General features: G+C 57.3%; 46 protein-coding genes (2 of these 46 running past the window's edge). 21 read left to right on the top strand and 25 right to left on the bottom strand.

Going from position 1 to position 57,671, the window contains the following annotated elements; genetic code table 11:
• Both CPY64_RS03950 and CPY64_RS03945 read left to right on the top strand, forming a co-directional pair.
• Window positions 1-88, top strand: the end of a protein-coding gene (locus tag CPY64_RS03950; RefSeq protein WP_042484177.1) for a hypothetical protein. It extends 425 nt beyond the left edge of the window; only the last 88 of its 513 coding nucleotides appear in the window; its start codon lies off the left edge, out of view; its stop codon occupies window positions 86-88.
• A gap of 240 nt (window positions 89-328) precedes the next feature.
• Window positions 329-985: a CatB-related O-acetyltransferase gene (locus CPY64_RS03945; RefSeq protein WP_042484175.1), complete on the top strand. Its 657-nt coding sequence runs from the start codon at window positions 329-331 to the stop codon at window positions 983-985.
• A 287-nt stretch (window positions 986-1,272) separates the two neighbouring features.
• Here the strand turns inward: CPY64_RS03945 and CPY64_RS03940 are convergent, their stop codons facing one another.
• The 5 genes from CPY64_RS03940 to CPY64_RS03920 form a co-directional block, all read right to left on the bottom strand.
• Window positions 1,273-2,595, bottom strand: coding sequence for a tryptophan--tRNA ligase (locus CPY64_RS03940; protein ID WP_042484173.1), 1,323 nt, complete (start codon window positions 2,593-2,595; stop codon window positions 1,273-1,275).
• Between the two features lie 75 nt (window positions 2,596-2,670).
• The gene (zapE, locus tag CPY64_RS03935) at window positions 2,671-3,762 is read right to left on the bottom strand and encodes a cell division protein ZapE (RefSeq protein ID WP_042484467.1); all 1,092 of its coding nucleotides are present in this window, start codon (window positions 3,760-3,762) and stop codon (window positions 2,671-2,673) included.
• A gap of 217 nt (window positions 3,763-3,979) precedes the next feature.
• A complete protein-coding gene (gene lpdA / locus CPY64_RS03930; protein WP_042484170.1) occupies window positions 3,980-5,407 on the bottom strand; it encodes a dihydrolipoyl dehydrogenase in 1,428 nt (475 codons plus the stop codon).
• Between the two features lie 161 nt (window positions 5,408-5,568).
• Window positions 5,569-6,783, bottom strand: coding sequence for a 2-oxoglutarate dehydrogenase complex dihydrolipoyllysine-residue succinyltransferase (odhB, locus tag CPY64_RS03925; protein WP_042484168.1), 1,215 nt, complete (start codon window positions 6,781-6,783; stop codon window positions 5,569-5,571).
• Window positions 6,784-6,817: 34 nt separating this feature from the next.
• Complete coding sequence (locus CPY64_RS03920) at window positions 6,818-9,685, bottom strand: 2-oxoglutarate dehydrogenase E1 component (RefSeq protein ID WP_042484166.1); 2,868 nt, start codon at window positions 9,683-9,685, stop codon at window positions 6,818-6,820.
• A gap of 520 nt (window positions 9,686-10,205) precedes the next feature.
• Between CPY64_RS03920 and CPY64_RS03910 the strand changes: the two genes are divergently transcribed.
• Complete coding sequence (locus CPY64_RS03910; protein WP_042484157.1) at window positions 10,206-12,500, top strand: NADP-dependent malic enzyme; 2,295 nt, start codon at window positions 10,206-10,208, stop codon at window positions 12,498-12,500.
• A gap of 97 nt (window positions 12,501-12,597) precedes the next feature.
• On the opposite strand, the gene CPY64_RS03905 is transcribed toward CPY64_RS03910, so the two are convergent.
• Window positions 12,598-14,361 (bottom strand): L-lactate permease, encoded by a 1,764-nt coding sequence (locus tag CPY64_RS03905; RefSeq protein WP_042484155.1) that lies wholly within the window; start codon window positions 14,359-14,361, stop codon window positions 12,598-12,600.
• Between the two features lie 239 nt (window positions 14,362-14,600).
• Here CPY64_RS03905 and lldR point away from each other — a divergent pair, with 239 nt between their 5' ends.
• Window positions 14,601-15,380 (top strand): transcriptional regulator LldR, encoded by a 780-nt coding sequence (lldR, locus tag CPY64_RS03900; RefSeq protein ID WP_042484150.1) that lies wholly within the window; start codon window positions 14,601-14,603, stop codon window positions 15,378-15,380.
• Window positions 15,381-15,549: 169 nt separating this feature from the next.
• Here lldR and gltA read toward each other — a convergent pair whose 3' ends face one another.
• The 7 genes from gltA to CPY64_RS03865 form a co-directional block, all read right to left on the bottom strand.
• The gene (gene gltA / locus CPY64_RS03895) at window positions 15,550-16,854 is read right to left on the bottom strand and encodes a citrate synthase (RefSeq protein WP_042484147.1); all 1,305 of its coding nucleotides are present in this window, start codon (window positions 16,852-16,854) and stop codon (window positions 15,550-15,552) included.
• A gap of 18 nt (window positions 16,855-16,872) precedes the next feature.
• A complete protein-coding gene (locus CPY64_RS03890) occupies window positions 16,873-17,133 on the bottom strand; it encodes an FAD assembly factor SdhE (RefSeq protein WP_003802528.1) in 261 nt (86 codons plus the stop codon).
• 18 nt (window positions 17,134-17,151) lie between these two features.
• Complete coding sequence (locus CPY64_RS03885) at window positions 17,152-17,868, bottom strand: succinate dehydrogenase iron-sulfur subunit (protein WP_003802530.1); 717 nt, start codon at window positions 17,866-17,868, stop codon at window positions 17,152-17,154.
• A 13-nt stretch (window positions 17,869-17,881) separates the two neighbouring features.
• On the bottom strand, window positions 17,882-19,660 hold the full coding sequence (gene sdhA, locus CPY64_RS03880; protein ID WP_042484142.1) for a succinate dehydrogenase flavoprotein subunit: 1,779 nt from the start codon (window positions 19,658-19,660) through the stop codon (window positions 17,882-17,884).
• A gap of 3 nt (window positions 19,661-19,663) precedes the next feature.
• Window positions 19,664-20,047 carry a succinate dehydrogenase, hydrophobic membrane anchor protein gene (gene sdhD, locus CPY64_RS03875; protein WP_003802535.1) on the bottom strand — a complete coding sequence of 128 codons (384 nt, stop codon included), beginning with the start codon at window positions 20,045-20,047 and terminating at the stop codon, window positions 19,664-19,666.
• Window positions 20,047-20,460, bottom strand: a complete 414-nt coding sequence (gene sdhC, locus CPY64_RS03870) for a succinate dehydrogenase, cytochrome b556 subunit (protein WP_009457694.1) — start codon at window positions 20,458-20,460, stop codon at window positions 20,047-20,049. The genes sdhD and sdhC overlap by 1 nt, the downstream gene beginning before the upstream one ends.
• 102 nt (window positions 20,461-20,562) lie before the next feature.
• Complete coding sequence (locus tag CPY64_RS03865) at window positions 20,563-21,342, bottom strand: GntR family transcriptional regulator (protein ID WP_373862629.1); 780 nt, start codon at window positions 21,340-21,342, stop codon at window positions 20,563-20,565.
• A 280-nt stretch (window positions 21,343-21,622) separates the two neighbouring features.
• On the opposite strand from CPY64_RS03865, the gene CPY64_RS03860 reads away from it, so the two are divergent.
• Complete coding sequence (locus tag CPY64_RS03860; protein ID WP_042484133.1) at window positions 21,623-22,612, top strand: malate dehydrogenase; 990 nt, start codon at window positions 21,623-21,625, stop codon at window positions 22,610-22,612.
• 224 nt (window positions 22,613-22,836) lie between these two features.
• Here the strand turns inward: CPY64_RS03860 and CPY64_RS03855 are convergent, their stop codons facing one another.
• Window positions 22,837-23,652 (bottom strand): helix-turn-helix transcriptional regulator, encoded by an 816-nt coding sequence (locus CPY64_RS03855; RefSeq protein WP_042484129.1) that lies wholly within the window; start codon window positions 23,650-23,652, stop codon window positions 22,837-22,839.
• Between the two features lie 101 nt (window positions 23,653-23,753).
• Between CPY64_RS03855 and CPY64_RS03850 the strand changes: the two genes are divergently transcribed.
• The gene (locus CPY64_RS03850; protein WP_042484126.1) at window positions 23,754-25,202 is read left to right on the top strand and encodes an MFS transporter; all 1,449 of its coding nucleotides are present in this window, start codon (window positions 23,754-23,756) and stop codon (window positions 25,200-25,202) included.
• A 67-nt stretch (window positions 25,203-25,269) separates the two neighbouring features.
• On the opposite strand, the gene prpR is transcribed toward CPY64_RS03850, so the two are convergent.
• Window positions 25,270-27,183, bottom strand: coding sequence for a propionate catabolism operon regulatory protein PrpR (gene prpR / locus CPY64_RS03845; protein WP_042484123.1), 1,914 nt, complete (start codon window positions 27,181-27,183; stop codon window positions 25,270-25,272).
• A 253-nt stretch (window positions 27,184-27,436) separates the two neighbouring features.
• On the opposite strand from prpR, the gene prpB reads away from it, so the two are divergent.
• The 11 genes from prpB (at window position 27,437) to efp (ending at window position 40,418) form a co-directional block, all read left to right on the top strand.
• Window positions 27,437-28,336: a methylisocitrate lyase gene (gene prpB / locus CPY64_RS03840; protein ID WP_026484284.1), complete on the top strand. Its 900-nt coding sequence runs from the start codon at window positions 27,437-27,439 to the stop codon at window positions 28,334-28,336.
• 104 nt (window positions 28,337-28,440) lie between these two features.
• A complete protein-coding gene (gene prpC, locus CPY64_RS03835) occupies window positions 28,441-29,604 on the top strand; it encodes a bifunctional 2-methylcitrate synthase/citrate synthase (protein ID WP_042484119.1) in 1,164 nt (387 codons plus the stop codon).
• 90 nt (window positions 29,605-29,694) lie between these two features.
• The gene (locus CPY64_RS03830; RefSeq protein ID WP_042484115.1) at window positions 29,695-30,096 is read left to right on the top strand and encodes a hypothetical protein; all 402 of its coding nucleotides are present in this window, start codon (window positions 29,695-29,697) and stop codon (window positions 30,094-30,096) included.
• Between the two features lie 11 nt (window positions 30,097-30,107).
• Window positions 30,108-30,383 (top strand): GNAT family N-acetyltransferase, encoded by a 276-nt coding sequence (locus CPY64_RS03825; protein ID WP_042484112.1) that lies wholly within the window; start codon window positions 30,108-30,110, stop codon window positions 30,381-30,383.
• 139 nt (window positions 30,384-30,522) lie between these two features.
• Complete coding sequence (acnB, locus tag CPY64_RS03820) at window positions 30,523-33,108, top strand: bifunctional aconitate hydratase 2/2-methylisocitrate dehydratase (RefSeq protein ID WP_022983544.1); 2,586 nt, start codon at window positions 30,523-30,525, stop codon at window positions 33,106-33,108.
• 314 nt (window positions 33,109-33,422) lie between these two features.
• Complete coding sequence (locus CPY64_RS03815) at window positions 33,423-34,589, top strand: TRAP transporter substrate-binding protein (protein WP_042484106.1); 1,167 nt, start codon at window positions 33,423-33,425, stop codon at window positions 34,587-34,589.
• A gap of 135 nt (window positions 34,590-34,724) precedes the next feature.
• The gene (locus tag CPY64_RS03810; protein ID WP_042484104.1) at window positions 34,725-35,357 is read left to right on the top strand and encodes a TRAP transporter small permease subunit; all 633 of its coding nucleotides are present in this window, start codon (window positions 34,725-34,727) and stop codon (window positions 35,355-35,357) included.
• Entirely contained in the window at window positions 35,354-37,276 is a 1,923-nt protein-coding gene (locus tag CPY64_RS03805; RefSeq protein WP_042484100.1) for a TRAP transporter large permease, read from the top strand. Before CPY64_RS03810 ends, CPY64_RS03805 begins: the two co-directional genes overlap by 4 nt.
• 159 nt (window positions 37,277-37,435) lie before the next feature.
• The gene (locus tag CPY64_RS03800) at window positions 37,436-38,647 is read left to right on the top strand and encodes a DUF2863 family protein (protein WP_042484464.1); all 1,212 of its coding nucleotides are present in this window, start codon (window positions 37,436-37,438) and stop codon (window positions 38,645-38,647) included.
• A gap of 1 nt (window position 38,648) precedes the next feature.
• Complete coding sequence (gene earP, locus CPY64_RS03795; protein WP_157766844.1) at window positions 38,649-39,788, top strand: elongation factor P maturation arginine rhamnosyltransferase EarP; 1,140 nt, start codon at window positions 38,649-38,651, stop codon at window positions 39,786-39,788.
• 72 nt (window positions 39,789-39,860) lie between these two features.
• Window positions 39,861-40,418, top strand: a complete 558-nt coding sequence (efp, locus tag CPY64_RS03790; RefSeq protein ID WP_003802564.1) for an elongation factor P — start codon at window positions 39,861-39,863, stop codon at window positions 40,416-40,418.
• 163 nt (window positions 40,419-40,581) lie between these two features.
• Here efp and CPY64_RS03785 read toward each other — a convergent pair whose 3' ends face one another.
• The gene (locus tag CPY64_RS03785; protein ID WP_042484097.1) at window positions 40,582-41,730 is read right to left on the bottom strand and encodes an iron-containing alcohol dehydrogenase; all 1,149 of its coding nucleotides are present in this window, start codon (window positions 41,728-41,730) and stop codon (window positions 40,582-40,584) included.
• 135 nt (window positions 41,731-41,865) lie between these two features.
• Entirely contained in the window at window positions 41,866-43,392 is a 1,527-nt protein-coding gene (gene exaC, locus CPY64_RS03780; protein WP_026484276.1) for an acetaldehyde dehydrogenase ExaC, read from the bottom strand.
• A gap of 242 nt (window positions 43,393-43,634) precedes the next feature.
• Here exaC and CPY64_RS03775 point away from each other — a divergent pair, with 242 nt between their 5' ends.
• The gene (locus tag CPY64_RS03775) at window positions 43,635-45,512 is read left to right on the top strand and encodes a sigma-54-dependent Fis family transcriptional regulator (RefSeq protein WP_042484094.1); all 1,878 of its coding nucleotides are present in this window, start codon (window positions 43,635-43,637) and stop codon (window positions 45,510-45,512) included.
• Here CPY64_RS03775 and CPY64_RS03770 read toward each other — a convergent pair.
• The 8 genes from CPY64_RS03770 to CPY64_RS03735 form a co-directional block, all read right to left on the bottom strand.
• Window positions 45,463-45,939, bottom strand: coding sequence for a DUF1178 family protein (locus CPY64_RS03770; RefSeq protein WP_042484090.1), 477 nt, complete (start codon window positions 45,937-45,939; stop codon window positions 45,463-45,465). The genes CPY64_RS03775 and CPY64_RS03770 overlap by 50 nt on opposite strands.
• A gap of 87 nt (window positions 45,940-46,026) precedes the next feature.
• A complete protein-coding gene (locus CPY64_RS03765) occupies window positions 46,027-47,712 on the bottom strand; it encodes an ABC transporter ATP-binding protein (RefSeq protein WP_042484088.1) in 1,686 nt (561 codons plus the stop codon).
• The gene (locus CPY64_RS03760; RefSeq protein ID WP_042484084.1) at window positions 47,709-49,163 is read right to left on the bottom strand and encodes an ABC transporter permease; all 1,455 of its coding nucleotides are present in this window, start codon (window positions 49,161-49,163) and stop codon (window positions 47,709-47,711) included. The genes CPY64_RS03765 and CPY64_RS03760 overlap by 4 nt, the downstream gene beginning before the upstream one ends.
• 7 nt (window positions 49,164-49,170) lie before the next feature.
• A complete protein-coding gene (locus CPY64_RS03755; protein WP_042484081.1) occupies window positions 49,171-50,148 on the bottom strand; it encodes an ABC transporter permease in 978 nt (325 codons plus the stop codon).
• On the bottom strand, window positions 50,148-52,334 hold the full coding sequence (locus tag CPY64_RS03750; protein ID WP_042484077.1) for an ABC transporter substrate-binding protein: 2,187 nt from the start codon (window positions 52,332-52,334) through the stop codon (window positions 50,148-50,150). The genes CPY64_RS03755 and CPY64_RS03750 overlap by 1 nt, the downstream gene beginning before the upstream one ends.
• Entirely contained in the window at window positions 52,328-52,900 is a 573-nt protein-coding gene (locus CPY64_RS03745) for a thermonuclease family protein (protein ID WP_226791328.1), read from the bottom strand. The genes CPY64_RS03750 and CPY64_RS03745 overlap by 7 nt, the downstream gene beginning before the upstream one ends.
• Before the next feature lie 102 nt (window positions 52,901-53,002).
• Window positions 53,003-54,604 (bottom strand): acyl-CoA dehydrogenase family protein, encoded by a 1,602-nt coding sequence (locus CPY64_RS03740; RefSeq protein ID WP_042484074.1) that lies wholly within the window; start codon window positions 54,602-54,604, stop codon window positions 53,003-53,005.
• A gap of 41 nt (window positions 54,605-54,645) precedes the next feature.
• Window positions 54,646-55,650 (bottom strand): magnesium and cobalt transport protein CorA, encoded by a 1,005-nt coding sequence (locus CPY64_RS03735; RefSeq protein ID WP_035275091.1) that lies wholly within the window; start codon window positions 55,648-55,650, stop codon window positions 54,646-54,648.
• A gap of 92 nt (window positions 55,651-55,742) precedes the next feature.
• On the opposite strand from CPY64_RS03735, the gene CPY64_RS03730 reads away from it, so the two are divergent.
• The 3 genes in view from CPY64_RS03730 to CPY64_RS03720 are tightly spaced (at most 58 nt apart) and all read left to right on the top strand, a layout consistent with a single transcriptional unit that may run on beyond the window.
• Window positions 55,743-56,123: a DUF423 domain-containing protein gene (locus tag CPY64_RS03730; protein ID WP_042484071.1), complete on the top strand. Its 381-nt coding sequence runs from the start codon at window positions 55,743-55,745 to the stop codon at window positions 56,121-56,123.
• A 58-nt stretch (window positions 56,124-56,181) separates the two neighbouring features.
• Complete coding sequence (locus CPY64_RS03725) at window positions 56,182-57,219, top strand: adenosine deaminase (protein ID WP_042484070.1); 1,038 nt, start codon at window positions 56,182-56,184, stop codon at window positions 57,217-57,219.
• A protein-coding gene (locus CPY64_RS03720) for a DNA-3-methyladenine glycosylase (RefSeq protein WP_042484065.1) crosses the window boundary here: on the top strand, window positions 57,212-57,671 show its 5' portion. Its footprint extends 158 nt past the window's final position; the window shows 460 of its 618 coding nt (coding positions 1-460); it begins with the start codon at window positions 57,212-57,214; its stop codon lies beyond the right edge, outside the window. Before CPY64_RS03725 ends, CPY64_RS03720 begins: the two co-directional genes overlap by 8 nt.

Genomic DNA, 57,671 nt, shown 5'->3' with positions numbered 1-57,671 from the left:
TCAGCTGATCGTGGTCAAACGCGAGAACCTGGAAGAAATTCTAAGTCTGTGTGAAAAACTGGATATTCCCGCTCAACCTGCCGAATAAGACAGGTATTCCTGGCCCAAACCCATCATCAAGCCCTGCATGAACATTCATGCAGGGCTTGATGCTTTTGGCCCGCTTGAATGCAAAGCGCCTCAAAGCGCATTAGACTGGTCCCGCCATCAGCGTCAACAAAGCGAGCCTCCTGTACTCGCCTGGCTGCCTGGTCCAAACAGAAACATCCCACTTTGCCGTGACTGGCGCAAAGCCAAATCCAGCGCGGCAAGGTCCAGAAGGGGAAGCATGGTGCAAAAGCACTGGTCGCAGGTCGAACTCCTGCACGAAACCGTATCCAACCCCAACATCCATGTGCGTGGCACACACAGCTACTACAGCCATGCCTGGACCGGCAGTTTTGAAGAAAGCGTGGTGCGTTACCTGTACGGGGACGAATACAGCCGCAAGGCCTGGACCTCTCAATGGCCGGTAGGCCAATTGCATATTGGTGACTACGTATGTATCGGTGCCGAGGCCGTGATTCTGATGGGCGGCAACCATACCCATCGCATGGACTGGTTCAGCCTGTACCCCTTCGTGGACAAGATTACGGACGCCTATGTGGGCAAAGGCGACACCCACATCCATGACGGTGCCTGGATCGGCATGCGGGCCATGATCATGCCCGGTGTCGTGATTGGTGAAGGCGCTGTGGTGGCCTCGGGGGCGATTGTGACCAAGAGCGTGGCACCGTACACGATTGTGGCCGGAAATCCGGCTGTGCCTGTGCGCAAGCGCTTTGACGATTCGACAATTGAGCGACTGCTAGGTCTGAAGATATATGAATGGCCAGAAGAGAAATTCACAGCTCTGCGTGACGTGATCTGCGCAGAAGATATTGCGGCCTTGGAGCTGGCCAGCAAAGACTGGGACCAGAAGTCCACGATTCAGACACAGACCTGAACGAACCCTTGCATTAGGGATTGCAAATACAGAGCAAACGTTGGGGCTAAAAGCCGACTGCAAGGATATGTCTACCGCAAGCCTGATCCTCAAATACCTTTCAACGCATTGATAAATAAGAAAAAAAAGCCCCTGACATGAGATGAACATCTCATGTCAGGGGCTGTTTATTTTCAAACTTGCTTCAACGTAGAGTGCGGCAACACAAGGAGGCTCGCGACATCCAGCATGGAATCAATCCTACGCAAGCTCTTTGCCAAGGATCAATCCCACCACAGCCCCCCTAATTAGTCGCGCATCGAATCCAAAGCGGCTTCAAGTGCGTCACGCAGATCTGCCGATACGCGCGCGACTTCCTCACCGGCGCAATGGATTTGCAGTTCCTGGCCGTCTTGCTTGGTCACCTCTGCAAACGCAGCAGTCTGCAATGCCTTGATCGCAACACCCGCCTGTTTAGGGTCAGCGTAGGAGCGGGACAGGAACAGCTCTTGTCCGGCGGCATCTTGCAGACGAAAACGGAAAGTACCATCTTCATCACGGAAGTTCACAAAGCGGGCTTTACGGGCCTTGGCTTCAGACTTACTGGCAGCGGTACTCAAAGGATCGCGCAGGCCTACAGCAGCCTTCAGCTCATGGATGAAAGGCGTTGCGTAGGCACGAGCCTTGCGGGCACCCACTTGCAGCAACTCTTCAATTTCCTGAGGACGAGCCATCAGGGACTCGTAACGATCGCGCATGGGGGCGATCATGGTTTCCAGAACCTGATGCAAGGCTTCTTTAGCCTCACCCCAGGCCATTCCTTCGATCAGTTGCTGACGGAAGGCCTGCGTCTGCTCTGGCGTCGCGAAGGCCTTGTACAAGGCGGTCAGGTGGGAATCGTCCGGGTTCTTGGGTTCGCCTGGGCCTTTGGAGTCCGTCACGATACGCGCAATGGCAGACCTCAGTGCCTTGGCACCACCTTCAAACAAGGGAATGGTGTTGTCGTAGCTCTTGGACATCTTGCGACCGTCCAGGCCTGGCAGCAAGGCCAGGTCCTCTTCTACCTGCACTTCAGGCAGCACAAACAGCTCTTTGCCACGACCATACAAATGGTTGAAGCTCTTGGCGATATCGCGTGCCATTTCCAGGTGCTGTACCTGATCACGGCCCACAGGTACTTTGTGCGCATTGAACATCAGAATGTCGGCCGCCATCAGCACGGGGTAGCTGAACAAGCCCATGGTGACGCCATCATCAGGATCAATGCCGGCAGCTTCGTTCTTGTCCACGGAGGCTTTGTAGGCGTGCGCACGGTTCATCAAACCCTTGCCGGTCACACAGCCCAGCATCCAGGACAGTTCCGGGATCTCTGGAATATCGGATTGACGGTAGAACGTTACTTTTTCCACATCCAGGCCGCAGGCTATCCAAGTGGCGGCAATCGCACGGCGCGAAATGGCTACGCGCTCCGGATCGTCACATTTGATCAGGGCGTGGTAGTCCGCCATGAAGAAAAATGCGTCGACATCGGCTTGCTGGCTAGCACGGATAGCCGGACGAATCGCCCCGGCATAGTTACCCAAGTGTGGAATACCGGTCGTTGTAACGCCGGTCAGTACTCGTGTCGTCATGATAAAAAATACGCTTATAAAACTACGTGTCAGGGTCAGGGATCAGGCGCATTGGCCACCGGCCGCGCCCAGGCCCTACAAAATAACTGCCTGGCGCCGTTCTGACTCCAGGTACTCGCGCGATTGCATTTCCATCAAACGCGAGACAGTACGGTGGAACTCATTGGCCATGGGGCCATCTACATACAACTCTTCCTCGGGCACAGCCGCGGACATAATAAATTTGACTTTGTGATCGTAAAAAACGTCCACTAGCCAGGTAAAGCGTCGCGCTGCAGAAGCATCACGGGCGGTCATGCGGGGAACATCGGACAGGATCACGGTCTGGAAACGGTTGGCCAGTTCCAGATAATCGTTCTGCGAGCGCGCACTGACGCACAGGGTCTCGAAATCAAACCACACGGCCGAGCCTGACAAGGCCACCGCTTTCACATCCCGGTTTTCGATGCTGAGCACAGGCTCTTGAGGAGCCGTGTCCGACAAGGCCGTGAACATGGATTGCAGTTCTGCGGTGGTCTCCGGACCCAATGGCGTCAGATAGGTTTTCACCTGTTCCAGCGCACGGCGGCGGTAATCTACACCGGTGTCCACGTTCATGATGTCCATGTTCTTCTGGATCAGCGCAATGGCGGGCAAGATGCGATCACGGTGCAGGCCTTCCGGATACAGCGTGGACGGCTCGTAGTTGGACGTCATCACAAAGGACGTGCCGCGCTCGAACAGGCCCAGCAGCAGCTTGTACAGAATCATGGCATCGGCCACGTCCGAGACGTGAAACTCGTCAAAACAGATCAGGCGGTAACGCTTGGCGATACGCTTGGCAACCTCGTCCAAAGGATCGCTCATGCCTTTGACCTGATTCAGCTCCTTGTGCACGCCACGCATGAACTCATGGAAGTGAATGCGGGTTTTGCGCTTGAGCGGTACCGTCAGGTAGAAGGCGTCCATCAGAAAGCTCTTGCCGCGCCCTACACCACCCCACAGGTACACACCACGCGGCACTTCCGGGCGGGAAAACATGCGACGCAAGGTACTGGAGCGCATTTTGCGATACTCCACCCACTCGTCGTAATAGCGTTGCAGCCGGTCTATAGCTTGCTCCTGTGCCTGGTCGGCACGGTAGCCTTTTTCCGCTAAAGCCTGATGGTAATACTCGCGAACATTCATATCACTGAAAATAAAAGAACCTGTCCGAGACAGGTAGTGGTCTGCCAGCATGCACTGCGGTCCACAACAGCACTGCCTTTGATGCAGGGTCTGAGCATACTGCGCGGTCAATTATCTCACGCATCACAGCCTGTACAGACTGCTTTGATCAGCCTTTCGTGACGAAAAAAAGGGCGAGCCCGTGCCCGCCCTTTTCCAACAACACCCTGAAAGTCTATCAGAAGTTCAGAGCGCGTTTGTCCACTGCCAAGGCCGCTTCTTTCAGGGCTTCGGACAGGGTTGGGTGAGCATGGCAAATACGGGCGATGTCTTCCGACGCGCCACGGAATTCCATGATCGCAACAGCTTCAGCTACCAGCTCGGAAGCCACAGGGCCCACAAAGTGCACGCCCAGAACTTCGTCGGTCTTGGCATCAGCCAGAACCTTCACAAAGCCGGTGGTGTCACCCAGTGCGCGGGCACGGCCGTTAGCCAGGAAGGGGAAGCTGCCAGCGCGGTAAGCACGGCCTTCAGTCTTCAGTTGCTGTTCGGTCTTGCCAACCCAAGCGATTTCGGGGGAGGTGTAGATAACCCAAGGCACGGTGTCGAAGTTGACGTGAGGTTGCTGACCCGCCAGACGCTCGGCCACAGCCACACCTTCTTCTTCGGCTTTGTGAGCCAGCATAGGACCACGCACCACGTCACCCACTGCCCAGATACCTGGCAGGCTGGTGGCGCAATCGTCGTCCACAACCACGAAACCACGCTCGTCCAGTTTCAGACCAATGGTTTCTGCACCCAGACCAGCGGTGTTAGGCACACGGCCAATGGAGACGATCAGCTTGTCGGCTTCCAGCTTTTGCTCGGCGCCTGCAGCGTCTACGTAGTTGATAGTGACCTGTTTGGCAGACTTCTTGATCTCGCCAACTTTCACGCCCACATTGATCTTCAGACCTTGCTTGGTGAAAGCTTTCAGGGCTTCCTTGGCCACGTCGCGATCCACGGCGGACAGGAACTCGGGAGCGCCTTCCAGAATGGTCACTTCGGCACCCAGACGACGCCACACGCTACCCAGTTCCAGACCAATCACACCGGCACCGATAACGGCCAGCTTCTTGGGAACCTTGGGCAGACGCAATGCGCCGTCGTTGGACAGAATCTGCTCTTCGTCGAACTCGGCACCGGGCAAGGCACGAGCCGAGCTACCGGTCGCGATAATGACGTTCTTGGCAACCAGCTCTTCGGCGTTGGCACCAGCCACATTCACCGACCAGCCTCCGTCAACCTTGGCGCCAAACGAAGCGGTGCCGTGGAAGAAGTTAACTTTGTTCTTCTTGAACAGGTACAAGATACCGTCGTTGTTTTGCTTGACGACCACATCTTTGCGGCCGACCAGCTTGTCCAGGTTCAGCGATACGCCCTTGACGTCCACGCCGTGCTCGGCCAAATGCAGATTGGCGTGCTCGAAGTGTTCGGACGATTGCAGCAAGGCCTTGGAAGGAATGCAACCAACGTTGGTGCATGTACCGCCAGGAGCGGGTTTGCCTTCAGCGGTGGACCATGCGTCCACGCAAGCGACGCTCATACCCAGTTGAGCGGCACGAATGGCGGCGATGTAGCCACCGGGGCCTGCACCAATCACGACAACATCAAATTGCTTAGCCATAAAAAATCCCATAAATGTGAAAAGGCTCGCTGGACCGTCCAGAAGTCAGACGGGAAGAAATCAGGCGGCGAACACCAGCCCCCAGGGCCTTAAACAAAGTCGGCCAAGGCTTAGAAGCAAGCACTTGGCCGTAAACATACTAGACCGAAACTACCGCGTGCTTAGACGTTCAGCAGCAAACGCTGAGGATCTTCCAGCGCTTCTTTCATGGCTACCAGACCCAGAACGGCTTCGCGGCCGTCAATGATGCGGTGGTCGTAGGACATAGCCAGGTAGTTCATGGGGCGAACCACGATCTGACCATTTTCCACAACAGCGCGATCCTTGGTGGCGTGAATGCCCAGGATGGCGGACTGAGGTGGGTTGATGATGGGAGTGGACAGCATGGAGCCGAACACACCACCGTTGGAGATGGAGAAGGTACCGCCTGTCATTTCTTCCAGGGTCAGCTTGCCATCGCGAGCACGGGCACCGAAGTCAGCGATTTGCTTTTCGATGTCAGCGATGGACATTTGATCAGCGTTACGCAGGATAGGCACCACCAGACCGCGTGGGCTACCAACGGCCACACCGATATCGAAGTAACCGTGGTAGATGATGTCTTTGCCATCAACCGAGGCGTTCAGCACGGGGTATTTCTTCAGGGCGGCAACAGCAGCCTTGACGAAGAAGGACATGAAGCCCAGTTTCACGCCGTGCTCTTTCTCGAACTGATCCTTGTACTTCTTGCGCAGATCCAGCACCGCTTGCATGTTCACTTCGTTGAACGTGGTCAGCATGGCGTTTTCGGACTGCGACTGCAGCAGACGCTCGGCGATACGAGCGCGCAGGCGGCTCATGGGCACGCGCTGCTCTGGACGACCGTCCAGGGACAGGGTTGGAGGGGCAACAGGAGCGGCAGCAGGCTTAGCAGCAGCGGCGTTGGCTTCCAGAGCGTCACCCTTGGTGATGCGACCACCACGGCCCGAACCTTCCACGGAGCTGGCTTCCACACCCTTTTCTGCCAGGATCTTGGCAGCTGCAGGCGAAGCAACCGAAGAGGCGGCCGAGCTGGCAGCAGGAGCTGCAGCGGCTGGGGCAGCAGCAGGAGCGGCTTCTTCAGCAGCGGCGGCAGGAGCAGCAGCGCTAGCCTTGCCTTCGGAGTCGATACGAGCCAGCACGTCGCCGGAGGTAACGGTGCTGCCGTTGGCCTTGACGATTTCGCTCAGCACGCCCGAAGCAGGAGCGGGAACTTCCAGAACGACCTTGTCGGTTTCGACTTCGATCAGGATTTCGTCAGCCTGGACCATTTCGCCAGGTTGTTTTTTCCATTCCAGCAAGGTTGCTTCGGAGATGGATTCAGAGAGTTGGGGAACCAGAACGTCAGTAATTGCCATGATTATATTTTCCGTATTTAAAATTTGGGGTGCGTTATTTGGTCAGCATGAAGCCTTTGCGAGCGCCGAAAGCCTGCTCCAGCAGCGCCTTGTGCTGTTCCTGGTGTTTGGCCAGGTAACCCACTGCAGGCGAAGCGGAAGCGGCACGACCGGCGTAGCCAAGCTTCTGACCTTCGGTCATGTTCTCGTAGATGTGATGCTGAACGTAGAACCATGCACCTTGGTTTTGAGGTTCGTCCTGAACCCAGATAACTTCCTTGGCGTTGCTGTACTTAGCCAGCTCTGCCTGGAAGGCCTTGTGGGCAAATGGATACAACTGCTCCACACGGATAATGGCAATATCGTTGCGCTCCAGTTCTTTACGGTGGTTCACCAGATCGTAGTAAACCTTGCCCGAGCAAGCTAGAACACGTTTGACAGCGGCTGCATCAATCGCCTGATCCGTTTCACCGATCACAGGCATGAAGTGGCCTTCAGCCAGATCGCTCAATGGCGAAGTAGCATCTTTGTTACGCAGCAAGGACTTGGGCGTCATGATGACCAAGGGCTTGCGGAAAGGACGGATCATCTGACGACGCAGAACGTGGAAGATCTGGGCGCCGTTGGTGGGCTGGACAACCTGAATATTGTTGTCTGCGCACAGTTGCAAGAAGCGCTCGATACGGGCCGAGGAGTGCTCCGGACCCTGACCTTCGTAGCCGTGTGGCAGCATCAGAGTCAGACCGCAATGACGGCCCCACTTGGCTTCACCCGACGTAATGAACTGGTCGATAACAACCTGGGCACCGTTGGCGAAGTCGCCGAACTGGGCTTCCCAGATAGTCAGGATGTTGGGCTCTGCCGAAGCGTAACCGTATTCAAAAGCCAACACGGCTTCTTCGGACAGGACCGAGTCGATCACCGTGAAGTTGGCCTGGCCTTCAGAGACGTTCTGCAAAGGAATGTAGGTACCGTCGTTCCAGCGCTCACGTTTCTGATCGTGCAGCACGGCGTGACGGTGCGTGAACGTACCACGGCCCGAGTCCTGGCCAGTAATACGGATGGCGTAGCCGTTGTTCACCAGGGTTGCAAAGGCCAAGTGCTCGCCCATGCCCCAGTCCACCTGAGCTTCGCCACGTGCCATGGCACGACGGTCGTTCAGCATGCGGTTGACCAATGGGTGAACGGTAAAGCCTTCTGGCACGGTGGTCAGTTTTTCACCGATGCGTGTCAGTTCGGACATCGGCAAGGCGGTGTCAGCCTGGTCAGTCCATTTGGCGCCCAGGAAAGCAGACCAGTCGGTGGCGTACTTGTTCTTGTAGTCTGTCAGAACAGGTTCAACCGTGCGCTTGCCGTCTTCCATCAGTTGACGGTAAGCCTTGACCAGATCTTCGGGTTCGTTCTCGGACAGAATGCCTTGAGCAACCAGCTTGTCGGCGTACAGTTTGCGGGTACCGTTGTGCTGACCAATCTTCTTGTACATCAGCGGCTGGGTCATCGAGGGAGTATCTTGCTCGTTGTGGCCCAGTTTACGGAAACAAACAATATCAACCACGACGTCGTGCTTGAACTCGCGGCGGAAATCCAGAGCCAGCTGAGTCACGAACACCACGGCTTCAGGATCGTCGCCGTTCACGTGGAAAACAGGGGCTTCAATCATCTTGACCACGTCCGTGCAATACAGCGTGGAGCGTGTATCGCGGGGGTCAGAGGTGGTGAAACCGATCTGGTTGTTGATCACGATGTGCAGCGTGCCACCGGTACCGTAGCCACGGGTCTGGGCCAGGTTCAGTGTTTCCATGACCACGCCCTGACCGGCAAAAGCCGCGTCACCGTGAACCAGCACAGGCAGAACCTGGCTGCCGTCTTCGTCGCTACGACGATCCTGACGAGCACGGACCGAACCCTCGACCACTGGGTTAACAATTTCCAGGTGGGATGGGTTAAAGGCCAGAGACAGGTGGACTGGACCGCCGCGGGTGGACAGATCGCTGGAGAAGCCGTTGTGGTATTTCACGTCGCCGTCTGTCAGGCCTTCAGCGTGACGGCCCTCAAACTCGGCAAACAGATCACCGGGCATTTTGCCCATGATGTTGACCAGCATGTTCAGGCGACCACGGTGGGCCATACCCACGATGATTTCCTGAACGCCGTTCTCGCCAGCGTGGTTGACCACTTCATCCATACAAGCGATGAAGCTCTCGCCACCTTCCAGGGAGAAGCGTTTCTGACCGACGTATTTGGTGTGCAGGAAGCGCTCCAGGCCTTCGGCCTCGGTCAGCTGCTGCAAGATGTTGCGTTTTTGTTCAACGTTGAAAGAACCTGTGCCATGCACCGACTCCAGGCGCTGCTGAATCCAGCGCTTGACGACCGGGTCGGAGATGTACATGAATTCTGCGCCCACCGAACGGGAGTACGTATCACGCAGGGCCTTGAGCATGTCGCGCAGCGTCATGGTGTCGGCTTTGGTGAAGTAGGTGTTGGTGGCGGAGTAGACCTGGTCCAGATCCGCTTCGGTCAAACCGTAGAAAGCAGGGTCCAGTTCAGGGATGCTGGGGCGTTCGGAGCGCTTCAGAGGGTCCAGATCAGCAATGCGTGCACCCAGGGAGCGGTACGCAGCAATCATGGACTGGATCGACACTTGCTTCATGGCAACTGTCAGGTCCGGTGCTTGCGCGCTGGTCAGGAAGGCATTGGCTTTCGCACGTTGGGCGAAGGACTCGACGATAGGAGCGTGAGCTTGATCGCGGGTGCTGTCGCGGCCGTCAGTAGCTGGCTGATGCTGCAGTTGATCGAAGTACTCGCGCCATTGATCGGCGACGGAGCCCGGATTGTCGAGGTAGGACTCGTAGAGTTCTTCGACGTAAGGAGCATTGCTCCCGAACAGATAAGAGTTACTGAGCAGTTCTTTTTGCGATGACATTATTACGCTTCACCTATCCGAGTGTTTCACTCGTGTTGAGATGCAGGAAAACCTTCCGCGACACGGACCTCGCCGGTTAGCGGATAGCAGGAGCAGAAGGCAACGTAGGACGCCTTATACAAGCCGTATTGATCTAGTATAACGCTGCACACAAAAGGCGCAATTAATGACATCTAAAATGCTTGGCGACTGCAGCAGACCGTTGGCATTAACAAACACATCGATCTATCACACGGGCGAATTCTTACAAAAGAAGCGCTCCAAATCATGATTGACGCCCCTAGCCTGCCCCACATGAAGGAAAAATTCCGATATGCTAAACGGGTGCAGCAAGTACGCGCTTCGCGGGCCCCTTTTCCACCAAACCGAGCCCAGCCTGCCCTTGGTCACCTTGAGGCAGGCAACCAGCGTTGCCATGACATATGCTGCCTATAACAAATCAGCACCTACCTGGTGACTGTATTTCTTATAAATTAGATTCACTTTTACACTAGAAAATCCTATCAGGAGCTTTACCAAAATGGATGCCAACGCCGATCTGGCCAAACTTGCGCTGGACTATCACGCGTATCCCACTCCCGGGAAAATCTCGGTGGTCCCTACCAAGACCCTAGCCAATCAAGATGACCTCTCGCTAGCCTACTCCCCCGGCGTCGCATCTGCTTGCATGGCCATCCACGCCGAAGGCGAAGAAGCCGCCGCCAAGTACACCTCGCGCGCCAACCTGGTTGCCGTGGTCACCAACGGTACCGCCGTGCTGGGTCTGGGCAATATCGGTCCTCTGGCCGCCAAGCCCGTCATGGAAGGCAAAGGCTGCCTGTTCAAGAAATTCGCCGGCATCGATGTGTTCGATATCGAGTTGAACGAAACCGATCCGGACAAGCTGGTCGACATTATTGCCGCACTGGAACCCACCCTGGGTGGTGTGAACCTGGAAGACATCAAGGCCCCCGAATGCTTCTACATCGAGAAGAAGCTGCGCGAGCGCATGAGCATTCCCGTGTTCCACGATGACCAGCACGGTACCGCCATCATCTCGTCCTCCGCGGTTCTGAACGGCCTGAAAGTCGTCAACAAGAACATCGCCGACATCAAGCTGGTTTGCTCGGGCGCTGGTGCTGCTGCCATTGCTTGCCTGGACTTGCTGGTTGCCCTGGGCGTGAAGCTGAGCAACATTTTCGTGGCCGACTCGCGCGGCATCATCTGGAAAGGTCGCGACGAGAACATGGAGCCCAACAAGGCTCGCTACGCTCAGGAAACCGACGCCCGTACACTGGCTGATGCCATGGTCGGTGCTGACGTGTTCCTGGGTTGCTCGGCTCCTGGCGTGCTGTCTGCTGACATGGTCAAGACCATGGCCGACAAGCCTCTGATTCTGGCCCTGGCCAACCCCGAGCCTGAAATCCGCCCTGAAGTGGCCAAGGCTGCCCGCCCTGACTGCATCATCGCCACTGGCCGTTCGGACTACCCGAACCAGGTCAACAACGTGCTGTGCTTCCCCTTCATTTTCCGTGGCGCCCTGGACGTCGGTGCCAGCGTGATCAACGAAGAAATGAAGCTGGCTTGCGTGAAAGCCATTGCCGAGCTGGCTCAGGTCGAGCAAAGCGACGATATGGCCACCGCTTACGGCGGCGAAGACCTGCGTTTTGGTCCTGAGTACATCATCCCCAAACCGTTTGATTCCCGTCTGATCGTTCAGATTGCTCCTGCCGTGGCCCAGGCAGCGATGGACTCCGGCGTTGCCGCCCGTCCTATCGAAGACATGGACGCCTACCGTCAGAAACTGATCGCCATGACCTACCACACCGGCCCGCTGATGCGTCCGTTGTACATGCAGGCCAAGGCTGCGCCCAAGCGCATCATTTACGCTGACGGCGAAGACGAGCGCGTATTGCGTGCCGTGCAAACCGTGGTGGACGAAAAGCTGGCCCAGCCCATTCTGGTGGGTCGCCCCAGCGTGATCGACATGCGCGTCAAGAAAGCGGGTCTGCGTCTGGAAGCCGGCAAGAACGTGCAAATCGTTGATCCTGAAGACGACGATCGCTTCACCGAAACCTGGACTGCCTACTACAAGCTCAAGGCGCGTGAAGGCGTCACTCCAGACATCGCCAAAGCCATGATACGCAAGCACAACTCGCTGATTGGCGTGATGCTGCTGCAACGCGGTGATGCTGACGGCATGATCTGCGGTGTAGCCAGCAACTACGACAGCCAGCTGCACTACGTTGAGCAAGTCATTGGCCTGAAAAAGGAAGCTCAAACCTTCGCCGCCATGAACGTGCTGATGCTGCCTACACAAACTCTGTTTGTGTGCGATACCCACGTGAACGAGAACCCCACAGCCGAACAGATCGCCGACATGACGATCCAGGCCGCCGAGGAAGTTCGCCGTTTTGGCGTGGTGCCTCGCGTGGCTCTCTTGTCGCACTCGAACTTTGGCAGCCGCCAGACCGAGTCCTCGCGCAAGATGGCCAAGGCTCGTCAAATCCTGGCTGAACGCGCTCCAGACCTGGAAGTGGACGGCGAAATGCACGCTGACTCCGCCCTGTCCGAGAAGATCCGCCTGAAAGCCTTCCCCGACAGCACGCTGCGCGGTTCGGCCAACCTGCTGATCACTCCAAACCTGGACGCCGGCAACATCACGTACAACATGCTGAAGATGACAGGCAGCAACGGTGTGGCCATGGGCCCCATCCTGCTGGGTGCGGCTCGCCCCATCCACATCCTGACCACCAGCGCCACTGTGCGTCGCATCATCAACATGACAGCCCTGGCTGTTGTGGATGCTCAGCAAGAAGCCCAGCAAAACAGCTAATCCTGTTTAGCCAAATAAAAACCGGATGCAGCGTAAAAGCGGCATCCGGTTTTTTTATCCCTGATCCAGATTCAGTTCAGTACGACAAGGGCTCCCATCAAGCCATCGCCGGAGACATTGGGCGGCCCCGAGACAGACTCAAGCCACCGATTGCGACTACCAGGAAGATTGCCGCTGCCAGCCACCAGCCTGCTGCACCCGTAATCAAGGCCTGCCCGATCAAGCCAGCCTGTATCACGTAATAAACCATGGGAATCAAGGTCTTGCGCACAATCTCCCCTTCTCGACCCAACATGCCTACCACGGCACCGGCAGCAACCACGTTATGCACGCAGATCATGTTGCCCGCTGCCCCACCGACGGCCTGCAGAGCCACCACAATGGCGGACTGATCGACACTCAAGCCAATTTGCTGAGCAGTCGAGAACTGGAAGTACGAGAACATCATATTGCTGACCGTATTGGAGCCAGCGATAAAGGCACCCAGGCTGCCTACCCAGGGTGAGATGGTCGGCCAAGCCTGTCCAGCTGCAGCAGCCGCGCCTTGAGCCAGGACCAGAGGCATGCTGGCTATTGAGCCATCTGCGGCGGCCGAATTGATGAACACCTGCACCATAGGCACAGCCAGCAACAAGGCAGGAGCAGCACTGCCCATGGTGCTCAGCGACTGCTTGACGCCTTGCATGTACTGCTGGCCATTCATGCGGAAGATGGCGATACATGCCAGGGACACCAGAATCAGGATAGCGCCCGGTGAAAACAACAGCTGTGCCGAGGTGGAAATACCGGTACCAAACAGGGCCTCAACCTTGATCGTGGCAGAGGGACCTGTCAACCAGGCTTTCACAGCAGGAACAGTACGGGTCAGGATCAGCAGCAGCACAACGAGCACGTAGGGCGAAAAGGCTCGCAACACGGAAAAGCTCTGCTTGGTTTCCACATTGTCCATGGCAACCGTACCCAGCCAATGAGAAGGCCACTGACTGCGATCAGGGAAGTCAAAGGTCTTGGAGGGCGCAAACCAGCCTTTGCGTGCTGCCGTCACCACAATCACCAGACCCACCATTGCGCCCACCATGGATGGAAACTCCGGCCCTAAGACCACCGCGATCAAGTAGTAAGGAACGGTGAAAGCCAGACCCGCAAACAGGGCAAACTTCCAGGCGCCCAAACCTTCCACGAAGGATCGGCGCTCGCCAAAAAAGCGCGTCAGCAAGCCGCACAGCAGCAAAGGAATCACAAAGCCCGTCAAGGCATGAATCAAGGCTACGTTCTCGACAATCTGCTGCAAATACTCCAGAGGCTGCATCGGAGCGATAGCCGCCGCGACATCGGCCTTGTTATCGACGCCCGAGCGCACACCGACCAGCATGGGGGTACCAACAGCACCAAACGAAACCGGGGTGGACTGGATAACCAGTACCGACATCACGGCCGCCATTGCCGGAAAACCCAATGCCAGCAACAAAGGCGCACCTACCGCAGACGGTGTACCAAAACCCGATGAGCCCTCAATCAGGGAGCCGAACAGCCAGGCCACAATAATGACCTGTATGCGACGATCAGGGGACACATCCATAAAGCCCTGGCGAATGGCTGCCAGCGCGCCGCCCACCTTGAGCGTGTTCAACAGCAGTACGGCCCCAAAGACAATGAACAGCAAGGTCAGGGCAGTCACCACCCCGTTGACCGTCGCTGCGGCAATAACCTCGGCCTGACTGCCCCACACGAACAAAGCCAGCAAGGCTGTCACAATATAGGCTGCGCCCATGGACAGCTTTGCCGAACGCCCCAGCACAACCATCAACAAAAACACAACCAACAATGGCGCCAGGGCCATCAAGGTGTATAAAAGACTCATCTCCAGATCTCCTTCGTGTCGGTAGCACGTTTTATGGAAAGAGGAGCTGCCAGCCCAGAGCTCAAAACCGTGGTGCCGGTCTCGATTTCGAGCAGCCCTCCCCCTCTTGTTCTAGCTTGGAGAATGATAGAGGTATTACCACTTTTTAATTACCGGCATAAACCCTGATCTTTTTAGTCATTTTCACCCCTATACTCACACTAAAAACACAAATTGGTCTTACCACCTCAAACCGATTTATGACTACAAACCCTAAAACGCGTCTCTCCGACCAGATCACTGAAAAAATTATCCAGCTCATCCAGGAAGAGAAACTGCAACCTGGTGACCGGATCCCCTCCGAGCGTCAATTAGCCGAGCAACTGGAAGTGTCACGCGTACCGATACGGGAAGCGCTGCGTACGCTAAGTTCACAGGGAGTGTTATTTACCCGCCAAGGCGGCGGCACTTTCGTGCAGAAAAGCGACCTGATCAACTGGCCTGCCCAGGCCATCGCCCCCTTGGAGCAGCTCCTGAGCCAGGACCCCTTGTATCGCTACGATGTACTGGAGGCGCGGCGAGCGCTGGAGGCCAGTACGGTATGGCACGCTGCAATACGAGCCACGGAGACCGACAAAAAACGAATCAGGCAATGCTTTGACATCATGGTTGAGCATCAAAAGAATCAGGATGCCGAACTATCGGCCCGCGCGGATGCTCAATTTCACCTGGCCATTGCCCAGGCATCCCACAACGTGGTGCTTTTGCAGATCATGAATGGCTTGTTCCAACTGGTGTTCTCCACCGTCAAGGAAAACCGTCGTGCCATGTTTGAGTTCGACAATGCGCGCGAGGTAGAGGTCCTGACCCAGCAACACGAAGCCGTGATGAACGCCATTTTGGAAGGCAATGCCGACCTGGCCCGTGAGCAGATCAACAAGCATCTGGATCATGTACAGGCCAAAGTCCGACAGTCCGAAGAAAACAATGCCCGCGAGCAGCGGCTCTCCCGTTTCAACCACCAGCTTCTGCAACCCTGAACCCCGCCAGTACCGGATGCGTTTCATCACAATCGCGTGGCGCGATAAGCAAAACAGCAGGCGAAAAAAAAGTGCACCACAAATTGGTGCACTTGCGTAAAACCAGGGGCTCAGTCAGCGCAGAGGCTAATGACACCTGGCTTGATCCAGGTCTCTGAGCCCACAGTGATTAACGCTGATCAGGTACGTCGCGCTGAGTTGGGCCCACGTACAACTGACGTGGACGGCCGATCTTGTAATCTGGATCGGACAACATTTCGTTCCACTGAGCAATCCAGCCCACGGTACGAGCCAGGGCGAAGATAGCGGTGAACAAGGAGGTTGGGATACCAATAGCGCGCTGAACGATACCCGAGTAGAAGTCTACGTTGGGGTACAGCTTGCGTTCGACGAAGTATGGATCTTCCAGAGCAATGCGCTCCAGTTCCATGGCCAGCTTGAACAGAGGATCGTTCTCCAGGCCCAGGGCTTCCAGAACTTCCTTGCAAGTCTCTTGCATCAGCTTGGCGCGTGGGTCGTAGTTCTTGTAGACACGGTGACCAAAGCCCATCAGGCGCACGCCCGAGTTCTTGTCCTTGACCTTCTCCATGAACTCGCCAACCTTGTCGATGCCGCCGTTGGCTTGCAACTCTTCGAGCATGTTCAGGCACGCTTCGTTTGCACCACCGTGGGCAGGACCCCACAAGCAAGCAACACCCGCAGCAATAGCAGCGAAAGGATTGGTGCCGGACGAACCGCACAGACGCACGGTGGAAGTCGAGGCGTTTTGTTCGTGATCTGCATGCAGGATGAAGATACGGTCCAGAGCGCGCTCAACCACTTCGTTGACCTTGTAGTCTTCGCAAGGGGTAGCGAACATCATGCGCAAGAAGTTGCCGGTGTAGGACAAATCATTCTTGGGATAGATGAAGGGCTGTCCCAAAGAATACTTGTACGCCATCGCAACCAGAGTAGGCAGCTTGGCGATCAAGCGGATAGCCGACACATGACGGTGATGAGGATTCGTGATGTCCGTGGAGTCATGGTAGAACGCCGACAGGGCACCGACCAGGCCAGTCAGTATTGCCATGGGGTGGGCGTCCGGACGGAAGCCGCGCAGGAAGTGCTGCATCTGTTCCTGAACCATGGTGTGGTTCGTGACCAGGGAGTCAAATTCCTGCTTCTGATCTGCGTTGGGCAACTCGCCGTTCAGGATCAGGTAGCACACATCCATGAAATCGCACTTTTGTGCCAACTGGTCGATCGGGTAACCACGGTACATCAACTGGCCCTTGTCGCCGTCAATGTAGGTGATACCGGATTCGCAAGCCGCCGTTGCCATAAAGCCTGGGTCATAGGTAAACATACCTGTCTGACCGTAGAGCTTACGGATATCGATCACGTCCGGACCTACGGTGCCCTTGTGTACAGGGAACTCAACCGAAGGGCTACCGTCGGAGAAGGATAGCGTGGCTTTTTTATCTGACAATTCCATCACTTTTTTCCTCAATGGTTATAGCTTTCGCATAATGTCTACTAGTCGCTGAATGTCCGGTGTGGCGTACTGCCCTTCTGGCTCGGAGCGAGCCAGAAGGACATCCAGCAAAACTGTATCGTCCATTTCGAACAAGCGGGTCAGGGCCGAGACGTCCTGATCAGTCAGCTCGTTTTCGTATTGATCCAGAAAACGGGTGATCATCAAGTCGTTTTCAAGCAAGCCCCGGCGCGCACGCCAGCGCAGGCGCGCACGCTCCAATTCCGTCAATGTTCTCATCGGTACATACCCACCTTTTTAGATACTGCGACGCACCAGCATTTCTTTGATCTTGCCGATGGCATGCGACGGGTTCAGTCCTTTTGGACAGACGTCCGTGCAATTCATGATCGTGTGGCAGCGGAACAAGCGGTATGGATCTTCCAGATTGTCCAGACGCTCGCCCGTTGCTTCGTCACGCGAGTCGGCAATGAAACGATAGGCTTGCAACAAACCAGCAGGACCGACGAACTTGTCGGGGTTCCACCAGAACGATGGGCAAGAGGTCGAGCAGCAGGCGCACAGAATGCACTCGTACAGACCATCGAGCTCCTCACGGGCTTCAGGCGTTTGCAAACGCTCTTTCTCTGGAGGAGGAGCATCGTTGATCAGGAACGGCTTGACCGAATGGTACTGATCGAAGAAGTGGGTCATGTCCACGATCAGGTCACGGATAACCGGCAGACCTGGCAGTGGGCGCAGAACCACAGGCTCTTTCAAGTCGCGCATGTTGGTGGTGCAGGCCAGCCCGTTCTTGCCATTGATGTTCATGGCATCGGAACCGCACACACCTTCACGGCAGGAGCGACGCAGCGCCAGGCTGTCGTCCATGTCATTTTTAATGCGCAGGATCGCATCGAGCAGCATCTTGTCGGTAGGTTCCAACTCGACTTCGATCTTTTGCATGTAGGGACGCTCGTCCTTGTCAGGATCGTAGCGGTAGATTTCAAATTTGACCTTACGTTTTTGACTCATGTCTGTATCCTGCTTAGAAAGTCCGGGCCTTGGGCGGAATCGTTTCGGCTGTCAGAGGCTTCATCTGGACAGGCTTGTACTCCAGACGGCTGCCTTCCGAGAACCACAAGGTGTGACGCAGCCAGTTTTCGTCGTCACGTTCTGGGTGGTCGTTCAGGGCATGAGCACCGCGACTTTCAGTACGATTGGCGGCCGACTTCGTGGTGGCGCGAGCCACTTCGATCATGTTGGCCACTTCCAGAGCTTCAATACGGGCGGTATTGAACACTTTGGACTTGTCTTTGAAGTAAATGTCCTTGACTTCGGGAACCAGGGATTCGATCTGGTCGACACCCTTGTGCAGCAGATCCAGGGTACGGAACACACCGCAGTGAGCCTGCATGGCCACACGAATCTTGTTGCCCACGTCCTGTGCCTTTTCGCCCGATGTGCGGGATTCCAGACGGTTGACGCGGTCCAGCGAGTACTCGATGGAGGACTCGTTGATTTCCTGGTGAGAGTGCGTTTTCTCGGGGTGCGAATCCACAATGTGGTTGCCCGCAGCGCGACCGAACACGATCAGGTCCAGCAGGGAGTTCGTACCCAGACGGTTGGCACCGTGCACAGAGGTAGCGGCACATTCACCGATGGCGTACAGACCGTTGACGATCTTGTTCTCGCCCGTTGGCGTTTGGGTCACAACCTGACCGTAGTAGTTCGTGGGGATACCGCCCATCTGGTAGTGGATGGTTGGAACCACAGGGATTGGGTCTTTGATCGGGTCCACGTTACCGAACTTGATCGCGATTTCGCGAATCGAGGGCAGACGTTTCTTGATGACGTCAGCGCCCAGGTGATCCAGTTTCAGAACCACGTAGCTGCCATCGCCACAACCGCGTCCTTCCTTGATTTCCTGGTCCATGGAACGGGACACGAAGTCACGTGGGGCCAAGTCTTTCAGGGTGGGAGCGTAACGCTCCATGAAGCGCTCGCCGTCTTTATTCAGCAAGATACCGCCTTCACCGCGCACGCCTTCGGTAATCAGCACGCCAGCACCGGCAACGCCAGTGGGGTGGAATTGCCAGAATTCCATGTCTTGCAAAGGCAGACCGGCACGCGCAGCCATACCCAGGCCGTCACCGGTGTTGATGAAGGCGTTGGTGGAAGCAGCCCAGATACGGCCAGCACCACCGGTAGCCAGCACCACGCGCTTGCCTTCCAGAACGTAGATTTCGCCGGTTTCCATTTCCAGAGCGGTTACGCCCAGAACGTCGCCAGCTTCGTTACGCAGCAGATCCAGAGCCATCCATTCCACGAAGAACTGGGTACGGGCAGCTACGTTACGCTGGTACAGGGTGTGCAGCATGGCGTGACCAGTACGGTCAGCAGCAGCACAGGCACGTTGAACAGGTTTTTCACCGAAGTTGGCGGTGTGACCACCAAATGGACGCTGGTAAATCGTGCCGTCCTGGTTACGGTCAAACGGCATACCGAAGTGCTCAAGCTCGTACACAGCGTGTGGAGCTTCACGGCACATGAATTCGATGGCGTCCTGGTCGCCCAGCCAGTCCGAACCTTTAACGGTGTCGTACATGTGCCAGTACCAGTGATCCTCGCTCATGTTGCCCAGGGAGGCACTGACGCCACCTTGAGCCGCCACAGTGTGGGAGCGGGTTGGGAACACCTTGCTGAGCACGGCAACGGACAAGCCGGCCTGAGCCAATTGCAGGGAACAACGCATACCGGCGCCACCGGCACCGACCACCACTACGTCAAACTGACGGCGGGGCAAAGATTTTGTGATGGAAGCCACGGTTTAGAGACTCCAGATAATTTTTGCAAAAAAGACGACACTGGCGACCAGCCACAGCAAGGTCAACACTTGCAGGAACAAGCGCAGACCAGCGGGCTTGACGTAGTCCATCCAGATGTCACGCACACCAATCCAGGCGTGCCAGGACAAAGACAGGAAGAACAAGGTTGCCAGCAACTGACCCAAAGGCAGGGAGCCGACCGTGAACGAGAACAGGCCGCGCCAGGTCTCGAAATTCAGTTCACTGCTAAACAGGATGCCGCCGATGATGACCAAGGTGTAGATGGCCATGATGACTGCGGTGACACGCTGTGCCAGAAAGTCCAAGGTACCGTAGTGGGCACCCACTACCAGGCGGTTTGCGCCAATGCGCTCACGATTTGCCATTACCACACCCCAAACAGTTTCAAACCAAACACAACGGTCAGCGCCAGGCTGACCCCGAACACCATACCGGCCGACTTCTTGGCGGACTCTTTGTCGTTACCCAGGTGCAGGTCCAGTGCCAGATAGCGGATACCGGCACAGAAGTGGTGCAGGTAGCCCCAGATCAGGACCAGAAGGATCAGCTTACAGACAGGGTTGTCGACGTAGCTGCGCAAGGTCTCGAAGGACTCTGGAGAGCTGACGCTCAAAGAGAACAGTGGCAATAGAACGAGCGGCAGGCAAAGAAACAGCAATGCACCACTGACACGATGCAAAATCGACGATTTTGCAGCCAGGGGCAAGCGGTAGCTCAATATCTGCGGCACGCTGATATTGCGATACTGCGGACGCTGCTTGGGTGCGGTATCAGACATGATGGCCTCGAAGTAGATAAAAAAAAGTCATAAAATTTTTAACCTTGGTATTTTCACCTATTTGACACTACGGTGCAGTATCAAATACCGTATGCCGCCGCACTAGCTGAGCGTGTTTCGGTAATGGAAGCGCTCAGTCAGGTACAAGCCCCGGCGCAACTCCATCGGTCGGTCACCATAGGTATAGGACACGCGTTCCACGTGCAGGAGCGGCGAACCAGCTTCCACCTGCAAGACCGAGGCGGCCTCGTCAGTGGCGCTGACAGCACCGATCTTTTCATCGGCGCGCACCATGCTCACGCCAAACTTGCTCTCGAACCAGGCGTACATCGGGCCCTTGTTTTGCTCGACGGCTTCCAGGGTCAGACCCTTGAAGACGGAGCCGGGCAACCAGATATCGTCATAAATGGTCGGGACCTGATCAAAAGACAGAACCCGGCGCAGATTCACCACCATGTCGGAAGTGCGCAAGTCCAGCAGTACGGCAACATCCGTTGGCGCTTTCATGCGGCGCACATCCAGGATACGGCTTTGGGAAGCAACGGGCTTGCCATCGTCCGGGGCCAGGCGCAAAAAACGAAAGCGCACACGAGCCTCGTGATGGGTGGCCACAAAGGTGCCTTTGCCCTGGCGACGAATCAGGAGGTTGTCGGCGGCCAGCTCATCAATGGCTTTGCGCACCGTGCCCTGGCTGACCTGAAAACGGGCGGCCAGTTCCAGTTCACTGGGGATGGCCTCGCCAGGTTTCCACTCGCCACGATCCAGCCCCTGCAGCAACAAAGCCTTGATCTGTTGATACAGAGGGCTATAGGCCGCGCTAGGAGCGGATTTTTCGATTTCCTGGGTGCGTAGCGGCGGCACGTTATCAGACATGGGGCTCATAAAAAATGCGCGATCTATACAGCCTGCGGCGCGCATTTGTTCATAAAATAGACAGTGCACTAATTTTCGCATGACCGGCCCCGAATGTCTAACGCTCTTATGTCTTATATAAGATATAAGACGTTTGACGGCGCTATCGTTTTGGTCTAGTCTGCGCAGTGAAAAAAGAGGCTTTTCCTCTTGCGAAAAACCGTTTTCCACGCCAGCCGCCCGGTCTGCAAAAGATTTAAACTGTGTTTTTCGTCACCGTCTTCAAACCCAAAAACGGAGTCTTACTCTCATGTCCAAACCCGCAATGCGCGTCGCCGTTACCGGCGCTGCTGGCCAGATTGGCTACGCCCTGCTGTTTCGCATCGCTTCTGGCGAAATGCTGGGCAAAGACCAGCCTGTAATCCTGCAGTTGCTGGAACTCGCCGACGAGAAAGCCCAAAAGGCCCTGAAAGGCGTCATGATGGAACTGGACGACTGCGCCTTCCCGCTGCTGCAAGGCATGTCCGCCCACAGCGACCCTGAAACCGCATTCAAGGATGTTGATATCGCCCTGCTGGTCGGTGCCCGTCCTCGCGGCCCAGGCATGGAACGTAAAGATCTGCTGGCCTTCAACGCCCAGATCTTCACTGCACAAGGCCGTGCCCTGAACAAAGTGGCCAGCCGTGACGTGAAAGTGCTGGTAGTCGGCAACCCTGCCAACACCAACGCCTACATTGCCATGAAGTCCGCTCCTGATCTGCCAGCAAAGAACTTCACCGCCATGCTGCGTCTGGACCACAACCGCGCCCTGTCGCAGTTGGCCACCAAGTCCGGCAAGGCTGTTGCTGACATCGAGAACCTGATTGTTTGGGGCAACCACTCGCCCACCATGTACCCTGACACCCGCTTCGCTACCGTGAACGGCGAGAAGATCGACGCGATCATCAACGATCAGGCCTGGAACCGCGAAACCTTCATCCCCACCGTGGGCAAACGTGGCGCCGCCATCATCGAAGCCCGTGGCCTGTCCTCGGCAGCTTCGGCTGCCAACGCTGCCATCGACCACGTGCGTGACTGGGTCCTGGGTTCCAATGGCAAATGGGTCACCATGGGTGTTCCTTCGGACGGCTCCTACGGCATTCCTGAAGGCATCATCTACGGCGTGCCTGTGACCACCGAAAACGGTGAGTACAAGCGTGTTGAAGGCCTGGAAATCGACGCCTTCTCGCGTGAGCGCATGGACCACACCCTGAACGAGCTGCTGGAAGAGCGCGACGGTGTGAAGGACCTGCTGGGCTAATTAAGCCGCCAGTGTCTGCAATCCCCGCCTGATCGGCGGGGATTTTTTTTGCCTGGTGCCTACCGCCTGATGGGTGAGACCTGACGTTTGATCTCTAACGTCTGCTGCTCAATGCTTAATGCGTGATGCTGAATGCTGGAACTCAACACGTAAAACCAGGATCTTGCTATTAACATCACGGCAGTACTGAGCACTCACTTGCGTTCTACAAGCTCTGCACAATACTAGCGTGAACTGCCCCCATCGCCATGACCTTGCTGCAAAGGCGGCACATACACCACCATGCGCAAATGCCGACTCTCATCAATGATGAGCGAGGTCTGCTCAAACTCACGCAACTCCCCATCTACAAGCAATGTGCGTAGCGCACCGCAAGGCGGATGCACATCATGTTGCTCCCACCACAGCTTGAACTCCGGTGATACGCGTTTGAGCTCATTGGCCAGTTCATGAATGTCCGTACCATCTGTGGCCCGAGCAAAGTCGCGACGAAAACTGGACAACATCTCCAGCGCCTGCGACTCCCAAGGCGCAAAGCGTGTGTGCAAAGCGGGATTCGTAAACATCTGCCATAGAAGATTGCGCTGCCCCTCGGGATACGCCCCCAAGTCCAGCAAATCATCCGCCAAGGCATTAAAGCCCAGAACATCCCAACGTAAATTCAAGACAAAAGCCGGATGAGGCAAGTCGTGCATCAAGCGCCGCACCAACGGCGGCAAGACGCACCAGGTAATTCCTGGCTCGGCAGGCAGGCGCTCATGCGCCAGCAAAAACAAGTGCCTACGTTCGGCCGCATCCAGTTTCAGAACCCGCGCCAAATTGTCCAGAAAACTGGCCGACACCCCAATATCACGCCCTTGCTCCAACCAGGTGTACCAGGTCAGCCCCACTCCTGCCAAAGCGGCCACTTCCTCACGGCGCAGCCCCGGCGTACGACGACGCCCACCACTGGGCAAACCCACCTCCTCCGGCAAGAGGCGTTCACGGCATGCACGCAAGAAGGCTGCCAGATCCGGGCGCGTTCGTTCCAGCGTTCTCATGATTCAAGACCCCATTGCTTTAAGTAATAGCATAAACAGTTAAATTGTAATTGCTTAAAAAGAGTTCAAGAATACACGGGTTTCTACCTCAAACAAGCATCATGAACTCCAAGCCGCATTCCCCAAACACTCACGCAGCCTCCACAAACACCCCGCCCTGGCTGGGCCTGTCCGTGCTACTTCTGGCGGGTTTCGTCACCATTTTTGACCTGTTCGTCGTCAATGTCGCTATTCCCAATATTCAGAGCCAACTTGGCGCCAGCTTTAGTCAGATCGGCTTTATCGTGGCGGGCTACGAACTGGCTTTTGGCGTACTGCTGATTACAGGAGGACGGCTGGGCGATTTATTTGGCCGACGCAAGCTCTTTATCATCGGCATGGCAGGCTTTACGCTCACCTCTGCCCTATGCGGTCTGGCGCCCAACGCTTTTTTTCTGATTATTGCCAGGGTATTGCAGGGCCTGGCTGCCGCCCTGCTCTTCCCCCAGGTCTATGCTTCCATTCGGGTGAACTTTGACGGCGATAACAGCCGTCGCGCCTTCGGCCTGCTGGGCATGACGCTGGGGCTGGCCGCTATTGCCGGACAGGTCCTGGGAGGCTGGCTGATTCACGCCGATCTGTTTGACCTGGGCTGGCGCAACATCTTTCTGATCAATATCCCGATTGGTCTACTGGCGATTGCGGCAGCGCGCTACATTCCTGAAACTCGCGGCCCTCAAAACCAGGGACTGGACGGCACAGGCGTCATTCTGATCAGTCTGAGCCTCAGCCTGTTACTGATCCCTATCATCCAAAGCTCGGAGCATGGCTGGCCCCTTGCCAGCCTGACGAGTCTGGCCGCCTCTCTTGTCTTGCTGTTTGCTTTTTATCGGCACCAGCAAAGACGGCGACGCATCGGATATTTGCCCTTGGTCGATATGCAACTGCTGGCGCAACCCCGCTTTGCTCTGGGCGCCCTGCTGGTCTTGCTGGTGTACTCCACCGCCAGCTCTTTCTTTCTCTGTTTTGCCCTGTTGCTGCAAAGCGGCTTTGGCTTAAGTCCTTTCCACGCAGGTAGTATTTTTGCCCCCGCCAGCGTGGGGTTTATTGCCGCCTCTCTCTACGCGCCACGTCTTGTCACCCGCTACGGCACCCAGGCTATTACAACGGGAGCAATAGGCTACGCCCTCTCCTTTGCCTGGCTAATCGGCCAAGTGGCTTGGGCAGGCCCACAACTGGAGCCCGCCCACCTGATTCCTGCCTTGATTTTCCTGGGGGCCAGCCAAGGCCTGATCATGACGCCCTTACTGAATCTGATACTAGGCTTTATCGACGAGACTCAAGCTGGCATGGCCTCGGGTGTGATCTCCAGCATTCAGCAAATTGGTGCCGCTCTCGGGGTTGCCGTGGTCGGCTTCCTGTTTAATGCCGGACGAAACGCAGGCAGCGCCGCCCTGAGCCAGGCTGAGCACTATGTTTCTGCCTTTGGCATGGGGCTGACGTACAACCTGGTGGCCTCCTTGCTGGTCAGCCTGCTTTTGATAGCGTTAAGCAGAATCAGTCGGCACTAAAACCAGCCTTGAAGGAAACGGCGACGTATGGGCTTTGCTTGAGCCCCAAGGAGTATTGACGAGCCCATCAACCTTTACGCAACTTCCGCCACAACGTACTGCGGCTGATCCCCAGTTGCTGGGCTGCAAGAGCACGGTTACCGCCACACTCTTCCAGCACCTTGGCCAGATGCTCCTGCTCGCTGCGCTCTTGCTGATCACGCAGCGCAGGCATAGCGGGCTCTGCCACCACTGCCCGCAGCTCCGGCGCAATATCTTCCAGTACCACAGCCTGATCGCCTTGCACTGTGCCCAGGACCATCAAGCGTTCGATCAGGTTTTCCAACTCACGGATATTGCCGGGCCAGGTGTAGTGACGGCCCAGTTCCAGCAGCTCGGTCAGCCAATCCGGGTTGAGCGTTACAGCCCCACCCAGACGTTGAGCCACTTTTGCCAGGAGATGCTCCACCAGTTCTGGCAAATCCTGTGTGCGCAAACGCAAAGGCGGCAAGCGCAGCACCAGAATATTCAGGCGATAAAACAGGTCCTGACGGAACACACCTTCTTTAACCTGCGCGGCCAGATCGCGGTGAGTGGCCGCAATCACGCGCACATCGACTGGCGTTGGCTCAATCGCCCCGATACGCAGGACTTCTTTTTCTTGCAGCACCCGTAGCAAACGGGTTTGCAGTGGCAAGGGCATTTCCCCGATCTCGTCCAGAAACAAGGTGCCGGTGTGAGCCGCTTCCACCAGCCCTACTTTGCCGCCCCGGCTGGAACCTGTGAAGGCGCCTTCCACATAACCGAACAGTTCGCTTTCCAACAGGCTGTCAGGGAAAGCCGCGCAGTTCACGGCCACAAAGGGTTGCGCGCGTCTGGCGCTGGCGCTGTGAATGCCTTGGGCCAGCAACTCCTTACCCGTACCGCTTTCACCAATAATCAAGGTCGTCGCTGTGCTTTGCGCACAAGCCTGAGCCTGAGCACGCAGCTTGCGCATGGGCGAGCTCTGTCCCACCAGATCAGACAGCTCGTACCGGGCATGACGCGATACCGCTTGCTGACTGCGGGAACGCAAGCTGCGGTCCAGTCGTTGAATCGCGGCCGGGTCCTGGCAGAGCAACACCGCCCCGCTCAAGCGTCCCTGCTCCAGAATCGGCATGCGGGTGACAATCGCGGTACGGCCACCCACTTGTTGCACCGTATCCAACTGCACGTCCAGACTGCGCAGCGTGCCGGCCAGATCCAGCTCGGGATACAAGGAACCCAAGCGGCGACCAATCATGGCTTGAGCCGGTTGCCCCAACCAGGCTTCCATCACCGGGTTCACAGTTTCAATGCGTTCGTCCCTGTCCACTGACACCACACCGTCACGCAACTGCGCCAGAATCGTATTCAAGCGATCCCGACGGGCTGCTTCGGCGCGAGCAACACGGGCCAGTTCGATAGCCGATTCCAGGGCCTGTCGCACTGCCCCTTGTGAATACAGCAGCACGCCTTCCATCTGGTTCTCGCGCGCCAAGTCCACCACCAGACCGGGTGCCAGCACCCACTCCACGCCCAGCTCTTTCAAATCCTGGACACAGCTACGCGCATCAGCCTCGCTGCGATAGCTGCGTAGCTCCACAGGCAGATCAAAGCGCTGCACAAACTCCATCAGTTCCAGCGGCATTTCGCCATAAGTCACCACGGCTTTACGCTCGGCCTGTGCCGAGGCCAGACTGCCCATAATGTCAAAGCCACCGGGATGTACCAGTACCACCGGCAGGTCCAGATGTTCGCGCAAATAACTGCCGTTGGAACCCGCAGACACCAGCACGTCAATTTCACCTGTTTGTCGCAACACCTGCACGGCTTCTACGGCCTCGCCATAGGCTTTGTCCACGATCAGTATTTCGGCCTGGGCGCGGAACTGCGGCACCAGTTCTTCCAGGAGAGAACGCAGTCCATGCAGGCCGAAAGCCACCAGACGCAGACGGGCAGGAGGGGAAGAAGGATAAGGCATACGGTTTCACCCAGGCATCAACAATGCGACACTGTTTCAAATTACGTTTCAATATTGAAACACAAAACAGAAAAAGGCAGTATTCACAGCAAGGAGTGACGACGGCAAACCACGGGAGAAATCCCCTTACTGGCTGGCTTCAGGCGTTTCATCCTCTCCATACCTGAACTTGGCACAGCATTTGCTTTAGTAGAACCAACCCATCGCAGCATCACGCTGACGACATTTTTTATTTTGTGATCTGGAGCCCCAAATGAGCCAAAACCAACTGACATCGGCAGGCGCCCGTTTCCGCCAGGCCCTGCGTGAAGAACAGCCTTTGCAAATCATCGGCGCCATCAACGCCAACCACGCTTTGTTGGCCCAACGCGCCGGCTACCGCGCCATCTACTTGTCGGGTGGCGGTGTCGCGGCTGGCTCTCTGGGCTTGCCTGATCTGGGCATCAACACGCTGGACGACGTGCTGACTGACATTCGCCGCATCACCGATGTATGCGACTTGCCTTTGATGGTGGACATTGATACCGGCTTTGGTGCCTCGGCCTTCAATATCGCCCGCACCATCAAAAGCCTGATCAAGTTCGGCGCCGCCGCTTGCCACATTGAAGACCAGGTCGGTGCCAAGCGTTGCGGCCACCGCCCCGGTAAAGAAATCGTCAGCACTGGCGAAATGGCCGACCGCGTGAAAGCGGCTGTCGACGCGCGTACCGACCCGGAATTCTTCATCATGGCTCGTACGGATGCAATTGCAGTTGAAGGCGTGGACGCCGCTCTGGAACGTGCCCAGGCTTGCGTGGAAGCGGGTGCAGACGGCATTTTTGCTGAAGCTTGCTACGACCTGGACACCTACCGTCGCTTTACCGAAACCCTGAATGTGCCTGTGCTGGCCAACATTACCGAGTTCGGTCAGACCCCGCTGTTCACCGTGGAAGAACTGGCGTCGGCCAATGTGGCCATGGTGCTCTATCCCCTGTCCGCCTTCCGCGCCATGAACAAGGCCGCCGAAACTGTCTACCAGGCGATCCGTCGTGACGGACATCAAAAAAATGTCATCGATTTGATGCAGACTCGTGAAGAACTGTACGATCGTATCGGCTACCATGCTTACGAGCAAAGCCTCGACAAGCTGTTCCAAAAAAACAAGAAGTCCTGAGCCACCACAGGCTCCCGCCCGGCCCGTTGACAGGGCCGTCGCGCGGGTAAAACCCCATTCAGCAGCCAGCCTCGTGCTGGCTGCCCAGCAACCAGGAGACCTTTATGAGCAGTACTGAGAACACCCCTAGCACTGGCTTCAAGCCCAAGAAATCTGTTGCCCTGTCTGGCGTTGTTGCAGGCAATACCGCCTTGTGCACGGTCGGTCGCAGTGGTAATGATCTGCACTACCGCGGCTACGATATCTTGGACCTGGCCCAGGCTTGCGAATTTGAGGAAGTGGCTCATTTGCTGATTCACGGCAAATTGCCCAACCGCGACGAACTGCGCGCGTACAAGCAAAAGCTCAAGCGTCTGCGCGGCCTGCCTCTGGCCCTGCAAACCGCGCTGGAAACCCTGCCTGCCCACAGCCACCCCATGGACGTGATGCGCACTGCCGTGTCGGTTCTGGGTTGCGTGCTGCCCGAAAAAGACGACCACAACCTGCCCGACGCACGCGACATCGCCGACCGTCTGATGGCTTGCCTGGGTTCGGCCCTGCTGTACTGGTACCACTACAGCCACAACGGCGAAATGATTGATGTGCAGACTGACGATGACAGCATCGGCGCGCATTTCCTGCACTTGCTGCATGGCGAGAAGCCATCGGCCGAGTGGGAAAAAGCCATGCACGTGTCGCTGAACCTGTACGCCGAGCACGAGTTCAACGCCTCCACCTTCACCAGCCGCGTTATCGCCGGTACGGGTTCGGACTTCTACTCCGCCATTGCCGGCGCTATCGGTGCCCTGCGCGGTCCCAAGCACGGCGGTGCCAACGAAGTGGCTTTTGAAATCCAGAAGCGCTACGAGAATCCCGATCAGGCTGAAGAAGACATCCGCAAGCGCGTGGAAAACAAGGAAGTCATTATTGGCTTCGGTCACCCCGTCTACACCATCTCCGACCCACGCAACGAAGTGATCAAATCGGTGGCCAAGGAACTGGCCGAGGCCGATGGCAACACCCGCATGTTCGACATTGCCGAGCGTTTGGAAAGCGTGATGTGGGAAGTGAAAAAAATGTTCCCCAACCTGGACTGGTTCTCGGCCGTGTCCTACCACACCATGGGTGTGCCCACTGCCATGTTCACGCCATTGTTCGTGATCGCGCGTACGGCTGGCTGGGCGGCTCACGTCATTGAGCAGCGCGTGGACAACAAGATTATTCGTCCTACCGCCAACTACATTGGCCCTGAAAACCAGAGCTTTGTGCCTCTGGATCAGCGCCCATAAGTCACAGATCCTGGGCTATTATTTGCCTGTGATCTAACCCACACGGCCCCGCTGCATTGCGCACGCGGGGCCGTCTTGCTGGTGACTTCCATGCTCTCTGAATTTGTACGCTACGCCCTGCCGCTGGCCGGCACCCTGATGATTGCCTGTGCCCTGACCAGTCTGGTCTCCGGCGCTTATTTACTGCTTTTCAATCTGCGCCGCAGCAACCAGGTGTTGCGTCACCCTTATCTGGATCAGTACCCCTGGGAAAAACTCAGTTTTTCGCTGAAGGCAGGCGTACTGCTGGATTATTTTTTACGTCTGAATTTCCCCAAACGCCAAAGCTCGCTGTTTGGCAATGCCAATCGTCTGCTCAAGCACGTACAGCCCGACGACGTTCCCATGGGCGTCAAATGGCCCCTGATGGGACTGTGGGGCGGCTGCTTTCTGGGCATGATCAGCATGCTGGCTGTTTGGATTCTGATCGCTCTGCACTCCAACCCCACTTGAAGGAGCCTGCCATGACTACCGAGATCCACCACGACCCGCAAGCACGTCTGTTTTACTGCGACGTTGAAAACCTGCGCAGTGTTATCGAATACGAACTGGACGATGCTGTCATGAGCATCACCCACACCCGCGTGCCGCCTCAGCTGGAAGGCCGCGGCATTGCGGGGCAACTGACCCGCTTCGCATTGGAAACGGCAAAAAACCAACAGTGGAAAGTACGCCCTGTTTGCAGCTATGCCGTGGTCTATTTCCGCCGCCACCCTGAATACGCCGATTTGCTGGCCTGAGCCAAACAACATTCAGCTTCTCGTAAGTCTTATATAAGATATAAGACCATTGCTTCGCTGCGCGCTTCAAATTACAATTGGGGCAACACGCGATTTATTGCATTTTCATATCAACCATTTACCGATAGGCACCCGCACTATGCTGGACTCTTACCGCGAACATGTTGCCGAGCGCGCTGCTCTGGGCATTCCCCCGCTGCCTTTGTCGGCTCAGCAGACCGCCGAGCTGATCGAGCTCATCAAGAACCCACCTGCCGGTGAGGAAGCATTTCTGGTCGACCTGCTGACGCACCGCGTCCCCGCCGGTGTGGACGATGCTGCCAAAGTGAAAGCCTCCTACCTGGCCGCTATCGCGCTGGGCACAGAAACCTGTGCTTTGATCAGCCGCGAGCGTGCCACTGAGCTGCTGGGAACCATGCTGGGTGGCTACAACATCAGCCCGCTGATCGATCTGCTGGATTCGCCCGAACTGGGCCAGATCGCCGCCAACGGCCTGAAAAACACCCTGTTGATGTTTGACTCTTTCCACGACGTTCAGGAAAAAGCCGAAAAGGGCAATGCCTTTGCAAAAGAAGTGCTGCAAAGCTGGGCCGACGGCGAGTGGTTCACCAGCCGTCCTGAAGTTCCCGAAAGCCTGACCGTGACCGTTTTCAAAGTCACTGGCGAGACCAACACGGACGATCTGTCCCCCGCCCCTGACGCCTGGAGCCGCCCGGACATTCCGCTGCACGCTCTGGCCATGCTGAAGAACCCACGCCCAGGTATCGAGCCTGAAGAGCCCGGCAAGAAAGGCCCTGTCAGCTTTATCGAATCCCTGAAAGAAAAGGGCCACCTGGTTGCCTACGTGGGCGACGTGGTCGGTACCGGCTCTTCGCGTAAATCGGCCACCAACTCCGTGTTGTGGTTCACCGGCGAAGACATTCCTTTCGTTCCCAACAAGCGCTTTGGTGGCGTGTGTCTGGGCAGCAAGATTGCTCCTATCTTCTACAACACCATGGAAGATGCCGGCGCTCTGCCTATCGAACTGGACGTTTCCAAAATGGAAATGGGCGACGTGGTTGAACTGCGTCCCTACGAAGGCAAGGCCTTCAAGAATGGCGAGCTGATCTCCGAATTCCAGGTCAAATCCGACGTCCTGTTTGACGAAGTGCGCGCCGGTGGCCGTATTCCCCTGATCATTGGCCGTGGCCTGACCACCCGTGCTCGCGAAGCACTGGGTCTGCCCCCAACCACCCTGTTCCGCCTGCCACAAAGCCCTGCCGATTCCGGTAAAGGCTTCTCCCTGGCCCAGAAGATGGTTGGCCGTGCTTGCGGTCTGCCTGAAGGCCAGGGCGTGCGTCCCGGTACCTACTGCGAACCACGCATGACCACCGTTGGCAGCCAGGACACCACCGGCCCAATGACTCGCGACGAACTGAAAGACCTGGCTTGCCTGGGCTTCTCGTCCGATCTGGTGATGCAGTCCTTCTGCCACACCGCTGCTTACCCCAAACCTGTTGACGTTAAAACTCACCACGAACTGCCTGCTTTCATCAGCACACGCGGTGGTGTTTCCCTGCGTCCAGGCGACGGTATCATCCACTCCTGGCTGAACCGCATGTTGTTGCCCGATACCGTGGGTACCGGTGGCGACTCGCACACCCGTTTCCCTATCGGCATCAGCTTCCCCGCTGGTTCCGGTCTGGTGGCCTTTGCCGCTGCTACCGGTGTGATGCCTCTGGACATGCCAGAATCCGTGCTGGTGCGCTTCAAGGGCGAAATGCAGCCCGGCGTCACCCTGCGTGACCTGGTTAACGCCATTCCTCTGTACGCCATCAAGCAAGGTTTGCTGACCGTGGAAAAAGCCGGCAAGAAGAACATCTTCTCCGGCCGTATTCTGGAAATCGAAGGTCTGCCCAACCTGAAGATCGAACAGGCTTTCGAGCTGTCCGACGCTTCGGCCGAGCGCTCCGCCGCTGCATGTACCGTGCGTCTGAGCAAAGAACCCATCATCGAATACCTGAACAGCAACATCACGCTGCTCAAGTGGATGATTGCCAATGGCTACGAAGACGAGCGCACCATCTCGCGTCGTATCAAGGGCATGGAAGCCTGGCTGGCCAACCCAGAACTGCTGGAACCCGATGCAGACGCTGAATACGCTGCTGTCATCGACATTGATCTGGCTGAAATTCACGAACCTATCGTAGCTTGCCCGAACGACCCTGACGACGTGAAAACCCTGTCCGACGTGTCCGGCACCGTGATCGACGAAGTGTTTATCGGTAGCTGCATGACCAACATTGGTCACTTCCGTGCCGCGTCCAAGCTGCTGGAAGGCAAGCGCGACATTCCAACCCGTCTGTGGGTCGCTCCTCCGACCAAGATGGACCAGCAACAGCTGAGCGAAGAAGGCCACTACGGCGTTCTGGGCGTGGCTGGTGCTCGTATGGAAATGCCCGGTTGCTCGCTGTGCATGGGTAACCAGGCACAGGTTCGCGAAGGCGCCACCGTCATGTCCACCAGTACCCGTAACTTCCCCAACCGTCTGGGCAAGAACACCAACGTGTTCCTGGGTTCGGCTGAACTGGCCGCCATCTGCTCACGTCTGGGTCGCATCCCGACCCGCGAAGAGTACCTGGCCGACATGGGCGTACTGCAAGCCAATAGCGAAGACATCTATCGCTACATGAACTTCGACCAGATCGAAGAGTTCAAGGAAATTGCTGACTCCGTAGGTCTGTAAGCCCTAGCGCTTGCAAATAACGCCTTCGCCGCTGCATGCGGCGAAGGCGTTTTTCTTTGCCTGTTTGAAATGATCGCCCTCCCAAGGGGCATGCAAAAAGCCGCGATAGCGGGGGCCAAGCACTACTGGCAGTGCACGTATCCATGGCTGCCAGCCCGCGGGTATACCCCTATCATCATTGTGGTTACTCCTTATGTACGGCTGTTGTTCGAATCGCATATAAAGCTGAAAGCAAACTGAAAGAAAGCTGAAAACAACACCAGATTGCTGCAGTTTGCTCTCGAACGCTTACAGCCACTTCGGAGACACACCCCATGAGAAACAGGATCAAAAAAAGCACCGCGCCCCAAGAACAGAACGGCGCATCCCGGCGCAAGTTCCTGAGCGGTGCTGCAGCCGGCACCGCGGCTGCAGCAACGATGGGCTTTCCTGCCATCGCTCGCGCGCAGGGTCCCATCAACTTCCGCTTTCAAAGCACTTGGCCCACCGTCGACATCTTCCACGAATTCGCTCTTGATTTCGCCAAGAAGATCAACGATATGACTGGTGGAGATCTGAAAATCGAAGTCCTGCCCGCCGGGGCGGTTGTACCGGCCTTTGGCCTGCTGGATGCCGTCTCCAAGGGAACGCTGGACGGCGGCCACGGCGTACTGGGCTACAACTACGGCAAGCAAAATGCCCTGGCTTTGTTTTCGTCGGGCCCGGCCTTCGGCATGGACGCCAATATGGTGCTGGCATGGCACAAATACGGCGGCGGCAAGGAACTGCTGGCCAAACTGTACGATGCCATCGGTGGCAACGTCGTCTCCTTCCTGACTGGCCCGATGCCCACACAACCGTTCGGCTGGTTCAAAAAACCCATCACCAAGACCGAAGACCTCAAGGGCCTGAAGTTCCGCACCAATGGCCTGGCTATCGACCTGTTCACCGAAATGGGCGCTGCCGTGAACGCACTGCCAGGCGGTGAAATTGTGCCAGCGCTGGACCGTGGTCTGCTCGATGGTGCGGAGTTCAACAACGCCGCCTCGGACCGCGCTCTAGGCTTCCCGGACGTGTCCAAGGTCTGCATGCTGCAAAGCTTTCACCAGGCCTCGGAAACTTTCGAGATCATGTTCAACAAGGATAAGTACAACGCCTTGCCGACACAGTTGAAGGCCATTGTCGACAACGCCGTCGAGGCCTCATCGGCCGACATGTCCTGGAAGGCGGTGGACCGTTACTCGCAGGACTACCAGCGCCTGCAAAAGGAAGATGGCGTCAAATTCTACAAGACGCCCGACACCATCCTGCAGCAACAACTGGTCGTGTGGGACCAGATCGTCGCCAAAAAAGCCGAGACCAATCCCCTCTTCAAGGAAATCGACGCATCACAACGAGCGTTCGCGGCACGCGCCATGGCATGGGACATGGACACCAACAATAACCGCCGTATGGCCTACAACCATTACTTTGGCCGCAAGGCTCCCCAAGCCAAGAGCTGACAAAAAGGGCAATCGCATCGCGTCATCCCGTCCATCCGGATGTGGATGACGTCTCCCCCTACCCCAGGCCGGCCGCGTTCCACCCCGCAGCCGACACGCATCAGACCCTTTCCGCGCTAGCAAGGTGAACCTACCATGCAGAAAATCCTGGTCTTCATCGACCGGTTCAATACGTGGATAGGCCAGTTGTTCGGCTGGCTAGTCCTGGCATTGACCCTGTTCGTTTCCTTCGAGGTCTTCTCTCGATACGTGTTGTCCAACCCGCATGCCTGGGCCTTTGACATGATGAACATGCTGTACGGCGGCCTGTTCATGATGGCCGGTGCCTATACGCTCTCCAAGAACGGCCATGTCCGCGGGGATGTGCTGTACGGTTTTTTCCCGCCCCGCCTGCAGGCGGGTCTGGACCTGATCCTGTACATCCTGTTTTTCATTCCCGGGGTGGTCGCCATGTTCTGGGCCGGCTACTACTTCGCTGCCGAATCCTGGGCCATCACGGAGCACTCGAATATCACAGCCAACGGGCCGCCTATCTACCCATTCAAGGCCATCATCCCGCTGGCCGGTTTCTGCCTTCTGCTGCAAAGCTTCGTGGAAATGGTGTACTGCGTGCGCTGTCTGCGGGACGGGAAATGGCCTTCGCGCGACAAGGACGTTGAAGAGGTCGATGTAGACAAGCTGATGGATATGGTGGACGTCAACAGCGACGATATTAAAAAGCTGGATGCCTTTGTCACAGGCGACAGCAAGAAAGGGAGTCCAACATGAGAAAAGAGATCTGGTTCGGACTCACCATTTTGATCGGCATTGTCCTGAGCATTGCCGTATTCATGCCGTCCCCAGCAGATATGACTAATGGCCATTTGGGCCTGCTCATGCTGGCCCTGATTGTCGTCACCATCATGCTGGGCTTTCCCACTGCCTTCACCCTGATGGGAATGGGAGTGATCTTCACCTGGCTTGCCTACCGCGACATGGGGACACAGCAAGCGATCCAGCAAACCCTGGACCTGATGGTTCTGCGCACCTACGCCGTCATGACCAACGATGTGCTGATTGCGGTGCCTCTGTTCATCTTCATGGGTTACCTGGTTGAACGCGCCAACCTGATTCAGAGCCTGTTCCAGGGCATGCATCTGGCCATGGCACGGGTTCCAGGCTCGCTGGCGGTGGCCACTATTGCCACCTGCGCCATCTTTGCCACGGCCACTGGCATTGTGGGTGCGGTCGTGACTCTGATGGGACTGCTGGCCATGCCCGCCATGCTGCGAGCAGGCTACAGCGTACAGCTGACGGCTGGCTCCATTACCGCCGGGGGCTGCCTGGGCATTCTGCTGCCCCCCTCCGTGCTGCTGATCCTGTACGGCGCTGTTGCCGGTGTCTCGGTCGTGAAACTGTATGCCGGGGCCTTCTTCCCTGGCCTGTTGCTGGCGGTCATGTACGTGCTGTACGTGATTATCCTGGCCAAGCTCAAACCCAGCATCGCGCCCCCTCTTTCGGCGCAAGACCGGATTGTGCCGCTGCCCGCCTTCGCGCAAACCATCAAGGAGACCATCACGGACCGTGCCGTGCCCGGCCTGATCAGCGCCATGAAGGGGCCTCGCAATGTCGATGTACCCATGAAGCTGCTGCTCAAGAATCTGGCCGTGGCCTTGCTGCCCGCTGTGATCTTCATCGCTGTCATGGGCTTCAGCTATCAAACGGTCACCGCGCCCAAGACCGCCGAGCATTACGAGCTGCAGGAAATGGGCGGCGGTTTCAGTAGTTTCGACAATGACTACAGTGGCGGCGGGCTGGCGGAGCCTCCGGGGGCTGGCGGTTTGTCCGAACCCGAAGGGAGTGAGCCACTCCTTGCGCTGGGTGCCAGCGAACCGGGCGCAGAAGCGTCCGCAACTGAAGCAGAGGCCGCCGAAGAAGCCACCACGGCGGAACGCCAGGCAGCACCGATGACCTTCTGGATTTTCCTGATCGTAGGCAGCCTGGCCTTGCTGTGCTACTACGCGATGCTGAATTTCGCACGGCTGGAAATCTTCAAAATGCTGCTCAGCTCCTTCTTTCCGCTGACCATGCTGATCCTGGCCGTGTTGGGCAGCATCATCGTCGGCCTGTGCACTCCCACCGAGGCGGCGGCCCTGGGCGCATTGGGCGGCATCCTGCTGGCCTTCGCCTATCGCCGCCTGAACTTCTCCATGGTGCGCGAATCGGTATACCTCAGCGCCAAGACCAGTGCCATGGTCTGCTGGCTGTTCGTCGGCTCTAGTATCTTCTCGGCCGCCTTCGCCTTGCTGGGCGGTCAGGAACTGATCAATAACTGGGTGCTGTCTATGGATCTGACACCCATCCAGTTCATGATCCTGGCGCAAGTGGTCATTTTCCTGCTGGGCTGGCCACTGGAATGGACGGAGATCATCATTATCTTCATGCCCATTTTCCTGCCGCTGCTGGCGCACTACCAGATCGATCCGCTGTTCTTCGGTCTGCTGGTGGCGCTGAACCTGCAGACGGCATTCCTGTCGCCGCCAGTTGCCATGTCGGCCTTCTATCTGAAGGGTGTCTCGCCACCCCATGTGACCCTGAACCAGATTTTCCTGGGCATGATGCCCTTCATGGGTATCCAGATCCTGGCGATTATCATCCTGTATCTGTTCCCCGACATCGGCCTCTGGCTGCCCAGAGTACTGTACTGATCCCCACCCTGTAGCGCCGGATCGCAACAGAAGCCGCCGCATTTCCGGATGCGGCGGTTTTTTTGCTTCATGATCCTTCCTAGGGAGCTTCCCTCATTCACACACCCCGGTCGTGGCAAAGGGTAAACTAGCCTGTCCCTCTATCGGTTTTGTATGTCCATGTCGCAACTCAATTCCAAACTGCTCGCCCAACAACCCAAAGAAATCCAGCGTCTGATCAATTACACAGACGCGCTGGTGCGTTCCGGCTCGCAGATCGAAGATCGCTACTGGCAAGGGCTGACCGCTCAATTGCTGGACAAGCTCTATAGCGGACGCCGCAATACAGCCGTTGAACAGACACTGGAACTGCTGGGCAGCCAGCAGCAAAACCAGCATTATGAAATTTTGATGGAACTGGCCGAGTCCCACGCCGAATGCCAGCAAATCGAGCATGACGGCGTGCTGTACGACGCGCTGCTGTTTTCGGCCCCGCTGACTGCCTGGACGCGCTATCAACTGCCCCAAGGCACACTCAAGCCACAACAGCACAAGGAACTGGAAGAAGCCTTGCGCGCTACCGTGCTGGCTGAAGGCACGATGTGTGCCCTGCTGCCCAATCTGGTCAATTACGACGAGATGCCCCAGACCTACCAGCAAGCTTACGCCTGGACGCGCAGCCTGACCGCGCAAGCCCTGGGCCGCAGCCAGGAACCTGCCCCGCTGAACAAGCCGGAAGAAGCCAGCAGCCTGTTGGCCGACGCCCGCTTTCTGATTGGCGTGGTCATGGCCCCGGTCGGCCAGCCTCTGTTTCGCTGGCAACAATCCAGCGACAATCTGCAAGCCGATCACCTGCGTTGGGTAGAACAATGGGTGGAGCGTTATTCCGCCATTGTCACGCCGTTGTTTACCGGCTGCCAGCTGCAATTCCTGGCCCCCAACGCCTACTACGTCAATAACCGCGAGTCGGACCGCGAGATTCGCCCACTGGCCCTGAAGGCTGGCATCACCTGGCTGCAAACAGCGGTGAAACTCCCGCCCGACCATTTGCGTGCGGTCATCGTCGCTTGCGGCGAAGAGCAGATCGAAGAATATCGCGTGGGCTTTAGCACCATTTCCTCGCCCACCGTGATTTATGGCTGTATCTGGCCGGTGTTGAGCCAGGAGGAGGCCGAGTCCTCTTTCCACAGCGATGACCATATCGACATTCCGGACGTGATTGCCGCCCTGCTCAGCACCCTGGGCCTGGTGCAGATTCAGCGCCTGCCCGGTCTGCACTCTACCGAGACCTGCGACGACTGCAACGCCCCCTTCTTCCCGGACATTAACGGCGAGATGCAGCACCCGGAACTGCCGGACGAAATCGATCTGGACCCCGTACAGCTGCACTAAATTGAATACCGCTCCTGTTTCCCAGCCTGTATCCATAGACCTGTTTTGCCGTGTTATCGACAATCTGGGGGATATAGGCGTGTGCTGGCGCCTGGCCCGTCAGTTGGCTGCCAAACCCGAGGTCGCCCAGCTACGCCTGTGGGTGGATGACCTGCACAGCTTCAGCCGCATTCAGTCCGAAGTACAAAGCGGCCTGCAAAGCCAGCAATTGCAAGGTGTGGATATTGAACACTGGCACGATGCGCGCCAGGACTACCCCGCACCTCACCCCTTTGTGATCGAAGCCTTTGCCTGCGAGCCGCCCGAAACCATGACAAGGCAACTGACGGCAGACAAGCATGTGTGGATCAATCTGGATTACCTGAGCGCCGAGCCCTGGGTGCAAGGCTGCCACGGCCTGCCATCCCCACAAGCAAACGGGGCCAACAAGTATTTCTTTTTCCCCGGTTTTGTCCCCCAAACAGGAGGCCTGCTGCGTGAAAGCGATCTGCTGGCCCGCCGCGATGCCTTTCAACAGGACGATGCTGCCTACCACGCCATGCTGAACCGCTTGGGCGTGGCGCAGGAACACATTCAAGCCCTGCTCCAGGGCGAGATGCAGCAAATGTTCCTGTTCTGCTATCCCGATGCGCCCGTGCTGGCCCTGCCCGAGGTGCTATCCACGCGACAGCAGAAAACCTTGCTGCTGGTGCCCGAGTCGGTTGCCCAACGCATCCCGGATCTGGAGCAAGGCCATTTGCTGGTACAGCGTATCCCTGCTGTGAACCAGGCCGACTTTGATGCCCTGCTCTGGCGCAGCGCACTGAATATCGTACGCGGCGAGGACTCCCTGGTGCGCGCCATCTGGGCCGGTCAACCCATGCTGTGGCAGCCCTACGTACAGGAAGAACAGGCCCATCTGGACAAGCTGCAAGCCTGGCTGGATACCGGCAATCTACCCGAGCCGGTTCAAGCCCTGCATCTGGCCTGGAGCAGTGCGGATCAGAGCGGCGCGGCCGCTGCCTTGAGCCGCTGTCTGGAACCGCAGGTGTTGCGTCTATGGCACCAAGAAGCCCGTGCATATAGTGCAAAACTGGCTGAACAAGCCGATTTGGCCAGCAGTTTGCTGAGTTTTTACACCCAAGTCGCCCGAAAACGCTAAAATAACCGATTACCTCTTAAAAGCTCCCTGACACTGCGTTTGGCGGAGCCTGTCCCATTCGGAGTTTTTTTAATGAAAACCGCACAAGAACTGCGCGTTGGTAACGTCGCGATGGTCAATGGCGACCCTCTGGTCGTTCAGAAAACGGAATACAACAAATCCGGTCGCAACTCCGCCGTTGTCAAACTGAAGTTCAAGAACTTGCTGACCGGCTCGAACAGCGAAGCCGTGCACAAAGCCGACGAAAAATTTGAAGTTGTTCAGCTGGAAAAGCGCGAATGCACTTACTCCTACTTCGCTGACCCCATGTACGTCTTCATGGACGAAGAGTACAACCAGTACGAAATCGAAGCCGAAAGCATGGGCGACGCCCTGGACTACCTGGAAGAAAACATGTCCGTTGAGGCCGTTTTCTACGAAGGTCGTGCTATCTCGGTTGAGCTGCCCACCATCATCGTGCGCGAAATCACCTACACCGAACCTGCCGTGAAAGGCGATACCTCCGGTAAAGTGCTGAAACCCGCCAAGATCAACACGGGCACCGAAATCAGCGTGCCTTTGTTCTGCAACATCGGTGACAAGATCGAAATCGACACCCGCACTGGCGAATACCGCAGCCGCGTGATGTAAGAAAGGCGCAGTGCCGCCCAGTGCGGTACACGCAAAAAAAGGGGCTGTTTTTACAGCCCCTTTTTGTTGCCTGCCAGATTACTAAAAATACTGAGCAACCGAGAAAGAGGCAGCATTCACTTAGCACCAAAATACTTATCTGCCCCTTGCTCTTAGCACAGCATTACCTCACCCCAAACGCCTCCTCAAAAATCCCCATAATCGTCTTCTTATCCGTCTGAATTGGATTAGTCGCACCACAAACATCCTTGAGCGCGTTATCTGCCAGAACCGGGAAATCTTCTCGCTTCACGCCCAGTTCTTCCAGCGACTTCGGTATCCCCACAATATCCGCCAGCTTTTTAATCGCTGCGATGACATCCAGGCCTTTCAGATCTGCATTGTTATCCGATAGCAACTTGCCGATTTCATTCAGGCGCTCCCCCGCCACCTGCATATTGAAAGCCTGCACATGCGGCAGCAGCAGTGCATTACAAACACCGTGCGGCAGGTCGTAGAAGCCGCCTAGCTGGTGCGCCATCGCATGTACATAACCTAGCGAGGCGTTGTTGAATGCCATCCCTGCCAGGAACTGCGCATAGGCCATTTGTTCACGGGCTTTTTTGTTGTGTGGCTCGCGCACGGCAGTTGGCAGGTATTTGGCGATCAGCTCTACCACTTTCACCGCACAGGCGTCGGTGATAGGAGTGGCGATCGTGGAAACGTAGGCTTCGACTGCATGGGTCAGAGCATCCATACCGGTGGCAGCGGTTAAGGATGCAGGCATCCCTTCCATCAGGTCGGAGTCGTTCACTGACAAGAAAGGAGTGATGTGGCGGTCGATGATCGCCATTTTTACGTGGCGGGTTTCATCGGTGATGATGGTGAAGCGTGTCATTTCCGATGCCGTGCCTGCTGTGGTGTTGATAGCCAGCAGTGGCAGTTGCGGCTTGGCGGATTTATCCACGCCTTCGTAGTCGGCAATCTTGCCGCCGTTGCTGGCAACCAGGGCTACGCCTTTGGCACAGTCGTGAGAAGAGCCGCCGCCCAGGGACACAATCAGGTCTGCGCCGTGAGCTTTCAAGGCATCCAGGCCTGCATTGACGTTACCTACGGTGGGATTGGGCTGCACCTTATCAAAAATCGCGGTGTCGATGCCCTGTGCGGTCAGCTTGTCGGCTACCAATTGGGCCATACCCAGCTTGGCCAAATCGGCATCGGTGATGATCAAGGCTTTTTTGAAGCCCATTTTCCCGATAATCGGCATGGCCTGATCCAGCGCGCCGGGGCCCAGGATATTGTGCGAGGGGATAAAGAATTCCGAGACTGTCATTGTGCGTATTCCTTATGGATGATCGAAGAGATTCCTTGCGGCCCTCTGGGATAAACACATAGCAAGCGCGCAAGAAGGGCATCCCCCCATATTGCATGGGGGGAGGTCTGACAACACTACGAATAGATCAAGAGATCAGAAGAAGCCCAGGGCGTTCGGGCTGTAGCTGACCAGCAGGCACTTGGTTTGCTGGTAGTTATTGAGGGCCATCTTGTGGGTTTCGCGACCGATGCCGGATTGCTTGTAGCCACCAAAAGCGGCGTGAGCTGGGTACAGGTGATAGCAGTTGGTCCAGACGCGGCCAGCTTCAACACCACGGCCTACACGGTAGGCACGCGAGCCGTCGCGGCTCCAGACGCCAGCACCCAAACCAAACTCGGTGTCGTTGGCGATGGCGATGGCTTCTTCTTCGTCCTTGAAAGTGGTCACAGCGGCCACCGGTCCGAAGATTTCTTCCTGAAAGGTACGCATGCTGTTTTTACCCAGCAGCATGGTGGGGCTGATGTAGTAGCCATTATCCAGACCCTGGCCCAGACGGTTGCGTTCGCCACCGGTCAGAGCTTGTGCGCCCTCTTCCCGACCGATATTGATGTAGCCCAGGATGCGCTCCATCTGTTTCTCGGACACCTGCGCACCTACCATCGTCCCGGCATTGAGCGGATTGCCGGTCTGAATACGTTTGACTCGCTCTACGGCGCGCTCAATAAAGCGTTCGTAGATGGACTCCTGAATCAGGATGCGCGATGGGCATGTGCAAACTTCACCTTGGTTCAAAGCGAACATGCTCAAGCCTTCCAGGGCTTTGTCCAGGAAAGCATCATCAGCCTGCATCACGTCTTCAAAGAAGATGTTGGGGCTCTTGCCGCCCAGCTCGACAGTCGCGGGGATCAGGCGGTCGGCTGCTGCGTGCAGGATCTCTCGGCCGACAGGTGTGGAGCCGGTGAAGGCGATTTTGGCAATGCGCTTGGAGTTGGCCAAGGCATGGCCTGCTTCTTTACCGTAGCCGGTGACCACGTTCAGTACGCCAGCAGGCAGAAGATCACCGATGATTTCCATCAGCAGCAGGATGGAAGCGGGGGTTTGCTCGGCGGGTTTCAGGACGATGGGGCAACCGGCAGCCAGGGCAGGCGCCAGTTTCCAGGCAGCCATCAGCAGCGGGAAGTTCCAGGGGATGATCTGGCCGACGACGCCGATAGGCTCGTGGAAGTGGTAAGCGACCGTGGTGCTGTCCACATCCGAAATGCTGCCTTCTTGTGCGCGCAGGCAACCGGCAAAGTAGCGGAAATGGTCGACCGCCAGGGGCAAGTCAGCCGCACGGGTTTCACGAATGGGTTTGCCGTTGTCGATGGTCTCCGCCACCGCCAGGCGTTCCAGGTTTTGTTCGATACGGTCCGCAATGCGCAGCAAAACGGCGGAGCGCTCGGCAGGCGGGGTATTGGCCCACTGGTGGCGCACCTTGTGCGCGGCGTCCAGAGCCAGGTCAATGTCCGCTGCACCCGAGCGGGCTACCTGGCAAAACACCTGCCCGGTGACGGGCGAGACGTTATCAAAATACTCGCCTTCGACCGGCGGCACCCAACGTCCACCAATGTAGTTGTCGTAACGGGACTTGAAGGGGAATTCCAGATCCAGGCCCATGGATTTGAGATCGGACAGATTCATGATGTCTCCTTATTGATTTAGTTCGGTGCCACAAGACGTGCACCGCAGGGAAAGGTTAGGGGTGCCTTTATCCTGATTTAACTAAAGCAAATAACGTGCCAAACTAGCTAGCGATTGTCCCGACTCGATCCTGAGCTCGCCCGCCTCCATAATGGAACGACCTCCAGTCGCAGGCTGCGACAACTACTGTCGCAAAACGCGAGCACTGTCGCAGAATGCGACACCCCTCCCGGAGCACACTCATGACTTCTCTACACTCGTTTTGCCCGCAGACCAACGAAACCATGTGGCGTCAGTCCTGGGAGCGCTGTCAGACGATGGAGTCGGAGTTAAGCGCGGAACCTCGGGACATGAGCCAAGGTGCGCTGCGACAGTTGCTGGAACAACAGCATCACTTGTTGCATCACTCCTCGGCAGCGGTACAGGATCTGGCGGCGCTGGTGCACCCGCATCGCAGTCTGGTTTTATTGTGCGACGCACAAGGCACGGTCCTGCAACAGGCGGGCGATCCGCATTTTCTGCAACGGGCCGAGCAGGTTGCCTTGCGTGCAGGCGTAAGCTGGGCCGAGAACCATCGCGGCACAAATGCAATTGGCACCGCGCTGTTCTGCGCGCAGCCCATCAAGATTCACGGCAGCCAGCACTATCTGCCTGACAACCGGATTCTGAGCTGCCATGCCGCCCCCATTTATGACCCTTATGGTCAGATCATTGGGGTGCTGGATATTTCCGGGCCTTCGGAGCTGGAGCATCACTACGCGCTGGATTTGGCGCAGCTGTACGCCCGCCAGATCAGCCGCCAGATGCTGGAGTCGCTGTGCACGCCGTCCCGCCGCCTGCTGCATCTGCATACCGACCCCGGCCTGCTCAATAGTGCTTTTAGTGGTCGACTGGTTCTGGAGGACGACACGATTGTGGCTGCCGATGAATTGGCCGCCCGCATGCTGCGCCAGGACTGGCAGGAGCTGCCCGGCCAGGATTTAAGTTCGGTACTGGAACAGGCAAAAAGCACGAGTCGGTCCGTAACGCTGCACCTGAGCACGGCCGCCAAAGCCCCGGCTCCGGCCCGCGCGGTGCAAGCTCAGACCGAGACAACAGAAACAACACAACTGTCCCCTCAACAGGAAAAGGCGCTGGAACCGGCGTTGCGAGCCATGCAAATGGGCCTGTCCATCTTGCTCAGCGGCCCCAGCGGCTCGGGCAAGGAGCGTATGGCGCGTGAGCTGCATCGCCGTCACAAGTCCCAGTCCGGTCCTTTTGTGGCGATTAACTGCGCCGCCCTGCCCGAAACCCTGATTGAAGCCGAGCTGTTTGGTTATGAAGCCGGTGCGTTTACAGGTGCACGCCGTCAGGGCTATGCAGGCAAATTGCGTCAGGCCCATGGCGGTGTGCTGTTTCTGGATGAGATTGGCGATATGCCTGTAGGCTTGCAAAGCCGTCTGCTGCGAGTCCTACAAGAGCGCGAGGTGCAGGCACTGGGCTCGGAACGCACACACAGGCTGGACTTCCAGCTGATCAGCGCCAGCCATCAGCCGCTGGAAAAACTGGTACGTGATGGCCGCTTCCGTGCCGACCTGTACTTCCGCCTGCAAGACTATATCTGCACAGTCCCCAGCCTTAGAGAACGGAACGATCTGGGCGACTACATTTCCAGAGAACTGGCCGTTCTGGCACAAGGCCAGGCTGCGCCCCAGCTACATCCCGAAGCACTGCAGAAACTGCAGGACTACGACTGGCCGGGCAATTACCGCCAATTACGATCGGTGTTGCTGCAAATTATTGTGCAGGATACGCCGGGACGTCTGTGGTTGGCCCAGGACCTGCCTGCCTTGCCATGCTTGAATGCCGAGCACCCGGTGCCGGCTCAAGAGCCTGCCGCCCCGGCAGCCCGGAATATCACGGAATCAACCCTCCTTGCCGCCCCCAAGCCACAAACCCTGAAGGAACAGGAATACGCCGCCGTGCAGCAGGCTTTGGAACAACATCGGGGAAATATTTCACGGGCGGCGCGATCCTTGGGACTGCATCGCAGCACCTTGCATCGCAGACTGAAAGAAATGTCGCTGCTAATTACTGCAGACGGTCATCATCCAGAAAGTCCGGAATCGGCATGGCAATAATGCCGTCGTCGGCCAGTTCCTGATATTCCTGCGCCGTGGCCTGACCACGGATTGCGCGCGGTTCAATATCGCCTTCGTGCATGCGACGCGCTTCCTGGGCAAACTGGGTGCCCACATTGTCCGACTTGCGTATCACCGAACGCAGCTCTTGCAAGAGCTGGCCTTGAATCGCCCGCATTTGCTCTTCAGTAGGCATGGTTGAGGGCAAAGGCGGTGGAACCGGGGCACTGACTGGAGCGCTGATGCTTTCCTGCGCTCCTACATTGATACGTGGCGCTGAAAGCTTGCGTTTGACCTCGTGGCTGTCGCAGACGGGGCAACACAAGAACCCACGACTGATCTGCTCATCGTAACTTTCGCGTGAGCTAAACCAACCCTCGAACACATGGCCGTGTTCGCATTCAAGATCAAAAACCTTCAGACTCATAATGTGTGTATCAATGGGCGGACAGACCGCCGTATTGTGACATAGAAGTACCGGACTAATTATGGCAAGTCCGGCAGGTGACGCGACTTAACGGGGTACAGCGGCCAGCAAACGCTGCGTCAGTTCTTCCTGCGGATGGAACAGAACGTGCTGTGCACTGCCCTGCTCCACGATACGCCCCTTGGCCATGATAGCAATTCGGTCGGCCAGATACTCCACAACCCCGAAATTATGGGTAATGAACAAATAAGCCAGACCCAGTTCCATCTGCAATTCGCGCATCAAATCCAGAATCTGCGCCTGCACGGACACGTCCAGGGCCGAGGTCGGTTCGTCGCAAATCAGAACGGCGGGCTCAACCGCCAAAGCCCGCGCAATGGCGATGCGCTGACGTTGCCCACCAGAGAACTCATGCGCGTAACGATCCAGGGCGTTCTTGGGTAGACCGACTTGGTCCACTAAAGTTTCAATTCGCTTGCGACGCGCCTTGGCATCCAGCTCGGGACGCAGCGCCGTCAGACCTTCCAGGAGGATATCGCCCACCATCATGCGTGGGTCCAGCGATCCATACGGGTCCTGAAAAATGATCTGCAAGCGTGAGCGCAATTGCCGCAAGGCCTTGCCTTTCACTTGCAGGACGTTCTGCCCCTGCATCTGCACCTGACCACTGATCTGCGCCTGGTGATCCAGCAAGCGCATCAAGGTGCGCGCAACCGTGCTTTTACCGCAGCCCGACTCACCGACCAAAGCCAGGGTTTCGCCCTTATGCAGTTGCAGGCTCAAGTCTTTGACCACGGGAATCACGGGCAGGCGTCGCCACCAGGAGCCAGCCTGCTTATAGGAAACGGACAAGCCCTGAATATCCAGCACCAGCTCTTTGCCGTTCCTGCGTGGAGCTACGGCTTCGATAGGCGCAATGGCGCGGGACAAAGGGCGTCCGCGCTTTTCAAAAGTGGGAATGGCATCCAGCAATTCACGGGCATACGGATGGCTGGGGCGCAGAAAGAACTGACTGGCCAGCCCAGCTTCCACAATTTGGCCGTGCCGCATCAAGGCCACATAGTCGGCGTACTGCTTTACCAGCAGCAAATCATGCGTAATCAGCAAGATAGCCAGGCCCATCTCTTTCTGTATATCGGCCAGCAGCTGCAAGATCTGCGCCTGAACCGTCACATCCAGCGCGGTGGTTGGCTCGTCAGCCACCAGCAAATCGGGCTCTGCCGCCAGGGCAATCGCAATCATGATGCGTTGCTTCTGGCCGCCGGAGAACTGGAGTGGAAAATCGTCGTAGCGCTGGGCGGCGCCGGGAATGCCGACACGCTCCAGCCATTTTATGGCCGTTGCCCTCTCCTGCCCGGCAGGGACCACAGCATGACGACGAATCACCTCACTGATCTGCCGGCCAATGGACATGACCGGATTCAGGCTGGTAGACGGCTCCTGAAAAATCACGCTGATGCGTTTACCGCGCACATCCTGCATTTGTTGTTCAGGCAAAGGCGGCAATTCCAGCCCGTCCAAGGCAATTTGTCCGGACTGCATCCAGGCAGCTTCGGGCAAGAGGCGCAGGATCGCCATGGCTGTCATGCTTTTGCCGCAGCCGGACTCCCCCACCAAAGCAAAGGTTTCACCGCGCTGCACGGCCAAAGACAGATTGCGCACCACACTTTGCACACCCGCATCGGACTGCACACGCAGTTCCAGACCCTCGATATTCAGCACGGCAGGCGTGGCGGAGGGCTTCACGGCGGAGACATTTTCAAGCTCACTCATACCTTGGCTCCTCCTGTGCGACGTACTCGCAAAGCCTTGAAGCGGCGGGTGCGAGGATCAAAGGCTGTTTGCACCGCATCGGCAAAAATGTTCGCTGAGAGAACCAGCCCCAACATCATCACAAAGGCCCCAGCCAAGCCCCACCAGATAATCGGATCGCGGGACAATTCGCTGCGGGCGGCATCAATCATGCGTCCAAAAGAGGGCATGCTGGGGTCCACACCAATGCCCAGATAAGACAGCACGGCCTCATACAGCACCAGACCGGAGAACTCCAGAATCAGGGTGATCAGCACAATGTGCATGACGTTAGGCAGCAGGTGGCGGAACATGATGCGCAAATGGCTGACGCCAAATGCTTGGGCAGCCTGAACATAATCCAGCTCGCGCAGTTTCAGCACCTCGGCACGTAGCAGACGACACAGGCCCGCCCAGCCGGTCAGGCCCAGAATCAGACACAGCATGAACAAACGCAGATCGGCGCGAGCAGCCACGGTGTCGAAGCTGTCGGGATGGGTGTCGATATAGACCTGCATCATCAACACGCAAGCGGCGATCAGCAGCACGCCAGGGATGGAGGTCAGCGTGGTGTAAATGTATTGAATGACATCATCTACCCAGCCGCGGAAGTAGCCGGCAGCCAAGCCCAGAATGATGGCAGGCGGCAGCATGGCGAAGGTGGTCAAGGTGCCAATCACCAAAGCGGTGCGCACGCTTTTCAAGGCTTGCCAGATGATGTCGTTACCCGTGCGGTCGGTGCCCAGCACGTAGTAATTCGCGCTAAGACTCACAACCAGGCATAGCACGATCACCAGCACGCAGGCACTGAACCACACCAAGCGCCAACTCACTAAACCCTGCCCCTGCCACCAGTACCGCCAGGCCGCGCCCCAGCCCGGCTCCATGGACTGCTTGCGCCCCCACAGTGTCAGCAAGACAGCCAGCACCACGCTGCCCAGAAGTCCCCAGACCAAGCCTTTCAGACTGAGCTGGAGAATATCCTGTTGGTGTTCCTCGGGCGTATCCATGCCAACCCCGGCATTGACCAGACGCGGGAAGTCTCGCACGGGCTTGCCGTCAATCAACATGCTTTCTTTGGTCAGCTGAAAACGGGCCAAGGGAGCTGAATAGGTTTTCTCCACCTCGGTCAGACCTGCCATCTTCAACACATCGTCAAGGGCTGAACGGGCCACAGGTGCATAACTGGGTGCGCTGGCTTCCTGCCCGGGAGCTGCAGGCAAAAGCGGCCGATAATGAATGGAGTCCAGCAAACCAACCAGCAGGAAAAAGACCAGAAAAACCGCGGCACACATGGCCGATGGCGTACGCGCCACACTGGCCCAGGCCGAGCGCAAGGCGGGACGCTTGACGACACGCCAGGTATAGACCGCCATGGCCAGGAACAGTGCCAGCACAAAGGTATCGGTCCAGAGAAAGACGAACTGTGGCATGGCGGGCTCAACTGAAACGAATGCGGGGGTCGACCAAGGTGTAGGAGATATCGGCCAGAATCAAACCGGCGATATAAAGCATCGATCCTAAAAACACCATGGCACGCACAATGGAGAAGTCCTGGGCATTGATGGCATCAATGGTGAAGCTGCCCAGACCCGGAATACCAAAAAAAGACTCGGAGATCAGGCTGCCCATGAACAGCAAGGGCAAGGCCGAGACGGTGCCCGTCAGAATGGGCAATAGCGCATTGGGCAAAACGTGGCGGAACAGGACGGTGGACTCCGTCAGCCCCTTGGAGCGCGCCGTACGCACATAATCACGGCTGGCCTCTTCCAGGAACAGGCTGCGGTAAAAGCGGGATTCTGCGCCGATTCGCGACAAAATCCCCACCAGCACCGGCAAGACCAGAAAGCGCCAGTTATCCATCCCTTCCACCCAGCCCGAGAACGGCACCCAACGCAGGACCCGTGCAAACAGCCACTGCCCGGCGATGATGTAGAACAAGCCCGAAATGGACATCAGCACCACGCACAGCACGACGGCGGAAAAATCCAGTCGGGTTCCCCGGAAGAACACCATCAGCAAGGCAAAGCTGATGCACACCCATAAGCCTAAAAAGAAGGTGGGCAAGGCCAGCGCCAGACTGGGCCCCATACGTTGCTTGATCTGATAGGCAATATCCTGCCCCTGATCAGACAAACCAAAATCCAGGCGCAACAAAGGAACCGAGCGCTCGTAGAAAATCGTGTCGGTAAAGGTTTTGGAGCCTTCCGCCTGCGCGTTATAAAACAGCGGCTTGTTATAACCGCGCTCTGCCTTCCAGTTTTCAATGGCCGTCTGGCTGACGCGCTGCCCACCAATGGACAAGCGGGCCATATCGTCGGGCGTGTTCACGGCAAAGAACAGCACAAAGGTCAGCAGATTGACCCCGACCAGAATCAGCACGCCGTACAGAATGCGCCGCAGCATATAGGAAAACATCAGTCTTTCTCCTTGCGCAGAGCCACGTGGCGACGACGCGCCTGAGCCTGCGAGCGCACGACCCACACCAGAATCAAGGCCAGCAAACCCAGCGGAATGGCGGGCCACCAGACAGGGCCGTTCCAGCGATCAATGCGCTCCACACGCTGTTCGGGGTCGATACGGTAATACTGGATGCTGTCGCGCACCATCATGGACGGCTTGGCATTGCGCACCCAGCTTTGATACGCACCGCCCGCATTGGGCACATAGCCAAACATCCAGGGGGCATCGTGCTGAACCAGATGGATCATCTGCTGTACCACTGCCTGTTTGTCCGGGCCATCGTTCAGAAAACGCATTTGCTCGTACAGGCGATCAAACTCGGCGCTTTGGTAATTGGCGGCGTTTTCACCCCCAAAATCTTTCTTGGCCTGGGGGCCATACAGCAAGGTGAAGAAGTTTTCCGCATCCGGGTAGTCGGCTACCCAGCCCCAAAGGAATAGCTGTGCCGCGCCGCGTTTCATCTTGTCCTGAAAGCGGTTGTAGTCGGTGGCGCGCACTTCCAGCTGCAAGCCTACCTGGGCCAGCTGACGGCGCATCCAGTCAACCGTGGCATCCGAGCCCATGCCCATCATGGAGTCGTAATACAGAATCAAGGGCTTGCCGGTACGGCTGTCCCGTCCATCGGGATAGCCCGCCTGTCGCAGCAAATCGCGGGCTTCGTCCAGGCTGCGGCGTTTCACCACGCCATTGTCCTTGGTGTAGACATAAGGGTTGGCGCCTTGTGGCAGCGGCTGGTAACCCGGTACGCCGGGCGGCAAAGGACTATGCGCGGCTTCCCCCTGGTCGTTCATGAAAATGGAAACGTATTGCTCCCAATCGAACACAATGCTGATGGCCAAACGCAGCTTGCGGTTTTTCTCGAACTGCTCGGGCGTGTCGCCCTGACCGACCACTGGGTCGTGCCAGTTAAAGCCCATATAAAACAATTGCGCTTCGGGAGCCGTGCGCAATTGCAGGCCACGCTCTTGATACAGATTGGCTTTGTCTACCGAGTCCTGTGCAGCCACCGTCATGGCGACGCCGTATTCGCCCCGCTCCACCTGCGGAATGTCGTAATAGCCTTGCAGGAACTTGCCCATCAAGGGAACGCTCTCTTTCTCCAAAGAGAACACCACTTTATCCAGGAAAGGCATGGGTTTGCCGCAATCCTCCAGCAGTCCCGCCTCCTGGTCGCCCGGCTCACCTACGCAGGGGTAGGGTTCGCCCCGGTAATTGGGGTTGCGGCTCAGGACATGACGGCGGTTGGTCAAGGACTCCGTCAGCATGAACGGACCCGTGCCCACCGGCCAGCTATCCAGCGTCAGATTGTGCTGCGCCATGCGCGGCTGGCTGTAGAAGCGCTCGGCCTCCCAGGCCATGGGCGCGGTAAAAGTCATGGCCAGCCAGTACTTGAACTGCGGATACTTGCCATTCACCTCGATGCGCAAGGTGTGTTTATCCAGCGCTCGCACGCCCGGCAAGGTGAAGGGCCGTAAATCCAGCCATTGCGGACGCGGCTCCTGCTTGTCGACACGGGCCAGTTCTTCGCTGAACTCCTTGAAGCCCCGTATATGCTCGGCCATCACACCCAGCACAGGGGAAGCCAAACGCGGGCTGGCCAGACGCTTGAAGGCGTAAACGTAATCGTGAGCCGTCAGCTCGCGCGAGCCGGTATGGGCGAAGTCAGCAATGCTGAAGGCCTCGTTCAGATCCGGCGCTCGCATGGGGTAATAACGAAACTCACCCTGCTCATCCAAGGCAAAAGCCGGATGCGGCTGAAAGCGAATGCCTTGCTTGATCGGAATATCGTAACGGCTGATGGCTACTTGTTCCCCCGGCACATCGGCAGGCAAGCGATTGCCCTGCTCATCCAGATACACCGGGTCTACCAATTCGGCCGCCGCCTTGGGAATCAGACGATAAGGCCGGTCCAGATAGTGATAGCCGTACAGTGGCTCGTAAATCGAGTAGGTAAACGGCGTCTCGTCACCGGAGTAGGACAAGGCTGGGTCCAGGTGATTGGGAGAACGGGTCGTGAACGCGCTGTACAGCGTGTTTTCTGCTGCACTGTGTTCGTGATAAGGGCTGTTAACGGGCTTGGAGCAGGCTGCCAATCCGACGCACAACAGAGCCAGTCCGAGCCGCCGCAAAGGGCTTAGCATTGCCCTTGCTGCCAGCAGTCATAACGCCATTTCCATGGCGGAACAGGATTGGGCTCGGACCAGATGCCTACACCGGATTCTTTGGCCTCGCGTTCCAGCTGATCAATACGCGGGTCGCGAAGGAAACGGCCACGTTTTTCACGATTGGCCATGGCCATTCCGGCCCGTACCAGTTTCTGATTGGCGGTTTCGCCATCGGCCAAAGGCACATCACATACCGCGCGCCCGTGGCGGTCGCTCTCATAGCAGGACAGGGTCAAGTGTTTGCCGGACACCAAATCCGACAAGAAGCGCCGCGAGGCCACCGCAAAGGGCTGGCCAGGGCGACGGCTGTCTTTGGTGGTTTCGGGGGCATCAATACTGGCCAGACGCACGCGCACCTGCTTGTTATTGCTGGGCAGAATCGTCAGCGTATCGCCGTCGGCTACCCGCACCACGCGCCCGGTCAACTCGAAGTGTTGAGCCTGAACAGGCAAGGCCCAGACAGCCATCACAGCCGTCAAGCCAGCACAAACGGCTGTGCGCCGCGTCAAAGAAGAAAAGCTGGACAGGGAAAACACAGTCATGATGCGGACAACACTCCAGGCGGGTAGCAGAAACTAGGCTAACAAATTATAGATACTGCGCACCGCCTGTCCAGAGCAATGTCCCTAGTAGGCAGGCCTGCGTCAAGACGCCTGCAGGCGGGGCCAGATGCGATGCAAATACCAGGAAGCCTGCTCCACACCTTCCAGCCCGAATACGGCAGCGGGGCCTTCTTGCAGACGATGGGTTGCAAACATATCCGCGACGGCATCGGGAGCTAGTTCGCGCATCAAGCAGGCTTGATAGAGAAGTGCCAGTTTCTGCGTCCAGACACGGCCTCCGGCCTGGGAAACTGTGCTCAACAAATCCTGCGCCGCTTGGCCCAGTTCCGCATCATCTCCCGTACGGGCACGCAAATCCGCCTGCAAGGCCTCCAGGACACCTTCCTGACTCAAGGCGCGCTGCACATCCAGACACATTACATTGCCTGAGCCTTCCCAAATCGAATTGACGGGGGCTTCGCGCAGCAAGCGCGGCATGGGGCCATCCTCGATATAACCGTTACCGCCCCAGGTTTCCATGGCTTCGGCACACAGGGCGATAGCCCGACGGCATACCCAGAACTTGGCAGCCGGGGCCAGCACGCGTAGCACCGCCTGCGCCACGGGATCATCGGCCCGCTCCTGCAAATCCACCAGGAACAGGGCCAGATGAGTGGCGGCTTCGCTTTCCAGGCTCATGTCCAGCAGTACCGCCTGCATCAAAGGCTGCTCGATCAATTGTTTACCAAAGCAGCGTCGGTGCTGACAGTAATGCAGGGACTGCACCAAGGCTTGTCGCATCAGGGCGGCGCTGCCCAGCACGCAATCAATACGGGTACGGGCGGCCATTCCGGCCAGCAGCGCAATACCACGACCGGCTTGGCCCACGCGCCAGGCCAGCGCACCGTCAAAATCAATTTCGGCACTGGCGTTGGAGCGGTTGCCCAATTTATCTTTCAGCCTGCGTATATAACGGCGATTCAAGCCGTATTCGGTGTAGCGCGGCATCAAGAAACACGAAAACTGCTCGTGCTCGCGCGCCAATACCAGATGCCCGTCCGCCTGCGGCACAGAAAAAAACCATTTGTGCCCGTAAAGACGAAAAGCCTGGGCCTCGGGATGGGCTTCGGTAGTGCAGCCGCGCAGATCCGAGCCGCCCTGCATTTCCGTCATGCCCATGCCCAGCAGCACGCTGCTTTTTTCTGCCATCGACTGATGAGAAGAGTCGTACTGATTGATGTCCAGCTTGGCGGCCCATTCCTGAAACGGCTCAGCCTGTAATAAAGGCGCAGCGGCACGCGTCATGGTCAAGGGACACAAAGTGCCCGCCTCGATCTGACCATGCAGGTAAAAACCCATGGCCCGTTGCAAATGCTGACCGGGCTGGGGCTGATGGGGCCAGATATGCAGGCCCTGCTCCATGCCCAGACTCATCAAATGATGCCAGGAGGGATGAAAATCCACCTGATCGACTCGTTGCCCTTGAGCGGACCAGCCTCGCCATTGCGGAGGTTGACGATTAGCCAAGGCGCCTTGCTCGCGCCAATGGGCAGAGCCCAGTTTCTTGCCGTAGTCCGCCAGACTTTGCCGGGCCTCGTCGCTGGCCAGTTTGCTTTGCCAATGTTGTAAAGCCGGATCTTCGCCAAACAGATCATCATCCATCAAATCCGGCACCTGATTCTGTAACTGCTGTTCCAGACCCATCTCGCCTCCTTGATTTCGGCCTTGTCGCTCTTTGCTTCAGGCTAGAGCCATTTGGCCTTTTTGAATTTCCAGTACAAAAATCCGCAAACGCTGCCCATCAGGCCCAAGGCCAGCGGGTAGCCCAGCGTCCATTCCAGCTCGGGCATGAATTTGAAGTTCATGCCGTAAATCCCCGCCACCGCGGTCGGCACAGCCAGAATGGCCGCCCAGGCCGCCAGCTTGCGGGTGGTATCCGTCTGCTGCATCTGACCTATCATCAAGCCGCCCTCAAAGGCGAAGGCCAGGGCTTGCCGCAGGCTGTTAATAAATTCAGAAGTACGGGCAATGCGGTCTGCCACTTCACCAAAATACGCCCGGCTTTCTGCATCCACATACGCCAGCTCGATGCGCGACAAACGACGGCTTAGCTCCGCCAAAGGCGTCACCGCGTTATACACACGCAGCAAATCGCGTCGTAAACGATAAATACGCCGCACATCGTTTTCCTTGAAGCCCCGAATCAGGAATTGCTGTTCAATAGCTTCTACCGCCTTTTCGGTTTGCTCCAGACAGGTCTGGTACTGGTCCACAATCAGATCCAGCAATTCCGAGGCCACAAAATCACTGCCCCGTTCCAGCAAGGCTGGTGTGCTTTCCAGACGGGAACGCAACTCCAGATAGCTGCTGTTGGAACCGCGCCGTACTGTCAGCAACAAACCATGGGCAATCAGAATCTGCGTAGTACCAAAAAGCGGGCGCAGATCTTTCAGGCCCAGAGTCACCGCCACCACAATCAGGCAATTGCTGAACTCCAGCAATTTGGGACGGCGATGGGGAGCAATCAATTCTTCAACCGCATTGTCGGGCAGGCCCAGCTGCGCCCCCACTTCGCGCAAAGTTGCTTCGCTGGGGTCTTTCAAACCAATCCAGATAAAGCCGTCCTTCAAGGGGTTGTGTGCAGGCAGGTGGTGAATATCCAAGGCCTGAGCAGGCTGGCCAGACTGATAGCGATACGCGGCCACCACAACGTCTTGTGCATCAGGGGCGACCGGAGCTATTTCTTGCATGCTGCCTCCTTGCAGACAAAGCCAATTTTTTTGTTCGATAATAGCACTGGCCTCCCTCCGCGCTGCGAGTGCAGCGACTTGCAAGGAAAGACATGAAATCACGATCCATCCTGTGCCTGGGCACACTGATTATGGCGCTGGGCGTAGGCCTGGGTGCGTTTGGTGCCCACGCACTGCGCTCCATGGTTGATGCGTCAGCCTTGGCGACCTGGCACACGGCCGTGCTGTATCAATTGCTGCATGGTCTGGGCCTGCTGCTGATCGCCGCTTTGGGCCCCCAACTGAATGCGGCCTGGCAGTCTCGCAGTGCGATTCTGATGCTGGCTGGCGTCCTGATTTTTAGCGGCAGCCTGTACATTCTGGTGCTGAGCGGCGTGAAATGGCTGGGCGCAATCACCCCCATTGGCGGGGTGGCCATGATTCTGGCCTGGCTCTTTCTGGCGATTGCCGCCTTGCGTGGCAAGGACAACTGACCCCAGAGCTATTGCCTTCGTATAATGGGGCGCATAGTCTGCCTACCAGGAGCGCTCCGTGTCTGATTCCGCTTTTTCTTTACGCGAATTTACCCGCCAACTGCCCAAGGCCGAACTGCATCTTCATATTGAAGGCACGCTGGAACCGGACTTGATCTTCAAGCTGGCCCAGCGCAATCACATTACGCTGCCCTATCCCGATCAGGCCAGCCTGCACGCCGCCTATCAGTTCACCGACTTGCAGTCCTTTCTGGACCTGTATTACGCCGGAGCCGGTGTCCTGATTACCGAGCAGGATTTCTTTGACATGACCTGGGCCTACTTTCTGCGCGCCCAGGCCGATGGCATTGTGCATACGGAAATCATGTTTGACCCGCAAACACACACGGCACGCGGGATCGCCATGGAAACCGTATTTGCCGGAATTGCCCGTGCCGCTCGCCAGGCCAAGTCCGAACTGGGGATCAGCAGCTATCTGATTCTGAGCTTCCTGCGACACCTGAGCGAAGCCGACGCTTTTGCCACTCTGGAGGCCGCCCTGCCCTCGCGCAATCAGTATGCCGACCTGTGGATTGCGATTGGCCTGGACTCCTCGGAAAAGGGCAACCCGCCCGCCAAGTTCGAAAAAGTCTATGCCCGTTGCCGAGAGCTGGGTTTCCGGCTGGTCGCCCATGCCGGTGAAGAGGGCCCGGCCAGCTATGTACGCGATGCCCTGCAGCTTCTGAAAGTGGAGCGCATCGACCATGGCGTGCGCAGCCAGGACGATCCGGCCCTGATGCAGTATTTGGCCGACCACGCCATTTCCTTGACAGTCTGTCCCCTGTCCAACATCAAGCTCAAGGTGTTTGACAGCCTGCACCAGCACAATCTGAAGCATTTGCTGGATCGCGGCCTGAATGTTTGCGTGAACTCGGATGACCCGGCCTATTTTGGCGGCTATCTGCTGGACAACTATATGCAAACCGCCCAGGCCCTGAATCTGCAGGAAGCCGACTTGCGTACCCTGGCAGCCAACAGCCTGCGCTCTTCCTTTTTACCCAAGGAACACAAACAGGTCTGGCTGAACAAGCTGGAGCACATCCCCGGCAATGACTAAGTCCACGCTGCAACTGCCAAGAACGTTCTTTGCCCGTGATCCGCGTTACGTGGCCCTGGAATTGCTGGGCAAAACCCTGGTTTTGAATGACGAACGCGGGGAGCGCTGCGCCACCATTGTGGAAACCGAGGCTTATCTGGGTCCCCAGGATCAGGCTGCCCACAGCCGTCGCGGTATTACCGAGCGCACACGGCTGATGTTTGGCCCGGCAGGTTACGCCTATGTGTATTTGATTTACGGCCTGCATCACTGCATGAATATCGTCAGCGGCGTGGAAGGTGACGGAACGGCCGTCTTGCTGCGGGCCGCGCAATGGAAGTCACCCGTTGATGGCCCCTCCCTGTCCGGCCCCGGCCGTCTGTGCAAGGGACTGGGTATCGACAAGAGCTATAACGGCGCGGATGCCTGCGGCCCAAGCTTGCATCTGCTGGACGCCCCCGCCCTGCCGCCAG

Origin of the sequence: Alcaligenes faecalis, from assembly GCF_002443155.1 — a bacterium.
GTDB lineage: Bacteria > Pseudomonadota > Gammaproteobacteria > Burkholderiales > Burkholderiaceae_B > Alcaligenes > Alcaligenes faecalis.
This window is presented reverse-complemented; position numbering and strand designations above follow the sequence as displayed.

Coding starts and splice junctions, on each gene's coding strand:
- CPY64_RS03945 (WP_042484175.1), top strand. CDS start 329: ATGGTGCAAAAGCACTGGTCGCAGGTCGAACTCCTGCACGAAACCGTA.
- CPY64_RS03940 (WP_042484173.1), bottom strand. CDS start 2,595: ATGACGACACGAGTACTGACCGGCGTTACAACGACCGGTATTCCACAC.
- zapE (WP_042484467.1), bottom strand. CDS start 3,762: ATGAATGTTCGCGAGTATTACCATCAGGCTTTAGCGGAAAAAGGCTAC.
- lpdA (WP_042484170.1), bottom strand. CDS start 5,407: ATGGCTAAGCAATTTGATGTTGTCGTGATTGGTGCAGGCCCCGGTGGC.
- odhB (WP_042484168.1), bottom strand. CDS start 6,783: ATGGCAATTACTGACGTTCTGGTTCCCCAACTCTCTGAATCCATCTCC.
- CPY64_RS03920 (WP_042484166.1), bottom strand. CDS start 9,685: ATGTCATCGCAAAAAGAACTGCTCAGTAACTCTTATCTGTTCGGGAGC.
- CPY64_RS03910 (WP_042484157.1), top strand. CDS start 10,206: ATGGATGCCAACGCCGATCTGGCCAAACTTGCGCTGGACTATCACGCG.
- CPY64_RS03905 (WP_042484155.1), bottom strand. CDS start 14,361: ATGAGTCTTTTATACACCTTGATGGCCCTGGCGCCATTGTTGGTTGTG.
- lldR (WP_042484150.1), top strand. CDS start 14,601: ATGACTACAAACCCTAAAACGCGTCTCTCCGACCAGATCACTGAAAAA.
- gltA (WP_042484147.1), bottom strand. CDS start 16,854: ATGGAATTGTCAGATAAAAAAGCCACGCTATCCTTCTCCGACGGTAGC.
- CPY64_RS03890 (WP_003802528.1), bottom strand. CDS start 17,133: ATGAGAACATTGACGGAATTGGAGCGTGCGCGCCTGCGCTGGCGTGCG.
- CPY64_RS03885 (WP_003802530.1), bottom strand. CDS start 17,868: ATGAGTCAAAAACGTAAGGTCAAATTTGAAATCTACCGCTACGATCCT.
- sdhD (WP_003802535.1), bottom strand. CDS start 20,047: ATGGCAAATCGTGAGCGCATTGGCGCAAACCGCCTGGTAGTGGGTGCC.
- sdhC (WP_009457694.1), bottom strand. CDS start 20,460: ATGTCTGATACCGCACCCAAGCAGCGTCCGCAGTATCGCAATATCAGC.
- CPY64_RS03865 (WP_373862629.1), bottom strand. CDS start 21,342: ATGAGCCCCATGTCTGATAACGTGCCGCCGCTACGCACCCAGGAAATC.
- CPY64_RS03860 (WP_042484133.1), top strand. CDS start 21,623: ATGTCCAAACCCGCAATGCGCGTCGCCGTTACCGGCGCTGCTGGCCAG.
- CPY64_RS03855 (WP_042484129.1), bottom strand. CDS start 23,652: ATGAGAACGCTGGAACGAACGCGCCCGGATCTGGCAGCCTTCTTGCGT.
- CPY64_RS03850 (WP_042484126.1), top strand. CDS start 23,754: ATGAACTCCAAGCCGCATTCCCCAAACACTCACGCAGCCTCCACAAAC.
- prpR (WP_042484123.1), bottom strand. CDS start 27,183: ATGCCTTATCCTTCTTCCCCTCCTGCCCGTCTGCGTCTGGTGGCTTTC.
- prpB (WP_026484284.1), top strand. CDS start 27,437: ATGAGCCAAAACCAACTGACATCGGCAGGCGCCCGTTTCCGCCAGGCC.
- prpC (WP_042484119.1), top strand. CDS start 28,441: ATGAGCAGTACTGAGAACACCCCTAGCACTGGCTTCAAGCCCAAGAAA.
- CPY64_RS03830 (WP_042484115.1), top strand. CDS start 29,695: ATGCTCTCTGAATTTGTACGCTACGCCCTGCCGCTGGCCGGCACCCTG.
- CPY64_RS03825 (WP_042484112.1), top strand. CDS start 30,108: ATGACTACCGAGATCCACCACGACCCGCAAGCACGTCTGTTTTACTGC.
- acnB (WP_022983544.1), top strand. CDS start 30,523: ATGCTGGACTCTTACCGCGAACATGTTGCCGAGCGCGCTGCTCTGGGC.
- CPY64_RS03815 (WP_042484106.1), top strand. CDS start 33,423: ATGAGAAACAGGATCAAAAAAAGCACCGCGCCCCAAGAACAGAACGGC.
- CPY64_RS03810 (WP_042484104.1), top strand. CDS start 34,725: ATGCAGAAAATCCTGGTCTTCATCGACCGGTTCAATACGTGGATAGGC.
- CPY64_RS03805 (WP_042484100.1), top strand. CDS start 35,354: ATGAGAAAAGAGATCTGGTTCGGACTCACCATTTTGATCGGCATTGTC.
- CPY64_RS03800 (WP_042484464.1), top strand. CDS start 37,436: ATGTCGCAACTCAATTCCAAACTGCTCGCCCAACAACCCAAAGAAATC.
- efp (WP_003802564.1), top strand. CDS start 39,861: ATGAAAACCGCACAAGAACTGCGCGTTGGTAACGTCGCGATGGTCAAT.
- CPY64_RS03785 (WP_042484097.1), bottom strand. CDS start 41,730: ATGACAGTCTCGGAATTCTTTATCCCCTCGCACAATATCCTGGGCCCC.
- exaC (WP_026484276.1), bottom strand. CDS start 43,392: ATGAATCTGTCCGATCTCAAATCCATGGGCCTGGATCTGGAATTCCCC.
- CPY64_RS03775 (WP_042484094.1), top strand. CDS start 43,635: ATGACTTCTCTACACTCGTTTTGCCCGCAGACCAACGAAACCATGTGG.
- CPY64_RS03770 (WP_042484090.1), bottom strand. CDS start 45,939: ATGAGTCTGAAGGTTTTTGATCTTGAATGCGAACACGGCCATGTGTTC.
- CPY64_RS03765 (WP_042484088.1), bottom strand. CDS start 47,712: ATGAGTGAGCTTGAAAATGTCTCCGCCGTGAAGCCCTCCGCCACGCCT.
- CPY64_RS03760 (WP_042484084.1), bottom strand. CDS start 49,163: ATGCCACAGTTCGTCTTTCTCTGGACCGATACCTTTGTGCTGGCACTG.
- CPY64_RS03755 (WP_042484081.1), bottom strand. CDS start 50,148: ATGTTTTCCTATATGCTGCGGCGCATTCTGTACGGCGTGCTGATTCTG.
- CPY64_RS03750 (WP_042484077.1), bottom strand. CDS start 52,334: ATGCTAAGCCCTTTGCGGCGGCTCGGACTGGCTCTGTTGTGCGTCGGA.
- CPY64_RS03745 (WP_226791328.1), bottom strand. CDS start 52,900: ATGACTGTGTTTTCCCTGTCCAGCTTTTCTTCTTTGACGCGGCGCACA.
- CPY64_RS03740 (WP_042484074.1), bottom strand. CDS start 54,604: ATGGGTCTGGAACAGCAGTTACAGAATCAGGTGCCGGATTTGATGGAT.
- CPY64_RS03735 (WP_035275091.1), bottom strand. CDS start 55,650: ATGCAAGAAATAGCTCCGGTCGCCCCTGATGCACAAGACGTTGTGGTG.
- CPY64_RS03730 (WP_042484071.1), top strand. CDS start 55,743: ATGAAATCACGATCCATCCTGTGCCTGGGCACACTGATTATGGCGCTG.